This is a genomic window from Halogeometricum limi (assembly GCF_900115785.1).
Lineage (GTDB): Archaea > Halobacteriota > Halobacteria > Halobacteriales > Haloferacaceae > Halogeometricum > Halogeometricum limi.
In genome coordinates this window covers 284584-342070 of record NZ_FOYS01000005.1, presented here as the reverse complement: position 1 = coordinate 342070, position 57487 = coordinate 284584, and the positions used below count along the sequence as shown (strand labels likewise).

The 57487-nt window shown below is 66.0% G+C and carries 52 protein-coding genes (2 of these 52 running past the window's edge); 20 read left to right on the top strand and 32 right to left on the bottom strand.

Annotated features, from left to right (window positions below):
• Positions 1-761, bottom strand: the beginning of a protein-coding gene (locus BM282_RS15600) for a GcvT family protein (protein ID WP_089882729.1). Its footprint begins 1810 nt before the window's first position; the window shows 761 of its 2571 coding nt (coding positions 1-761); its start codon is at positions 759-761; its stop codon lies beyond the left edge, outside the window.
• Positions 762-868: 107 nt separating this feature from the next.
• Positions 869-1606 carry a creatininase family protein gene (locus BM282_RS15595; protein ID WP_089882727.1) on the bottom strand — a complete coding sequence of 246 codons (738 nt, stop codon included), beginning with the start codon at positions 1604-1606 and terminating at the stop codon, positions 869-871.
• Between the two features lie 75 nt (positions 1607-1681).
• On the opposite strand from BM282_RS15595, the gene BM282_RS15590 reads away from it, so the two are divergent.
• From BM282_RS15590 to glyA, 4 genes are all read left to right on the top strand, one after another.
• Entirely contained in the window at positions 1682-2638 is a 957-nt protein-coding gene (locus BM282_RS15590) for a succinylglutamate desuccinylase/aspartoacylase family protein (protein ID WP_089882725.1), read from the top strand.
• 133 nt (positions 2639-2771) lie between these two features.
• Complete coding sequence (locus BM282_RS15585) at positions 2772-4001, top strand: hypothetical protein (RefSeq protein WP_089882723.1); 1230 nt, start codon at positions 2772-2774, stop codon at positions 3999-4001.
• A gap of 80 nt (positions 4002-4081) precedes the next feature.
• Positions 4082-4942 (top strand): methylenetetrahydrofolate reductase, encoded by an 861-nt coding sequence (locus BM282_RS15580; RefSeq protein ID WP_089882721.1) that lies wholly within the window; start codon positions 4082-4084, stop codon positions 4940-4942.
• Positions 4943-5083: 141 nt separating this feature from the next.
• Positions 5084-6331 carry a serine hydroxymethyltransferase gene (glyA, locus tag BM282_RS15575; protein ID WP_089882718.1) on the top strand — a complete coding sequence of 416 codons (1248 nt, stop codon included), beginning with the start codon at positions 5084-5086 and terminating at the stop codon, positions 6329-6331.
• A 192-nt stretch (positions 6332-6523) separates the two neighbouring features.
• On the opposite strand, the gene BM282_RS15570 is transcribed toward glyA, so the two are convergent.
• Positions 6524-7900 (bottom strand): glycine cleavage system protein T, encoded by a 1377-nt coding sequence (locus BM282_RS15570; RefSeq protein WP_089882716.1) that lies wholly within the window; start codon positions 7898-7900, stop codon positions 6524-6526.
• A 274-nt stretch (positions 7901-8174) separates the two neighbouring features.
• Here BM282_RS15570 and BM282_RS15565 point away from each other — a divergent pair, with 274 nt between their 5' ends.
• Complete coding sequence (locus BM282_RS15565) at positions 8175-8423, top strand: hypothetical protein (RefSeq protein ID WP_217642718.1); 249 nt, start codon at positions 8175-8177, stop codon at positions 8421-8423.
• A 37-nt stretch (positions 8424-8460) separates the two neighbouring features.
• On the opposite strand, the gene BM282_RS15560 is transcribed toward BM282_RS15565, so the two are convergent.
• Entirely contained in the window at positions 8461-9120 is a 660-nt protein-coding gene (locus BM282_RS15560; protein ID WP_089882713.1) for a helix-turn-helix domain-containing protein, read from the bottom strand.
• 398 nt (positions 9121-9518) lie between these two features.
• Between BM282_RS15560 and BM282_RS18635 the strand changes: the two genes are divergently transcribed.
• The 4 genes from BM282_RS18635 to BM282_RS15545 all read left to right on the top strand — a co-directional run bounded on the left by BM282_RS18635 (position 9519) and on the right by BM282_RS15545 (position 12852).
• Positions 9519-9683, top strand: coding sequence for a hypothetical protein (locus BM282_RS18635; protein ID WP_175501576.1), 165 nt, complete (start codon positions 9519-9521; stop codon positions 9681-9683).
• A gap of 260 nt (positions 9684-9943) precedes the next feature.
• Positions 9944-12172 (top strand): beta-glucosidase BglX, encoded by a 2229-nt coding sequence (gene bglX, locus BM282_RS15555; RefSeq protein WP_089882711.1) that lies wholly within the window; start codon positions 9944-9946, stop codon positions 12170-12172.
• 155 nt (positions 12173-12327) lie between these two features.
• On the top strand, positions 12328-12597 hold the full coding sequence (locus BM282_RS15550) for a type II toxin-antitoxin system HicB family antitoxin (protein ID WP_089882709.1): 270 nt from the start codon (positions 12328-12330) through the stop codon (positions 12595-12597).
• Between the two features lie 3 nt (positions 12598-12600).
• Positions 12601-12852 (top strand): type II toxin-antitoxin system HicA family toxin, encoded by a 252-nt coding sequence (locus BM282_RS15545; RefSeq protein WP_089882708.1) that lies wholly within the window; start codon positions 12601-12603, stop codon positions 12850-12852.
• A gap of 255 nt (positions 12853-13107) precedes the next feature.
• Here the strand turns inward: BM282_RS15545 and BM282_RS15540 are convergent, their stop codons facing one another.
• Positions 13108-14118 (bottom strand): NADP-dependent oxidoreductase, encoded by a 1011-nt coding sequence (locus BM282_RS15540; protein WP_089882706.1) that lies wholly within the window; start codon positions 14116-14118, stop codon positions 13108-13110.
• Positions 14119-14234: 116 nt separating this feature from the next.
• Here BM282_RS15540 and BM282_RS15535 point away from each other — a divergent pair, with 116 nt between their 5' ends.
• On the top strand, positions 14235-14441 hold the full coding sequence (locus tag BM282_RS15535; protein WP_089882704.1) for a hypothetical protein: 207 nt from the start codon (positions 14235-14237) through the stop codon (positions 14439-14441).
• Positions 14442-14496: 55 nt separating this feature from the next.
• On the opposite strand, the gene BM282_RS15530 is transcribed toward BM282_RS15535, so the two are convergent.
• Positions 14497-15150, bottom strand: coding sequence for a ribonuclease HI family protein (locus BM282_RS15530; RefSeq protein ID WP_089882822.1), 654 nt, complete (start codon positions 15148-15150; stop codon positions 14497-14499).
• Positions 15151-15618: 468 nt separating this feature from the next.
• Between BM282_RS15530 and BM282_RS15525 the strand changes: the two genes are divergently transcribed.
• Positions 15619-16533, top strand: a complete 915-nt coding sequence (locus BM282_RS15525) for a DUF7551 domain-containing protein (protein ID WP_089882703.1) — start codon at positions 15619-15621, stop codon at positions 16531-16533.
• A gap of 183 nt (positions 16534-16716) precedes the next feature.
• Positions 16717-17145 (top strand): metal-dependent transcriptional regulator, encoded by a 429-nt coding sequence (locus BM282_RS15520; protein ID WP_089882821.1) that lies wholly within the window; start codon positions 16717-16719, stop codon positions 17143-17145.
• Here the strand turns inward: BM282_RS15520 and BM282_RS15515 are convergent.
• Entirely contained in the window at positions 17127-17453 is a 327-nt protein-coding gene (locus tag BM282_RS15515; RefSeq protein WP_089882701.1) for a NifU family protein, read from the bottom strand. The genes BM282_RS15520 and BM282_RS15515 overlap by 19 nt on opposite strands.
• A 419-nt stretch (positions 17454-17872) precedes the next feature.
• Here BM282_RS15515 and BM282_RS15510 point away from each other — a divergent pair, with 419 nt between their 5' ends.
• Together BM282_RS15510 and BM282_RS15505 are read left to right on the top strand one after the other, a co-directional pair.
• Positions 17873-18733, top strand: a complete 861-nt coding sequence (locus BM282_RS15510) for an RNA ligase family protein (RefSeq protein ID WP_089882700.1) — start codon at positions 17873-17875, stop codon at positions 18731-18733.
• 78 nt (positions 18734-18811) lie between these two features.
• Positions 18812-19282, top strand: coding sequence for an FKBP-type peptidyl-prolyl cis-trans isomerase (locus BM282_RS15505; protein ID WP_089882698.1), 471 nt, complete (start codon positions 18812-18814; stop codon positions 19280-19282).
• Between the two features lies 1 nt (position 19283).
• Here the strand turns inward: BM282_RS15505 and BM282_RS15500 are convergent, their stop codons facing one another.
• Complete coding sequence (locus tag BM282_RS15500; protein ID WP_089882697.1) at positions 19284-20522, bottom strand: outer membrane protein assembly factor BamB family protein; 1239 nt, start codon at positions 20520-20522, stop codon at positions 19284-19286.
• 189 nt (positions 20523-20711) lie between these two features.
• Between BM282_RS15500 and BM282_RS15495 the strand changes: the two genes are divergently transcribed.
• The 3 genes from BM282_RS15495 to BM282_RS15485 all read left to right on the top strand — a co-directional run bounded on the left by BM282_RS15495 (position 20712) and on the right by BM282_RS15485 (position 25272).
• Positions 20712-21557, top strand: coding sequence for a class 1 fructose-bisphosphatase (locus tag BM282_RS15495; RefSeq protein ID WP_089882695.1), 846 nt, complete (start codon positions 20712-20714; stop codon positions 21555-21557).
• Positions 21558-21839: 282 nt separating this feature from the next.
• Positions 21840-23705, top strand: coding sequence for a formate/nitrite transporter family protein (locus tag BM282_RS15490; RefSeq protein WP_089882693.1), 1866 nt, complete (start codon positions 21840-21842; stop codon positions 23703-23705).
• Between the two features lie 139 nt (positions 23706-23844).
• Entirely contained in the window at positions 23845-25272 is a 1428-nt protein-coding gene (locus tag BM282_RS15485) for an amidohydrolase (protein WP_089882692.1), read from the top strand.
• A gap of 37 nt (positions 25273-25309) precedes the next feature.
• Here BM282_RS15485 and BM282_RS15480 read toward each other — a convergent pair whose 3' ends face one another.
• The 24 genes from BM282_RS15480 to BM282_RS15355 form a co-directional block, all read right to left on the bottom strand.
• Positions 25310-25780, bottom strand: a complete 471-nt coding sequence (locus BM282_RS15480; protein WP_089882819.1) for a hypothetical protein — start codon at positions 25778-25780, stop codon at positions 25310-25312.
• Between the two features lie 29 nt (positions 25781-25809).
• Positions 25810-26730: a UV DNA damage repair endonuclease UvsE gene (uvsE, locus tag BM282_RS15475; protein WP_089882690.1), complete on the bottom strand. Its 921-nt coding sequence runs from the start codon at positions 26728-26730 to the stop codon at positions 25810-25812.
• Positions 26731-26886: 156 nt separating this feature from the next.
• Entirely contained in the window at positions 26887-28866 is a 1980-nt protein-coding gene (locus tag BM282_RS15470) for a hypothetical protein (protein ID WP_089882689.1), read from the bottom strand.
• Between the two features lie 60 nt (positions 28867-28926).
• The gene (locus BM282_RS15465) at positions 28927-31074 is read right to left on the bottom strand and encodes a phage tail protein (protein ID WP_089882687.1); all 2148 of its coding nucleotides are present in this window, start codon (positions 31072-31074) and stop codon (positions 28927-28929) included.
• Complete coding sequence (locus BM282_RS15460) at positions 31071-33140, bottom strand: putative baseplate assembly protein (protein ID WP_175501575.1); 2070 nt, start codon at positions 33138-33140, stop codon at positions 31071-31073. Before BM282_RS15460 ends, BM282_RS15465 begins: the two co-directional genes overlap by 4 nt.
• Positions 33137-36859, bottom strand: coding sequence for a putative baseplate assembly protein (locus BM282_RS15455; RefSeq protein ID WP_089882686.1), 3723 nt, complete (start codon positions 36857-36859; stop codon positions 33137-33139). The genes BM282_RS15460 and BM282_RS15455 overlap by 4 nt, the downstream gene beginning before the upstream one ends.
• Positions 36860-37255: a GPW/gp25 family protein gene (locus BM282_RS15450; RefSeq protein WP_089882684.1), complete on the bottom strand. Its 396-nt coding sequence runs from the start codon at positions 37253-37255 to the stop codon at positions 36860-36862.
• Positions 37256-37257: 2 nt separating this feature from the next.
• Complete coding sequence (locus BM282_RS15445) at positions 37258-37548, bottom strand: PAAR domain-containing protein (protein WP_089882816.1); 291 nt, start codon at positions 37546-37548, stop codon at positions 37258-37260.
• 14 nt (positions 37549-37562) lie between these two features.
• Positions 37563-39323 (bottom strand): phage baseplate assembly protein V, encoded by a 1761-nt coding sequence (locus tag BM282_RS18770; RefSeq protein WP_089882683.1) that lies wholly within the window; start codon positions 39321-39323, stop codon positions 37563-37565.
• On the bottom strand, positions 39324-39980 hold the full coding sequence (locus BM282_RS15435) for a CIS tube protein (RefSeq protein WP_089882681.1): 657 nt from the start codon (positions 39978-39980) through the stop codon (positions 39324-39326).
• Entirely contained in the window at positions 39981-41240 is a 1260-nt protein-coding gene (locus tag BM282_RS15430; RefSeq protein ID WP_089882679.1) for a hypothetical protein, read from the bottom strand.
• A gap of 507 nt (positions 41241-41747) precedes the next feature.
• Entirely contained in the window at positions 41748-44063 is a 2316-nt protein-coding gene (locus BM282_RS15425; protein WP_089882677.1) for an ATP-binding protein, read from the bottom strand.
• Positions 44060-44527, bottom strand: a complete 468-nt coding sequence (locus BM282_RS15420) for a phage tail protein (RefSeq protein WP_089882675.1) — start codon at positions 44525-44527, stop codon at positions 44060-44062. The genes BM282_RS15425 and BM282_RS15420 overlap by 4 nt, the downstream gene beginning before the upstream one ends.
• Positions 44527-44697: a DUF6760 family protein gene (locus BM282_RS15415; protein WP_342712923.1), complete on the bottom strand. Its 171-nt coding sequence runs from the start codon at positions 44695-44697 to the stop codon at positions 44527-44529. The genes BM282_RS15420 and BM282_RS15415 overlap by 1 nt, the downstream gene beginning before the upstream one ends.
• A 23-nt stretch (positions 44698-44720) precedes the next feature.
• The gene (locus BM282_RS15410) at positions 44721-45194 is read right to left on the bottom strand and encodes a hypothetical protein (protein ID WP_089882674.1); all 474 of its coding nucleotides are present in this window, start codon (positions 45192-45194) and stop codon (positions 44721-44723) included.
• A complete protein-coding gene (locus BM282_RS15405; RefSeq protein ID WP_089882671.1) occupies positions 45191-45634 on the bottom strand; it encodes a phage tail protein in 444 nt (147 codons plus the stop codon). The genes BM282_RS15410 and BM282_RS15405 overlap by 4 nt, the downstream gene beginning before the upstream one ends.
• A 23-nt stretch (positions 45635-45657) precedes the next feature.
• Positions 45658-48606, bottom strand: a complete 2949-nt coding sequence (locus BM282_RS18765) for a choice-of-anchor D domain-containing protein (protein ID WP_217642716.1) — start codon at positions 48604-48606, stop codon at positions 45658-45660.
• Positions 48607-48695: 89 nt separating this feature from the next.
• On the bottom strand, positions 48696-49430 hold the full coding sequence (locus BM282_RS15385; RefSeq protein WP_089882668.1) for a hypothetical protein: 735 nt from the start codon (positions 49428-49430) through the stop codon (positions 48696-48698).
• Positions 49423-50073, bottom strand: coding sequence for a DUF4255 domain-containing protein (locus tag BM282_RS15380; protein ID WP_139229738.1), 651 nt, complete (start codon positions 50071-50073; stop codon positions 49423-49425). Before BM282_RS15380 ends, BM282_RS15385 begins: the two co-directional genes overlap by 8 nt.
• Before the next feature lie 234 nt (positions 50074-50307).
• Positions 50308-51033, bottom strand: coding sequence for a metal-dependent transcriptional regulator (locus tag BM282_RS15375; RefSeq protein WP_089882664.1), 726 nt, complete (start codon positions 51031-51033; stop codon positions 50308-50310).
• 1 nt (position 51034) lies between these two features.
• Positions 51035-52045 carry a metal ABC transporter permease gene (locus BM282_RS15370; protein ID WP_089882662.1) on the bottom strand — a complete coding sequence of 337 codons (1011 nt, stop codon included), beginning with the start codon at positions 52043-52045 and terminating at the stop codon, positions 51035-51037.
• Positions 52042-52818: a metal ABC transporter ATP-binding protein gene (locus BM282_RS15365; RefSeq protein ID WP_089882660.1), complete on the bottom strand. Its 777-nt coding sequence runs from the start codon at positions 52816-52818 to the stop codon at positions 52042-52044. The genes BM282_RS15370 and BM282_RS15365 overlap by 4 nt, the downstream gene beginning before the upstream one ends.
• On the bottom strand, positions 52815-53906 hold the full coding sequence (locus tag BM282_RS15360) for a metal ABC transporter substrate-binding protein (protein WP_089882658.1): 1092 nt from the start codon (positions 53904-53906) through the stop codon (positions 52815-52817). Before BM282_RS15360 ends, BM282_RS15365 begins: the two co-directional genes overlap by 4 nt.
• Positions 53907-54060: 154 nt before the next feature.
• A complete protein-coding gene (locus BM282_RS15355) occupies positions 54061-55077 on the bottom strand; it encodes a DHH family phosphoesterase (protein WP_089882656.1) in 1017 nt (338 codons plus the stop codon).
• A 124-nt stretch (positions 55078-55201) separates the two neighbouring features.
• Here BM282_RS15355 and arcD point away from each other — a divergent pair, with 124 nt between their 5' ends.
• The 3 genes in view from arcD to BM282_RS15340 are tightly spaced (at most 58 nt apart) and all read left to right on the top strand, a layout consistent with a single transcriptional unit that may run on beyond the window.
• Complete coding sequence (arcD, locus tag BM282_RS15350) at positions 55202-56629, top strand: arginine/ornithine antiporter ArcD (protein ID WP_089882654.1); 1428 nt, start codon at positions 55202-55204, stop codon at positions 56627-56629.
• A gap of 58 nt (positions 56630-56687) precedes the next feature.
• Positions 56688-57251 carry a metal-dependent hydrolase gene (locus BM282_RS15345; RefSeq protein WP_089882652.1) on the top strand — a complete coding sequence of 188 codons (564 nt, stop codon included), beginning with the start codon at positions 56688-56690 and terminating at the stop codon, positions 57249-57251.
• Positions 57252-57299: 48 nt separating this feature from the next.
• Positions 57300-57487, top strand: the 5' end (the start) of a protein-coding gene (locus BM282_RS15340; protein ID WP_089882651.1) for a hypothetical protein. Its footprint extends 1996 nt past the window's final position; only the first 188 of its 2184 coding nucleotides appear in the window; it begins with the start codon at positions 57300-57302; its stop codon lies off the right edge, out of view.

Below are 57487 nucleotides of genomic sequence, written 5' to 3'. Positions count from 1 at the left end.
TGGTTCGTCACGTCGACGGCGCTGTCGGCCATCTCGTCGAGCGACTCGGTCATCGTGTACTGGTGCTCCACCGGGGTGATGGGGATGTGGACGTCGAGTTCCTCGCCCAACTGGCGCGCCCAGATGTTCGTCGCGATGACGACGTCGTTACACTCGATGTCGCCGTTCTCGGTGACGACCGACTTCACCTCGCCGTCCTCGACGTCGACGTCCTCGGTCCGCGTGTGCGGGACGAACGTCGCGCCGCGGTCCATCGCCTCCCGGGCGAGGGCGTCGCAGGCCACGACGCCCGATACCTGCCCGTCGGTCGGCGAGTAGTAGCCGCCGAGGATGACGTCCGAGTCCACGAGGGGGAGTTTCTCCTCGACTTCGCCGGGGGAGAGAATCTGCGGGTCGTCTATCCCCCACGACTTCGCGTTCTCGACGCGTCGCTGTAGGAAGTCCATCCGCTCTTCGGTTCGGGCGACTTCGATGCCGCCGACTTCGTTGTACGCCTGCTGTCCGTCCGCGCCTTCGAGGTCCGAGTAGAGCTCTCGGCTGTAGTTCGCGAACTTGGTCAGAATCTTGTCTTCGGCCGTCTGGAACATGATGCCCGGGGCGTGCGTCGAAGACCCGCCCGTCGTCGGCATCGGACCCTGGTCGACGACGACCACGTCTTCCCGGCCGAGTTTCGTCAGTTGATACGCGAGGTTACAGCCGACGATGCCGGCACCGACGATGACGGTGTCAGCACGACTCGGCACGCTGTCGGTCGTATTCATGAATCTGTTCGAAGGGTGACCCCAGCGGCCCAATATAATTATCGCCCGTGTAGAAATCGAACCTCGAACGGTCCATCGACTGACCAGACGTGTTCTTCGACGCTCGGTCAGTAGCCGTCGCGGGGGCCGGTCTCTCGCTCGCGAATCACGTCGAGGAGTTCGACCAGCGCGTCGGTCGCTCGCTCCATCAGTTCCTCCCCTCGTTCGGCGCTCCCGTCTCGGGGGTCGCCGACGACGCCGTTCTCGGTGAACTCGTGGGAGTCGACGGCGAGGTTCACCCGGCCCTGCCAGTCGCCCCACCGGTCGCTCCCGTTCTCGGCGGCGTCGTCCAGTCTGTCCTCGTGGACCGTCTCCGGGTTGGCGTGCCGGAGGAGCGACGTCTCCAACGGACCGCCGTGCCCCATGTCGGAACTGTGCTCGCCGACTTCGTCGAACCACGTGAACGGGACGGCGAACGCCTCGTCGCGTCGGGTGATACGGGCGGTCACCTCGCCGAGAGCGGCGATGTTCCCCCCGTGTCCGTTGACCACGACGACGTGGTCCCACCCGTGCGAAGCGAGACTGGCGACCACGTCGCGGACGTAGGCGCGGAACGTGTCTTCCGCGGTCCACAACGTCCCCGTGAACCGCCGATGTTCCTCGGCGACGCCGACGGGAATCGCCGGCGCGACGACGACGGGGTCGGCGTACTTCTCGGCGGCCGCCTCGGCGACCGCTTCGGCGTTCAGCGTGTCGGTCCCGAGGGGGGCGTGCGGGCCGTGCTGTTCGGTGCTCCCAACCGGGAGTAAGGCGACGTCCGTCTCGACGGCGTCCAGGTCGGTCCACGTCTCGGTCGCGAGGTGCATAGTCGATGGCTCAGACGGGAGGCGGATAAAGCCACCACTCCGGACGTTTTTCATCGTCGCCGCCGACGGGACCGTATGGTGTACGAACCGGCCGAACACACGGCGACCGAACGGTCGCTCGGACGCCTCTCCTCGGGGACGGACGTCTCGGTGACGGTTCATCGGTACGCCGGCGGCGACGGGCCGACGGTGTACGTTCAGGCGGCCCAACACGGTATCGAACTCAACGGACCGGCCGCGTTGCGTCGTCTCCACGACAGACTCCGCTCGACCGAACTCGCGGGTACCGTCGTCGTCGTCCCCGTCGTGAACTCGCTCGCGTTCGACCACCGTTCGTACATGACGCCGGCCGAGTACGACGTGATGAACCCGAACCTCAACCGCGTCTGGCCGGGCGACGAGAACGGGAGCCTGCAGGAGCGAATCGCCGCGCGACTCTGGGAACTCGCCGCCGACGCCGACGCCGTCGTGGACCTTCACACGGGGACGCCGGACATGCTCGAACACGCGAGATACCGCGAGGGCGACGACGACGCGCGTCGACTCGCCGAGGCGTTCGGCACCGCGTATCTTCTGACCGACGGCGACGAGACGCCGGACGACGAGGACGGCCCCGGAACGTTCCGCACGGCCACCGCGCGGGCGGGTATCCCCGCGGTCACGGCCGAACTCTCGAACAGTCGGACGGTGGCTCACGAGGCGGCGCAAGCGGGCGTCGACGGCGTGGAGAACGTCCTCCGCGAACTCGACGTCCTCGCGGCGACACCGGCGGACTCGCCCGAACAGACGACGCTCCGAGACGACGCGGCGTACACCGTCGCCGACGAGTCGGGACTGTTCGAGTTGCGTCGCGGACTCACCGTCGGTGACGAACTGGCGGAAGGCACCGAACTCGGCGCTATCTACTGCCCCTCGTCGTTCGAACGACTCCAGACCGTGACCGCGGCCGAGGGGGGCGTCGTCTACTCGCTCGCCAGAGAGTCCGTCGTCGTCTCCGGGGAACGACTCGCCGCCGTCGCGACGCGAGTCTAATCGCCGGACTAGTCGATATTCTTGACTGTCTCCGAAGCCTGTTACACCGCCGCTCGAACGGGTATGGTTTGAATGGGTTGCGTATTCCTCACCTACCATTATGATACACGACGTGTCACAGTTTAGCAATGACATGGCACTCCAAACATCATTCGACGCACTCTCGGAGATAGTCGAACAGTTCGAGTCCGACGGGCGGACGCTTCGAAGTATCGAGGCGTCCACCGGCGACGCGAGTAGCGACGCGTTGCGCGTCGCGATGGACGTGCCGCTCTCGCTCCTCGCGCCGGAGGGGTCGTGTCCCGACCTGACACCGTCGGGAGCGTCGCTGACCGCCGACGGCGGTCTTTGCGTCGAGTTCGACACGGACGCGGTCGACGAACTCGTCGCGACGAGCGACGCCGTCGTCTCCGCGGAGACGCGAGACGTCTCGCTCTCTCCGGAGGCGGAACTCGTCGTGAGCGTCGTCCTCCACATCGACCCGGACGGCGATTCGCCGCGACGCATCGAAACCGACGGTCACGCGGACGTCGGGGCGGGTGGAACGACTGACGTCGAGACGGAGAGCGCGGCGACGCCGACGGTCACCGAAACGAGTGACAGCGGAACCGACGCGAACGACGCCGGTGTCGCAGACGACGCCGACGGTTCCGCGCCGACCGTCGATGACGACACCGCAGACGACGAGACGGACGAACTCGCCGCCGTCCGCGACGAGTCGGTACCGCCGTACGAGGACACGCCGTACCTCCGTCACCTGTACGACACCTGCGAGACGTTCGTCGAGATGAGTCGGAAGATAGAGATGGACGTCGCCTCCGAGACGGTCCGCCGGTACATGATAGAGGCGGGCGTCCACGACCCCACGTCGTACGACACGCAATCGACGTCCGCGGAACCGTCGACTTCTTCGAAGCCGTCCATGTCCTCGGAGCCGTCCACGTCCGCGGAACCGTCCACCCCGCAGTCGACGTCGGTGCCCGAGACGGGTTCGGAGCGTGCCGAGACGGACGCGGCCGAGTCCTCGTCGGACGACGCCGCAGTCGTGGACGAACCGGACGCGCCCGAATCGGCCGCGGCGGAGGACGCCGAGTCGGTCCCGACCGAACAACTCGTCACCGACGGCCTCGGCCTCCCGGACGACTGTCGGATAGAGGACGTCGTCGACGCCGTCGTCGAGTCGACGACGCTGTTCGAGGTGCAACGGCGACTCGACATGGACCGCCAACCGACACAGGAACTCCTCCGGCAACTCAACCTCCTCGACTTGGTCGTCCACCGCGTCGCGGACGGGCCGAAGCGTCGCGTCTCGTACGAGGACGTGGCGACGCGGATTCGCCAGTGTACGCCGACGACCGCGTGACTTATCCGGGAGCGCTTTTAAACGGGTGTAAACAGACACCCGTACATGCAAGTAGCTTCACGAAAAACCATGACTAAGTCATGTCCTTAGGTACGCGAACCGTTTCACACCCCGACGGCGTCGAGACGCTCCTCACGGGTGCGCGGTTCGAGTTGATGCCGTTCGAGAGTTTCGACGAGGAGATAACGCACCTCCCGGACGGGGCGACAATCGCCATCACCACGTCGCCGCAACTGGGTATCGAGCGCACCGTCGAGCGAACCGAGACGGCGGCCGAGTTGGGGTACGACGTCGTGCCCCACATCGCGGCCAGGTACGTCGAGGACCGAGACCAACTACGTGACATCGCACGACGACTGCGAGACGCCGGCGTGACGGACATCTTCGTCCCCGGCGGCGACAAAGAGGAACCCGTCGGCGAGTTCGAGTCGGCGTACGACCTCCTCTCGGCGCTCGACGACATGGAGTACTACTTCGAGGAAGTCGGCATCACCGGCTATCCCGAGGGACACGACTTCATCGACGACGAGACGCTGATGGAGGCGATGCAGCGGAAAGAGCCGTACGCGACGTACATCGTTACACAACTCTGTTACGACCCCGAGACGGTGGTCGAGTGGATAGAGGACATCCGCGCGCAGGGCGTCGACCTCCCGGTCGAAGTCGGCATCCCCGGCGTGATGAAGTACCAGCGACTGCTCCAGATATCGAAGAAGGTGGGCGTCGGCGACTCGGTCAAGTTCCTGAAGAAGACGACGGGCATCCTCGGGTTCGTCAAGCAGTTGGTCGGGTCGCGCGGGACGTACAAACCCGACGAACTCATCGACGGCCTCGCGCCCTACGTCGGCGACGACGAGTACAAGATTCGCGGGATACACATCTACACGTTCAACCAGACGCCCGACACCGAGTCGTGGCGGTACGGCCGCCTCGAAGACTGAGCGTTCGCCCCGCTTCGCACTCGCAGTTTTCGACCGTTCTCACCGGCGACACGTCGTGATAGCCGGAAACTCGGACAGTCTCGACCCCGTCACGTTCTGTCGACACGTACCTTATTGGCGGTTCGGTTCGGTACGTGATTCATGACGTACGATACGGTCGCAGAGACCGACCCGGCGGTCGCTCGCGCACTCGAAGGCGAACGCGAACGACAGAACGGCACGCTCTCGATGATTGCCAGTGAGAACCACGTGAGCGAGGCGGTCATGGAGGCGCAGAGCTCCGAACTGACGAACAACTACGCGGAGGGCTACCCCGGCAGTCGGTACTACGGCGGGTGTCGGTACGCCGACGAGGTCGAACAGTTGGCTATCGACCGCGCGAAGGAACTGTGGGGCGCAGACCACGTCAACGTCCAACCGCACTCGGGGTCGCAGGCGAACATGGGCGTCTATCTCGCGGTGCTCGACCCCGGCGACAAGATTCTCTCGCTCGACCTGACGCACGGCGGGCATCTCTCGCACGGCCACCCGGCGAACTTCGCCGGGCAGGTGTACGACGTCGAACAGTACGAAGTCGACCCCGAGACGGGGTATCTCGACTACGAGGGACTCAGAGAGACGGCCGAGGAGTTCGACCCCGACGTCGTCGTTTCGGGCTACTCGGCGTACCCGCGCGAGGTGGACTTCGAGCGCATTCAGGCGGCCGCAGACGCCGTCGACGCATACCACCTCGCGGACATCGCCCACATCACGGGCCTCGTCGCCGCGGGCGTCCACGAGTCTCCCGTCGGCGTCGCGGACTTCGTCACGGGGTCGACGCACAAGACCATCCGTGCGGGCCGCGGCGGCATCATCATGACGTCGGACGAATACGCCGACGCCATCGACAAGGCCGTCTTTCCGGGGACGCAGGGCGGCCCCGCGATGCACAACGTCGCGGGGAAAGCCGTCGGGTTCGGAGAGGCCCTCCAACCGGAGTTCACCGAGTACGCCGAACAGACCGTCGCGAACGCGAAAGCCCTCGGTGAACGCCTCCGCAGTCACGGACTGGAGTTGGTCTCCGGCGGCACCGACAACCACCTCGTCCTCGTCGACCTGCGCTCGTCGCATCCCGACACGACGGGCAAAGACGTCGAGGAAGCGCTCGAAGAGGCGGGTATCGTCCTCAACGCGAACACGGTGCCCGGCGAGACACGCTCTGCGTTCAACCCCAGCGGTATCCGCGCCGGGACGCCCGCGCTCACCGCTCGCGGGTTCGGCGAGAACGCGTGCCGAGAGGTCGCCGACCTCATCGTCGACGTGATTGACGACCCGGACGACGAGGCTGTCGTCGCGGCCGTCGGCGAACGCGTCACCGAACTCACCGACGAGTACACGCTGTACGAGTAGCACGACGGAAGCGCCGTCCCGATTCGAGGACACGCGACTTTTTCGTTTCCGGCGACGCTCGAAGCGCGACTACGCGAGGAAGGTGAGACGGGGGTCCGGGAGTCCCCCTCGTATCGAACGACCGACCGGTCGCTCTCGGTCCGGTAGAAAAAAGGAACGTCTGCCAGAGGGTCGTCGAGTCGCCGAGTCGTTCTAGTCGTTCTGCTGCGCTTGTTGGGCAGCACCGAGTTTCGCCTGTTCGCGAGCGCTCGGGTTGACGGACTCTTTGAACGGCACCTCTGCGACCGTCGCGAAGACGGGTTCGTCGTCTTCTTCGGCGTACTCGTCGGGCAGGTGCACCTGGAACTCGATGTCGAGGTCTTCCTCGTAGATTTCGTCGTTGAGGTTGGCGTCGGTCTCGTTCTGCAGTTTCTCCGCAGGCACGAAGCCGAGGCCGATGTTGGTGTCGAGGTCCGGGTTGTACCACGGCGAGGTCATGTAGCCGCACTCTTCGCCCGTGTCCGGGTCGGAGACGATCCAGAAGTCGGGCGCGTAGTCACGGATGGGTTCGCCGGCCATCTTCAGACCGACGAGCTTGAGGTTGAACGGGTACTCGCCGTTTTCGATCTGCTCTTTCTGCTCTTCGAGGACCTCTTTGCCGATGTAGTCGCCCTCCTTGTCGTCGGGGACTTGGTAGCCGAGGTTGACCTGGAACGGAGACGTCTCGTGGTCCATGTCCTGGCCCCACGAGAGGATACCCGCGGCGATGCGGCGGTGGTGACCCGGCGCGATCTGCATGCCGCCGTGTTCTTTCACCGTCTCCATCACCGGGTCCCACACGCGTTCGCCGTACTTCGTCGCGTCCTTTACGTAGATCTCGAAGCCTTTCTCGCCCGAGAAGCCGGTCTGGCTGATGAGTACTTCGCAGCCGTTGATCTCGGCTTCCATGAGGCCGTAGTACGCGATGTCGCTGACCTCTTCGCCGACGACGTCGATCATCACGTCTTCGGAGAGCGGACCCTGAATCTGCATCGGGGCGACGTCGATCTCGTCGACTTCGACGTCGAAGTCCTTGCCGACGTTGACGCCCTGAATCCACTGCATGAGCGTCGAGTCGGAGATAGAGAACCAGAACTCGTCGTCCGCGACGCGGAGGAGAACCGGGTCGTTCAGGATGCCGCCCTTCTCGTTGCAGAGAATGACGTACTTCCCTTTCATCGTCTCGATCTGCGTCGCGTCGCGAGTGATGAGGTAGTCGGTGAGCGCCTCGGCGTCGGGGCCTTTCACGCGAATCTGGCGCTCGACGGCCACGTCCCAGAGAGTTACTTTCTCGGTCAGCGCTTCGTACTCCGCCATCGCTCCGCCGTCTTCCGGTTCGACGAGGCCGCGAGGGTGGTAGGTACGGTTGTACACTGTGCACCGCCACGCGCCCTCTTCGTTGAACGACTTATCGAAGAACGGGGACTTGCGGACTCGCGTCGAGACCAGCATCTGAATCCCCGGGTCGCCGGACTGTCGGAGGTTCCGCGGGAGGACTCTGTCTGACTGATCGATGCTCGGATAGTTCGGATGCTCTTGGTTCCCGGACATGCCTGTGAACGATGATGATAATTGCAGTTAAAAGATAATGCTGAATAGGACTCCCTTTTATCAGCCTTACCGAACACCACTGGTCGACGCGACCGCACAGAACACGCCGCAGTCGGCCGAAAACCGTCGTACTCGCCCGACTTTCACGAACGATTATCCTTCGACAGTTCGTCTCTCGGTGGGCGTCCACACGCGACGAGTGAGGCCCGACACCGAACTTCGCGCGTTGCTTATGAGCGTCTAGCCCCTAATAGGGACAATGCGCGCGTTTCGGATGTCACCCGGGCCCGCCGCCGCCTACGCCTTCCGGCTCGGTATCACCGCGGGAGCAATCGTCGGACTCGCTTTGCTGGGCCTCCTGTACTGGCTCGGTCAACTCGCCGTGTTTCAGCTTGCGTACGTGCTTCTCATCATCTTCCCGCTGTACCTCGTCCTCGTCGCCGTCGCTCTCAGCGTCTGGTTGGGCTACGACAAAGACACCACTTCTCTTCGACCGGTGTATCGGTCGAAAGAGCCGAAGTGAGCGTTACATCTGACCATCGCCGTCTTCGGCCTTCGTCTCACTCCTCGTCGTCGTGGTCCGCGATAGTCGCCGCGATGAGGTTGCGCATCCCACGGCGGAGGCGTCCGCTCATCGCCGTCGACGACAGTCCCATCTCCTCGGCCACGCCGCTGAGCGAGATGTCTCGGGGTTCGCCGAAGTACCCGCGTTCGTAGGCCGTCTTCAGCGCGCACTCCTGTTCGTCGGTCAGTCCGTACGACGTGTCGCCCCCCGCCTCGTCGTTGCTGTATATCTCGATGATGTCGAGCGTGATGTCGTTCTCGCTCGCGTACTCCCAGATGGTGTTGAGCGCCTGCTTGTCGGGGAGGAGGAGTCGGACGAGCCATCCCCGACCGGTCGTCTCGGTGTGGACGAGGAACCCGTTCACGTCCGTCACCACGGTGCTGATGAGCTTCGTCTCGGGGGTGTGCTCGATGTAGTAGATGCTCGTTCCGTCCGTTCGGTCGATGAGGTCGTAACTTTCGACGGTGGGGTCGGCGTCGAGCATCTCGTCCAGTTCCGCTCCGTCGTCGTACTCCACGAGGAAGGGAAACACCGTCGCTCCCGGGTCGGTGTTCGTCTGCGTCATGACTCGAATCTTGATGTCGTCGAGTGCGGTCAACGTGGGGACGAGTGCGAGCCTGTCGTGTTCGATGTGGACTTTCGCTGTGATGGACATGGTCCTTCTCCGTCTGGGTCCGTTTTTCACCGCCGTCGACCGTGGTCTGACACCTCGGTCCGACCGTCTGCCGGGTCGGTGACTACCCGGACTACACACTTGCTGTATAATAGTGTTGAGAATCGTGTCTGTCGAACGCGATTACCGCCCGCCGTCTGTCGAATCTCTCACACGACGACGGCGTTCGAGAGCGGACGAACCGGCTCGGTTCCGCCGTCGATGCCCGTCTCGTACCCCACGCGAAGCAGACGTTCACGCTGTGGTATGGATTGACATAATATAACTTTATCGCAGCTCCACTGTATATATCGTTAACAATCACGCAAAATACGGTACAAAAATACCAGTACTAGTACGCGCCAGAAGATAAGGGGCCGTAGCCAGTAGCAATAATCGAGATGAGCAAAACACACACCACCAACGTGGAAACGGAATCGCCGATGGACAAGTTCTACCTGCCGGGCACCTCGCTGCCGACGGACCTCGGCCGCGTCGAAGCGGCCGTCACCGACCTGTTCACCTTCCACGGCCGCGTCCTCATCCCGCGGACGTACAACCGGTAGTCGATTTCGACTATTCCGTCGCTCTCTTCTCTTTTCGCCCGGCGTTTTCTATCGCTGCATCGAGAGAGACGCGCTCTATAGTAGCGTCTGCACCTGTTTACTCATCCGACCGCGCGCCGTCGTGCGGTCGAGTGAGCGATGACTTGCAGACGCTACTATAGCTTTCGCACGTACCACCGTCGAAACCGTGCGCCCGCGGACGGAATCGACAGACGACGGTCACGAGTGATTTATACGCTCACAGAGTGGCTACCGAATATATGCGCACACAGACCCGGTCGTTGCTCGACCAGTGTTCGCCCGAACGGCGAGCAGAGATCGAGCGACGGGTCGAGACGTTGCTCTCGGAACTCACGCTCGAACAGAAAGTGGGGCAACTGAATCAGTTGAACGCCGACTTCGCGACGGGGACCGCCGTCGGCGATATGGACGTCGAACGGGGCGTCTTCGACGGCGACATCGGTTCGGTTCTCAACTTCGGTGACCTCGACGAGGCCAGACGGCTCCAAGAACTCGCTGTCGAGGAGTCCGACCACGGTGTTCCGCTCCTCTTGGCGTTCGACGTCATCCACGGCCACCGGACCATCTTCCCGGTTCCCCTCGGCGAGGCGGCGTCGTGGAACCCGGAGATGGCGGAGTTGTCGGCCCGCGTCGCCGCCACGGAGGCGGCCGCGAGCGGCATCCACTGGACGTTCGCCCCCTCGGTCGACGTCGGTCGTGACCCTCGTTGGGGCCGCGTCATGGAGGCGGCGGGCGAGGACCCGTACCTGTCGAGTGAGATATCGAAAGCGCGCGTCCGCGGATTTCAGGGCGACGACCTCTCGGCGGACGACACGGTCCTCGCGTGTGCGAAACACTACGTCGGCTACGGGGCGTCGGAGGCCGGCCGCGAGTACAACACCGTCGATATCTCCGAGACGAACCTCCGCGAGGTCCATCTCCCGCCGTTCGAGGCCAGTTTGGAGGCGGGCGTCGGCAGCGTGATGAACGCGTTCAACCTCTACGAACGCATCCCGGCCAGCGGCAACGAGAAACTGGTGAACGACCTGTTGCGCGACGAACTCGGCTTCGAGAACCTCGTCGTCTCCGACTGGAACTCGTTCGGCGAACTCCGAAACCACGGCGTCGCTTCCGACCTGCGCGAAGTGGCGCGGGCGTGCATCGAAGCCGGGTCCGACGTGGACATGGTCAGCGGAGCCTACGCGACCGAACTCGTCGGACTGGTCGAAGACGACGTCGTCGACGAATCGCTCGTCGACAGCGCGGTTCGCCGCCTCCTGACCGTCAAGGGCGTCTTGGGCCTGTTCGACGACCCCTACCGGTACTTCGACGCGGACCGCCAGTCCCGCAGAACCCTCACCGACGACCACCGCGAGGCCGCCCGGGCAGTCGCCCGCGAGTCGCAGGTCCTCCTGAAGAACGAGGACGACCTGTTACCGCTCGACGGCGACGAGAACGTGGCTCTCGTCGGCGGCCTCGCCGACAGCGACACCGACATGCTCGGCGCGTGGCGCGCCGAGGGCGACCCGGACGACGTGACGACGCTCCGAACGACGCTCGCAGACCGCGTCGAGAACGTGACGTACGCGGCGGGCTGTGACCGCGACGGCACCGTCTCGGACACGCAACTGGCGGACGCAGTCGACACCGTCGCCGACGCGGACGTGGCCGTCGTCGCCGTCGGCGAACGCTACAGTCAGAGCGGCGAGGCGGCGAGTCGCGCGCACCTCGACCTGCCCGGTGACCAGCGCGCACTGCTCGAAGCGCTCGTCGAGACGGGGACGCCCGTCGCCGCCGTGCTGTTCAGCGGTCGGCCGTTGACCATCGACTGGGAGGCCGAACACGTCCCGGCCATCCTCGAAGCGTGGTTCCCCGGCGTCGAGGCCGGCCCCGCTATCGCGGACGTCCTCCTCGGCGAGCACAACCCCTCGGGCCGACTCCCGATGACGTTCCCTCTCACCGAAGGCCAGATACCCGTCTACTACAACCGCCTGAAGACGGGGCGACCGGCCGAAGACGCCGACGTGGACCTGACCGAACCGCCGTCCGACCACGGAGAGAAGTATCTCTCGCGGTATCTCGACATCCCGAACGACCCCCTCTACGCGTTCGGACACGGCGAGAGCTACACCGACTTCGCGTACACCGACCTGTCTCTCGACGCGTCGACGATAACTACCGACGAGACGCTCTCGGTGGAGGTGACCGTCGAGAACACCGGTGACCGCGCGGGAACCGAAGTCGTTCAACTGTACCTCAGAGACGCCGTCGGCAGTCGCTCGCGGCCGGTGCGCGAGTTGGCCCGGTTCGAGAACGTCGACCTCGACGCCGGCGAATCCGCGACCGTCACCTTCGAGTTGGCGGCCGCCGACTTCGAGTTCTGGACCGCGGACGAGGCGTACGCCGCCGAACCCGGGGCGTTCGAGGTACAGGTCGGGCACGCCTCGGACGATATCAGAGCGGTCGAGCGGTTCGAGTTGGTCGAGTAGGGCGTCGAAGCGACCGTGGTTCACTCGATTCGAGGGCGCGAATCGGTCGTTGTGTTCATCGGAGCGTGAACCCGTCTCAGAGAACCCCCATTTCCATCTTGTCCGAGAGTGATCTGCCGAATGCTTATACGGCTCATCGGGTTACTAGGAGTACGATGGCCAGTTCGACTCAGAACGGCGACGCCAACGATGGCGAGATACGTCTCTGGCAAGAGGATGGCTGGTGGATCGCGAACGACGTCGATACGGGCGTGACCACGCAGGGTGCGTCTAGAACGGAGGCACTGGAAAACCTGGACGACGCCGTCGCGGTCCATACCGGGGAGCGTGGCCACGAACCGACGGACGAAGAACTCCGTTCGCTGGGGATCGACCCCGAGGACAACACCACCGGCGACCAAGCACCGCCGGACGTCCTCGACTGATCGATGGGGAAGCGAACGTTCTCCGGAATGGAGGTCGTAAAGGTGCTGGTCAACGCCGGCGGGTTCGAGTGGCGACGCACGACCGGTGATCACGCTCAACTGTACTACGAACACCCGACGAACGAAGAGGACCGCCGACAAGTGACCGTCCCGTTACACAGCGAACTCCGTACCGGAACGCTCCGAAGTATCGCCGAAAGCGCCGGCGCACACGACTTCGATGCGTTCTGCGAGTGGACCGACGAAAACGCTTGATAGTCGGATTCGTGTTCTTCCTTCTCACCAACTATCTGAGCCTGTTTGGCGTGGTGACCGTGGATTCTGATTTGATTGTCATCTCGGTAGGAGTCCTCATCGGGTACGTGGCTGCTCATCTGAGAGACGCACGATAGATACCTCCTCTGTATCTTGCACGCCAGTCCTGTCACTTTGATAGAGATTCAACAGAGCCAGACGAGACGGTTCGATATCGACGACCCGTGGTCGCCGTGCTCTCCGTCGACGGTGCGGTTACTCGGACACTCGCACGACCTGTTTCCCGACGTTGTCGCCGGAGAACAGTCCGAGGAACGCGTCGGGGGCGTTCTCGAGGCCGTCGACGACCGTCTCGCGGTGGGCTATCTCGCCGCTCGCGACCCACTGTCCGAGTCGTTCCGCCGCCACGCCGAATCGAGTCGCGTAGTCGCTCACGAGGAGTCCCTGGACCTTCGCGCGCGGCGCGATGAGCATGGGTAACTTCCGAGGCCCCGTCGGGACCGTCTCGTCGTTGTAGTGCGCTATCTGTCCGCAAACCGCCACGCGTGCGTCGAGATTGAGTTTCGTGAACACGGCGTCGGTGATCGGTCCGCCGACGTTGTCGAAGTAGACGTCGACGCCGTTCGGTGCGACGTCGTCCAGAGCGTCCCCGTAGTCGTCGGTCTCCTTGTAGTTCACCGCGGCGTCGAAGCCGAGTTCGTCCGTGAGCCAACTCGTCTTCTCGTCCGAGCCGGCGAATCCGACGACGCGACAGCCGTTCAACTTCGCGATCTGTCCGACGACCGACCCGACCGCACCGGCCGCGCCGGAGACGACGACGGTGTCTCCGGGCGTCGGTTCGCCGACGTCGAGCAGTCCGAAGTACGCCGTCCGCCCCGGCATGCCGAGCACGCCGAGGTAGGCCGGGAGGGGAGCCACGTCGGTGTCGACGGGGGCGACGTCGTCCGCGTCGAGGACGCTGTAGTCGGCCCACGTTCCGTTCCCGGTCACGAACGCTCCCTCGTCGAACTGTTCGCTTCGACTCTCGACGACTTCGCCGACGACGCCGCCTTTCAGCGCGTCTCCGACCGCCCACGGCTCCGCGTACGATTCGCTGTCGCGCATTCGGCCGCGCATGTACGGGTCCACAGAGAGATACGCGACGCGTACGAGGAGTTCGCCCGAGGCCGGACTCGGCACCTCGTCCGCTCTGAGTTCGAAGCTGTCGGCGTCCGGTTCGCCGTCTGGTCGCTCTGCGAAGTACCAACACCGGTTCGTCTCTTCCATACGCTCTCTCGTGTCGGTTCTCCGAAGAGCCTTCGGGCATCGGTGGTCCCGTCCGCATCCGAGCGTCGGTGGCGGGTCGGAGACGCCGACGAAGTAGGGCGTTTCTCGAACGGCGGATGGATGCCGCTATCGGCGATGCGGCGGCCGGTCTGACGCTCGTCCCCGTCGGCGCCACCGAACGGGGCTTGCTGTCCCGAACCGTCGGCGGGATGTTGCGACTGTCCGTGCTCCACCAACTGGACGCGAGCGTGCTACTGACCGAACGGCCGCACGAACGCTCGCTCCGAGAGCGACTGTCGGGGTCCGGGTCCTCCCGCGACTGACCGGCCGGTGACTCGTCGTTCGCGCGGCCACGAGTTCTCGCTCGAACGCGTGCGTTCACCCCGGCCCGAACGCCGCGATATCGGCCCCGACAGTCGCCAACGCGTCCGCGGGGTTCGGGTCGCTGTCGGCCAGATGCGTGTACCGGTGCTCCGGAACCCGCGACAGAGCCGTTTCGATGGCGTCGCTGTACCGTTCGACGCCGGGTTCCGTCGGGTCGTGGCCGTCCCAGACGTCGCGGATGACGGTCATCGAGTCGATTCGGACCTCCAGACGCTTCGGGTCGTAGCGCGTCAGCAGTTCGGCGAGTCCGAGGTGGAGCGCAACGTACTCGGCGGTGTTGTTCCCCGCGCGTGAGCCGACGGGACGGCCGAGACGGGCGAGTTGAGTCTCCTCTTCGTCCATGATGACGGCACCCGCACCCGCGGGGCCGGGGTTGCCGCGCGAACTGCCGTCGACGTAGAGGATGAACGCGTCGTCCGCCGCTTCGGTCGTGGGTGGACGCGTCAGTTCCGACGCCAGCAGTTCTTCGAGCGCGCGCCGTAACTCCGTTCGAGTCGTCGCGGGGTCGAACAAGCCGCCGTACCCCGGGACCGACGCATCGATAGCTTCGATGGCGGCCGTCATCTCGTAGCCGACGCGTGCGAGTACGTCGTCGACGAGGGCCGCGACTGGTGAGAGATGCTCTGACGGCAGGGAGGCGTCGGTCACGGACGCGGCTCCGTCGCGTCTCGGTTTCGAGTGCTCGTGTGTTCGTCCGCGGGTGACTTCGTCGGCGGGTCGCGCCACTGCATGCCGACTCTGCGTGACGAAGCGACATAACCGCTTCACCGAGTGTCGCACTGAAGCGGCGGCTGGCGGGAACGACGAACCGGACGGGCCGTGCGAAGATTTTGGCAAGCCTAAAAAACGAAAGAAGTTTCAATGTTTAGGGAGACCTAAACAGCATGGACGACGGGACGAATGATTCCACATCGAGGGTGCAGAGCGCGTCTCCGGGGCACGGTCGCTCTGTCGCCGGTGACGGACTGCTCGCTGGCCGCGCCGGAGACTCGGGCATCGTGTCGGCAGCGACGGCCACGGCGACGGACACCGACGCGGGAGGGCACTGATGGCTCGACGCAAGAGCCACTCCGTCGACGTTTTCGTCCGACGCCACCGGAGCGAGAGGGTATAGGCATGGTCGGGACGACACTCGCCGAGATTCGCCAGCACGTCGAATCGCTGGCCAGCCCCGACGGGCCGTACGTGGTGCACTGCGGTCGAACGGGCGAGCGGCCGATTCCGACCGCCGGCAACCGCTTCGAGAGTCGAACGCTCGCCGAACGTGCCGCGTCCGCGGCAGGGCAGTATCGGGCCGCACTCCGGCGGTACGACCCTCGGCTCCCTCATTACGACCTCGTGGTCTCTCGGGACGTCGAACCGCGCGGCTCGGACGGACGAGAGTCGTCCGACTCCGACCGTGACCGGCATCCGGGACCCGGCGTCGGGACGGAACTCGAAGAACGGTCACAGCACTCTCCGCTGGTCGAGTTCTGCCACCGCGTCGCGGCGGCCGTCTTCGAGACGCTGTGCGATTCGGGGCACAGAGACGTCGAAACGGCCGTCATGGACGTCTACTTCGAACTGGCTGAGACTGTCGACGACCCCGATACGCTCTGTCTCTGCCTCCTCGAGAGCATGGCCGTCGAACTCGACCAGCGGTTGACGCCGGTCGAGCAGGCCGCGCTCTTCACCGAGGCGGCCACCCGACTCTCGCCGACCGAGTCCGTCGGGGACCCGGTCTCGACGGCGCTCGCGACGCTCGAAGAGCGCGGTCTGCTCTCCGGGTACTCCTGTTCGCCCTCGCTCGTCGACCTCGACGACGGAACGAGGGCCGTCGACGTACGCCTCACGAACTACGCGTTGTCCCCACGGAACGGCCGTCTCCCCGTCTTCCCGCTCGTCCTCGGCGTCTACCGACACGAGTCGGAGTGGCCGCTCTCGTCGCTTCGAGCCGTCGCCGTGGCCGACGGCTGGGAACTGACGCTCGTCCATTCGAGGGACAGTGACCCGACCGACCTCGCCAGCGTTCCGATAGAGCCGGAGGCGTAACGCGCCGATGGAGTCGAACCTCACGCAGAGACGGGCGAACGCCGACACAGAGCGGAGACCAGCGAACGCACAGCGAACCGCGACCCGCCGGAGCACTGCAGTCGACCTCTTCGCCGTGCGAGGCACGGACTCGACTCGACCCCGGTGTGACCGGCGATGGACCCTCGCCGAGACGAGACACAGATGAGTGGCCCCGGACAGTACCTCCTCGGACTGTACATCGCCGAGCATCGAGACGCGCCGCCCGTCTCGCCCGGCGTCGTCGCCGAGATGGTCGGCCGGTCGCCGGCCACCGTCATCGAGGTGTTCAGACAGCTAGCGGGCGAGGGTCTCCTCGACTACGAACCGTACGTGGGCGCGACACTGACCGACGCCGGACGGCGACGAGCCGACGCGTTGCACGAGAGCTACGTCACGCTCTCGTGGTTCTTCCGGAGCGTCCTCGACATTGACGACCACGAGACCGAAGCCCTGCGGATGGCGGGCGTGGTCAGCCCCGACGTGACGAGACGGCTCGCATCGACGCTCCCGTTCGAACGGGACGAACGCCGCGACGCCGGTCCGGTCGTTACCCGGACCGACTCGGACGGCGCTCAGAACGGCGGCGAGTAGTCTTCGTACTCTTCCATCTCTTCCATCTCTCTGGTCTTGCTGGGCATCACCGCCGCCCGTGGACCGCCGGCTTGGCGGATGGTCACCTTCGAGATTTCGTCGACTTCGTCCGGGAGTCGCTTTCGAATCGCACGCATCGTCATCGGTGCGATACCACAGCCCGAACAGGCGCCCCCGATGGCGACTGTTACTTCCCCGCTCTCCTCGTCGACGTCCTCGATTTCGAAGTAGCCGCCGTGGTCCTGGATCTGCGGGACGTTGTTACTCAGGTAGCTCCGCGTTCGCCGTTCGAGGCTTTCTGCGCTCATACACGTCTACAAATGGTCCTATTTGTAATCAATCTATGCTGTTTGGCTTGCCTAAAATAAACATATAGTTGTTTGATGGGCCTAAAAGTACAAATTACCCAAATACTACTATTCGGCCCAGTGGTGTGACGATTTCGTGTCGGTCGTGTCGATTGCGTCAGTCCGACTCTCCCGCCGCCGTCGCTGCCGACGGCGGTGCAGTCGGTTGACTCCGTCCCCTCTCTGGGACGACAGACGGTTCCCGTATCTGTGGGCGACCGTCACGCGACAAACGTTGATGGTCGCCCACCGAGAACGCCATTCAGGGTCGTGTAACTCATGGAATCGAACTCGTCGCTCGCGACGACACGTGTACCGTCCGAGACCAGTCTATCACGTTCGGAACGCCGGCGGAGGGAGCCCTCGCTCCGGACCGTCCGATGAAACAGTACCCGCCGATTCCTCCCGTCGAGGATGCGCCCGACGGACTCCTCGACGCCGGCCACCTGTGGATACTGGAGAAAGTCGACGGCGGCCACCTGCGGTTCCAACTCCGGGAGTCGGGCGTGCTTCGGTTCGGGGACAGGACCCGCGTCTTCGGTGACGCGGACGACGTTCCGCTCCCGTACCGACACGCCGTTCGTCACGTCCGTGAGAACATCGACCGAGAGGCCCTCCGGCGCGCCGTCGACGACGTCGAGGCCGTCGTCTTCTTCGGCGAGGCGATGCACCACCACGTCATCGAGTACGACTGGCATCGCACGCCGCCGTTTCTCGGATTCGACGTCTGGTCGGACCGCGTCGACGGCTTTCGCCCGCCCGACACCGCGTCGCACATCTTCGAGCGGTTGGGTCTGCGGCCGGTCAACGCGCTGGAACGGGAACGGCACACGCGGGACTTCGACGCCGAGTCGTACGCGGTCCCCTCCTCGGCGTGGTACGACGGCCCGGCGGAAGGCGTCGTCGTCCGGAACAAGCGCGGCGGCAGGGCACAGATTCTGCACCCCCGATTCCGTGAGGCCGACGATTCGACCGCAGACGGCCCGGAACCCGCCGACGGCACCGTCGAGGAACTCGCGGCGAGATACGCGACTCGACGCCGGTTCGACCGACTCGCGTCGGTGCTCGAAGCCACCTACGGGAGCGTCTCGTTCGACACGCTCTACGAACGCGCCTTCGAGGACGTCGTCCGAGAGAAGCACGGACGACTCTTCGGCGGTGGGCGTTCGATAGACGTGCAAGCGTTTCGCTCGGAACTCGCCGCGCTCACGCGCGAGTATCTCCGCGAACGGGAGTCGTGAGTCCTCGCGAGACTCGGATTCGGGTCACGAACGGCGTCGAACCGAAGGACGTACGGCCCCGTGGCGGTATCGACCGTCATGAACGTCGACACGGGCGACACGGTTCGCCTCGAGTACACCGGCCGGTTCGAGGGCGGGAGCGTGTTCACGACGTCGGACTCGGACGTCGCGGTGGAGCACGGACTCGTCTCGGAAGACGGCGCGAGCGTCTCCGTCTCGCCGCTCCAGTTCACCGTCGGCCGCGGGGAGGTCATCGACGGACTGGACCGGGCGGTTCGGGGGATGGAACCCGGCGAGGAGAAGACCGTGACCGTCCCGCCCGAGGACGCGTACGGCGAGTACGACGAGGACCGGGTCCGGCGGTACGACCCCGAGGCGTTCGAGGAGATGGTCGGCGAACCGCCCCGAATCGGCGACCACGTCCGCGCGCAGAACGACCTCCACGGCGACGTGACCGCCGTCTCCGAAGACGGCGTGGAAGTCGACTTCAACCACGAACTCGCCGGGAAGACGCTCGTGTTCGAGATTCGGCTCGTCTCCGTGGAGTAAGTCAGTTCAGCAGCGTCACCGACTCCTCGAACTCCTCGCGCGTCACCACCGCGGCCGTCCCGTCGTCGACGGCGACGCCCGCCGTCGGATGCCCCGGCAGTTCCCACGTCTCAGTGACCGTACCGTCCGTTCGGTCCACCGCGGCGACGTCGTGCGAGTCGAGGACGACGTAGACGTGCGTCTCGTTCGCCGCCAGTTGGACGGTGTCGAGTTCGTGTGCGCTCGGTCCGCGCCACTGTACTTCTCCGCTCGTCGCGTCGAGTGCGACGAGCGTCGGGTTCGGGTTCCGTCCGCGCTTCTGTTCGAGCGTGAGACACTGCCCGCCGTCGACGACGACGGGCGGGTAGCGGTGGTCGGACGTCCGAAGTCGGACCGACCACAGTTCGTCACCGGTCGCGCCGTCGAACGCCGCGAGTCGCCGGCCGACCCATGCGTAGACTCGGTCGGTTCCCACGGTCGGGGTCGAGACTCGTGCGTCGAGGTCGGTGCGCCACTCGAACGCGCCGGTCGACGCGTCGAGTCGGGCGAGTTCGCCCGGGCCGTCGTCGCCACCGCCCGGCGTGCAGGCGTAGACGCTGTCGCCGTCGCTCGCGATGCCCGTCGGAAACTCGCTGACGAGCGGTGTACTCCACAGTTTCTCGCCCGTTCGGGCGTCTACTCCGGCGACAGTGCGGCTTCTGGATGCGATGACTGCGACGACGCCGTCGACGAACACGGGCGCTGTCCCGGCGTAGCCGTAGCCGCTTCGATACTCCCAGTAGCGAGTGCCGTCGGTCCGGTCGAGTGCGTACGTCGTTTTCCCCTGGACGAACACCGTGTCGCCGACGACTGTCGGCGTCGCGAACGGCTTCTCGTAGGCGAACCGCCACCGTTCGTCGCCCGACTTCGAGTCGAGGGCGACGAGACCCTCGAACGAGGGTTCGTGGGCGTCGCTTTCGGGGGGCAGTTGGACCGGAACGACGACTTCGTCGGGTCCGAACACCGGTTGCACTTCCCACCAGTCGTCGACGGCGAGGACGGGCGACGCCGTCGCGTCCGATGGGAGGGACCCGTCGGTTACGCCCCGGCGCGCGGAGCCGCCGTGTTTGCTCCGCCAGCCATCGCTTCTCGGTGTGAGGACGGCGTCGCGGTCGTGGACTCGCTTCGGAAAGCGCGGTATCGCGTCGAGACAGCCGGCGAGTCCGGCCGTTCCGACGACGCCGAGTCCGGCGAGAAAACGCCGGCGCGAAGAGGGGACCATGTACCCCCGCTTCGGTCCATCGGTCAAGTCTTTTGTGACATCCGACTGGGAAATACTCCGTGCGCGACTCCCTTGCCCCGTTCTCGGCGGTGGTCGCGCGACGGAGCGTCGGCGGAGTACATACTATAATGTCGCTTCGGGGCCGAGGTACGTTATGGTCTATCAGGCTCTCTCGGGGGCGACGGGTCGATGAACGGAATCAGTGACATCGTCACCTCCGTCCAACACACGGCGCACTACGTGAACGCACACCTCGCCGACCACGCGGGGTCCGGGGCCGGAGAGAATCCGAGCGGCGAGGACCAGATCAACGCCGACGTCTGGGCCGACCAGTTGTTCTTCGACAAACTCTCCGCGCTCGACGGCGTCGGCGCGTACGCGAGCGAGGAGCGCGAAGAAGTGGTGGACTGCGGCGAGGGCTACACCGTCGCGATAGACCCGCTCGACGGGTCGTCGAACCTCGCGTCCAACAACTCCGTGGGCACCATCGTCGGCGTGTACGACGCCGAACTCCCCGCTTCGGGGCGAGAGCTGGTCGCCGCGATGATGGTGCTGTACGGCCCGTACACCACGATGGCCGTCGCCCGCGAAGACAGCGACGTCGTCCGCGAGTTCCTCCTTCGGGAGGGGTTCAGCGAGCAGTGGGGACGATTCACGGTGCCCGAGCAACCGACCGTCGTCGGACTCGCCGGGAAGAAGAACGAGCGCAGCGACGCGTTCAACGAGTTCGCGGCCGAGTTAGAACGGGAGTTGAAGCTTCGGTACGGCGGTGCCACGGTGGCCGACCTCGCGCAGGTGTTGGAGTACGGCGGTCTGTTCGGCTACCCGACGACGACCCGGTACCCGGAGGGGAAACTCCGCGTGCACTTCGAGTCGGCACCGCTGGCGTACCTCGTCGAAGCGGGTGGCGGTAGCTCGACGGACGGCGAACAGTCGCTCCTCGACGTCGAACCCGACGAACTGCACGCTCGGACGCCGACGTTCCTCGGTAACAGAGAACTCGTCGAACGAGTGGAGGCCGCGCTGGGTCGGTAGGCGGCGGTCACGGGAGCGACTCGACTAAACCCGTGGCGCGGCCGAGATACGGTACCGTAGCTCCGTCGAATCTCCACTCGGTGGCCCGTTCCGGCGACGCTTCTGCATCTCTGGACGAATCGGCCGCGGCCGACGACGAGCCGGAAGTGCCGTTCGACGGAGTGCTCTCTGTCGGGGGACACGGGGCCGCAACCGGGCCGTCGACCCCGTCCCCTCTGTCGACATCCCGTGACGGACAGGTGATAAACTACTTTCCGCTCGGTCGTGATTCACACCTACGGAATGGTTAACTCGGACGCGGATTCCACAGTCGGTGATGAGGCCGAATCTGACCACGAGGACGACGTGCTCGCCGACCAGTTGTCGACCGACGAGGTCTATCAGCGGGTGGTCGCGGACGCCGACCACGAAGTCACTTCGGGGGTGCGAGAGCTGTTTTTCAGCGCACTTGCGGCCGGATTCGCGATTACTATCACGTTCCTCCTGTACGCTTCGGTGACGGCCGCAACCGAGTCCAAAATCGCCGGCGTCCTGCTGTATCCGCTGGGATTCATCTACATCATCATCGGCGGCTACCAGCTGTATACGGAGAACACGCTGCCGCCCGTGGCTCTGACACTGGAGCGGTTGGTCTCGATTCCCACCCTGTTCCGCCACTGGCTCATCGTGCTCGCGGGGAACTTCCTCGGCGGCGGAATCGGAGCGTTCGCGCTGGCCTACGGCGGGGTGTTCGACGACGCCACCGCGGCGGTGGCAATCGGGTTCGCCGAGAAGGGTATCGCCACCCCCGCCTCCGCCCTGTTCGTCAAAGCGGCCTTCGCCGGGCTGATAGTCGCCGGCGTGGTGTGGATCAGCTTCGCCGCTCGGGACACGATATCGAAACTGGTCGTCGTCTATCTGGCGTTTCTGGCGATTCCGCTTGGGAACCTGTTCCACGTGGTGGTCTCGTTCTCCGAAGTCGTCTACTTGGCGCTCGTCACCGGTGCGAACCCGGTCCCCGCGCTAATCGGATTCGTCCTCCCGGTGTTGCTCGGCAACACGCTCGGCGGAGTGGTGCTGGTGACGGTCGTGAACTACTATCAGACCTCCGACCGGCGTCTGCAGATCCCCCGCTTCCAGGACGTCCGTCGGCTCACGCTGCGGGAGTGGCTGGTAGGCTCGCTGGCCGGCCGCTCGTACGTTCCGGTGATCGACACCGTCGAAGAGATAGTCCGCGACCCCGATACCTACAGGATTCTCGTACCGATTGCCAACCCTCGGACCGAGACTGCGGTGGTGCGTCTGGCCTGCCAACTGGCCAGCAGCAAGAAAAAAGGGACCGTCCACGTCGTCCACATCGTCCAAGCGCCCCGACGTTGGCCCTCGGGGGCGGAGCGAATCCAGACGGGCCGGATCAAGCGCAACTCCGACCGACTGCTGGAGGACGTCCGTCAGGTCGGAACCAAACACAGCGTCACCTTGGAGACTTCGACCGTGGTCTCCCCGCGTTCCTTCGAGGAGATATTCACGCTGGCACGCCGCACGAGTCCCGACCTGGTACTCATGGGGTGGGACCAGCAGGGCCTGTGGAGTTCGGCCCGCGCCGAGAAACCACTCGCCGAGCTGACCAACCAGTTGCCGTGTGACTTCCTCGTCGCCAACGACCGCGGTCTCGACCCGTCGCGAATCCTCCTGCCGACCGCCGGCGGACCCGACTCCGATCTGAACGCGGAGGTCGCCCGGGCACTTCGGGACGTGGCGAACGCGAAGGTCGAGTTGCTCCACGTCGTCGGCGACGAGGCGGACGAACGTACGGGCGAGGCGTTCCTCCAGAACTGGGCCGACGAGCACGGCCTGAACGACGCGACGATCACCGTCGACTCCGGCGACATCGAGAATGCGATAGTCAGCGCAGCCGACGACAGCACGCTGCTCATGCTCGGCGCGACCGAGCAGGGGATGTTGTCTCGCCTGGTTCAGGACTCGTTGCATCTGGACGTGGTCAACGACGTGGATTGCTCGGTGTTGTTGGCCGAACGACCCTCGAATCGGTCGCTCCGCGACCGGTTGTTCGGCTCTCCGGGCCGAGAGCGTCGCCCCGAACTGGCGTTCCAGGGTGACGGAGCGGAGTCCGACGGGTCCGGCCGCCCCGAGACACCGGACGAGTAGTCTCGATTCGGAAAGCGAACAGAGACGGCACGCGTCGTCTCGTCGGGGTCCACGAACGACCGGGTCGCCTCCCGACCGACTCCGACCCCGACTGCCGGTGGGCGAACACTTTTCACCGCCATCTGGGGAGTGATACCATATGACGACACGAGACCGCGAGTCGCTAAAACGGTCGCTGTTCGCCACTATCGAATCCGAACGCGACCGGTTGAAGACGGCCGCACGCGACATCTGGGAGTCGCCCGAAGTCGCCTTTCGAGAGTCCGAATCGAGCGAACGACTCCAGTCCATCCTCCGCGAGGAAGGGTTCGACGTCGAGGCCGGTATCGGGGGCGTCGAGACGGCGTTCGTCGCCCGATACGGCGACGAAGACCCCGTGGTCGGCACGATGGGTGAGTTCGACGCGTTGCCGGGGATGAGCCAGCGCGCGACGGCCGAACGCGACCCCGTCGAACCGGGCGCGCCGGGGCACGGATGCGGGCACAACCTCTTCGGCGTCGGAAGTCTCGGCGGCGCACTCGCGGTGAAACGCGCCATCGAAGACGGTCGCCTCGACGGCTCAGTCGTCTTCTTCGGGACGCCGGCGGAGGAGGCGGGCGGGGGGAAGGTGTACATGGTCCGCGCCGGCGCGTTCGACGACGTCGACGCCGTCGTCTCGTGGCATCCCGGGTGGTACAACGCGCCCAACAAGGGCTCGTGTCTCGCCAACGACGCGTTCACGTTCACCTTCGAGGGAGAAACGTCGCACGCCGCGGCCGCGCCGGAGGCCGGTCGGTCGGCGCTCGACGCGGTCCAACTCATGAACACCGGCGTCGAGTACATGCGCGAACACGTCCCCGACGCGGCGCGCATCCACTACGCCGTCCAGAACGGCGGGTCGGCGGCCAACGTCGTTCCCGGCGAGGCGAGCGTCGAGTATCTCGTGCGCGCACCCGAACGCGAGGAGGTAGAGCGTCTCTCCGAGTGGGTTCGGGACATCGCCGACGCGGCCGCGACGATGACGCGAACCGACTGCACCGCGACGAAGACGGCCGGGTTGTACGGCGTTCTCCCGAACCACTCGCTCGCCGACGCGATTCGCGCGAACATGGAACAGGCCGAGTTCTCGCTTGACGACGAACAGGCCGCCTTCGCGGCCGACCTCAGGGAGACGCTCGGCGACGTGGAGGGCGCACTGGGCGAACTCTCGGAGTCGGACCGCGAGGCGGCGCGCGACGCGGCCATGTTCACCCGGCCCGTCGACGCGACGGACGACGAAATCGTCGGGTCGTACTCCACGGACTCCGGCGACGTCTCGTGGAACGTTCCGCTCGGTCGGTTTCGCGCGGCGACGTGGCCCGTCGGGACGCCCGCGCACTCCTGGCAGGCGGTCGCGGCGGGTGCGGAACTGGGAACGGCCGGCATGGAGTTCGCCGCGAACGTCATCGCGGCGACGATGGCGGATTTGCTCGCGGACGACGATTTGCGCGCCGAGGCGCGTGCGGAGTTCGAGCGACGTTCCGCCGGGCACGAGTACGAGTCACCGCTTCCGGGGGATGCGGACCCGTACGAACTCGTGAGCCGGTGAGTCGGTAACTCCCCCGAACGTGTTCGGGTAGCGGACGTTACACCATCGCCGCGGCGACGCCGACCAACGGCGTCACCACGAGGAGGTAGACGGCCGCTTCGACGGTCCACGCGCGTCGAATCCGCCGCATTCGCCGTCGGTCGAGTCCTTTCGCGCGCGGAAGAACGACGAGTGCGAAGAACCCGACCATCAGCGGGTAGCAGACGACTGCCGCGGCCGCGAGCGAGACGAGGCCGTTTCCGAACACACCGGTCGTGACGAGCAACACCCAGACGAACAACGGTCCCGTGAGCGCTCCGGCGACGTAGTGGACGACCGCGGCGAGTCGCCGCGACGAGAAGTCCGGATGTTGCCCGGTGAGTACCCCGCTGGCGATTCGCGGCGGCGTCTCCCCTTCTTCGATTCGCCCCGTCACGGCGTCCATCGCGAGCGTCGCCGCCACCCCCGCGACGACACCGCCGCCGAACAGCAGCGCCACCGAGAGCGAGGCCGACGGTTGCAGAACCATGTCCCGACCGATGGACTCCATCTACCTATTCATTCCGTCGAGAGAAACCGTCTGGGGTCCGCTTCGCGCGCCCGGAACACCGCCAGTTCCTTCTGGTCGGCTTCGAGCATCACGTCGGACGCCGCACGAAGCCACTCGGGGAGGTCGTACACGTACGCCGAGTGCGTCTGCGGTCGGGTGTCCTCGCCGTGCAGGCTCGCGGGCTCCGAGTAATGCGTGATCGGTTTCACGTCACCCCACGTCGTCCGCGCTCGCTCGAACGCCTCCCGGTACGTGAGTCCGCGGTCGGCGAACGAGTGGTGGTGGTAGTCGAACACCACGGGGACGCCGATGGGGTCACCGACCGCTTCTACCAACTCGGGAACGCTCCACAGACTCTCTTCGTCGTCGTTTTCGACCGTCAAATGCGCCCGTGCGCCGGGCGAGAGACGGTCGACCGCTTCGCGGAACCGTTCGGCAGTCGCGGCTTTGTCGCCGTACGTCGCGCCGATGTGGACGTTGATGCTGTAGTACGGCGAGCGGTCCAACCCCAACAGGTCGAGCCACGAGGCGTGGTACTCGACGGCGTTCAGCGAGTTCTCGACGGTGTCGTCGGAGGGACTCGCGAGTTTGCACCAGTAGTCGGGGTGGAACGTGAACCGCATCCCGTGTTCTTCGACGAACTCGCCGCACCGTTCGGCGAGTTCGGCTATCTCCTCGTAGTCGGGCAGTTCTTCGACGTCGAACTGCGAGTTCCACGGGACGAGGTCGGACGTACAGCGGTAGAAGTAGACGTCGTGTTCGACGTTCCACCGCAGAATCTCGTAGAGGTCGGTGAAGTTCTGTAGCGTCAGTTCCGAGGCGTACGGGAGTCCGCGACTCTCCCACGTCTTTCGCTGCATGTCGCGGTTGCAGCGAAGCGGTTCGTCGCGGTCACGGAGCGTCCGGTTGAGGCAGGGGTAGCCGAGCATCGATGAGCAACTCGTGTCGGGACAGGAGGGCCGAGGAGAGATGAACTTCGCGGCGGACGCGGTCGGTTCGTGCGACGGGGGACGCCGCGACTGTCCCCGTTCGAGTCGGGTGCGCTCACCGCTGTCCGTGACCGCTCGCCTCCGGTCTGTGACCGCTCACCTGACGTCCAACCGTTTGGATTGGCTCTCGGCTCCGTCGGTCGCGCGAACCTCGTAGGTCCCTCTCTCGAAGTCGCCGACGGGGAACTCGACTCTCCATCTGGAGTCCCGGCCGACTTCTCCCTCCCCCGTCACGAGCAGTGGATTGTCGCCGGTCCTACTGATTCTGACTCTGACTGTGGTCCCGCGTGGTCGACTGGAGAACCCGCTTACGACCAGCGTCTCGTGGATTCGCGTCTGAACCTGTTCCGGGTCCAACTCGAATTCGAACCCTCGCTGTTCGCCCGTCGGTCTGAGCCACTCGACCGTCTCGCAGACGAGGTCCTGTGCGACGGCGACGTCTACCTCCTCCGCTTCGTCGTCGTTGAGTACGTCCCGGAGTTCCCGAAGCGCCTCCTCGTACGACGGCTCGAGCGGCGGGTCGTGTCTGCTATCCGATATCTCGCTCACCGCGTCGCGGAACAGCAGTTCGAGGTCGAAGAGCGTGAAATCTCCCTTGAGGACCCCCTCCTCCGAGTCCACGTCGAACCCCGGGTCTCCACGCTCTCGGTACTCGTCGGTGTCGATGGTAATCTCGTGGTCGTTCTCGGTGACGGTGATAATGTCGTCGTCTTCGACGACCTCCAACCCCTCGAACGTCTCTTCTTCTCTGTTCTTTCCCACGAACACGTGGAACGCTCTGTCGTCTCTGTTCTCCTTCGTGTTCCGATACACGCCACCTCTGATTCCCGCTTCCGCTCTGGCGACGATTTTTCTCGCGACATCCTGAGCGAAGGTGCCGTTGAACGCCTCCGCCGCGCGTTCGAAACACGAAATCTTGTACTTCAGCGTCTTGTCGAGGACGTAGCGTTCGAGCATCGAGACGCGCTTCGTGAGGTTCTCGATGTTTTCGGTGTTGGTGGTGATGTTCGTCGTGTTCTCACCGATCTTTGTCGTATTCTCACTGATGTTCGTCGTGTTGTTCGTGATATCCGTCGTGTTGGTTGCGATGTTGTCCGCGTTCGTTTTCACGCCCGGGACGCTGAGGTCGAGCGTCGAAGCGTCGGTCACCTCGAACTCGACTTGGTTCTCGGCCGACGTGAGGCGAACGTCGTCCTCGTCGTCGTCCCCGTCTCTCACGTGGAGGAACGCCTCTCGTTCACTACTCCCTGCTCTCGCCGCCAGCGTCGTCTCGTGCGGGTTGTCGAACGCGGCCGCGTGTCGCGCAATCGCGGCGTACAGCAGTTCGTTGCTGTAGACGTACTGGCCGAGTCCGTCGTCGACGATACTCCACGTCGTCGTCTCTCCGGCGACGGTGGGTGTGATTCGACAGAGGTAGACGTGTGGGTCCGTACAGGAGGTGTACGGCTGTCGATGCGTCTCGTGGTACGCTCTCGCGAGTCGTAACAGTTCGACGTTCACCTCCTCCGAGGACTTCGGCTGGCCGTCGTCGTCCACCACGCCGCTTCGTTTCGGAAACTCGACCTCCTCGACGACGTGCGGACCGCGATGTGGGTCGTCGACGTCGACGACTCGCTCCGCCACTATCTCGAACTTCTCGAGGATTCGGTTGTACTCGCACTCTCCGCCACACCCGCTTCCTCCGCCCGGAACCGGAACCGTCTCGCGTTTACAGTCGTCGTACTTCAAATAGAGATACTGGTCGTTGTCTCCTTCCGCCGCCAGCACGGGGCTGACCTCCACCCCGTCGCCCCCTTCGACGACGACGGGCGTTCCACAGCAGTCGAGTGCCACGCCTTTCGAGACGGTGACGGTGATGTCGCTCGTCCCCTCGACGGCTTCGACCTCGACCGCTAGCCCCCGGACGACGCCGGACCCGAGAACGTCGCGGGCGAGCATCCGCAACCGCCCGTCGTGATACGCCTCCTGCGCCTCCATGTCGCGAGGCGTCATCAACTTCCCGTGGAAGTAGTGGTTTCGCTCGAAGTATTCGAGTTCGCAGTCTCTCGGAGCCGTCCCGTTCGATGATTCACTCATAATGTTTGTTTGCTTATGACTTCAGACGTCGTCAGACGGCTTGAAGATGTCCTACGGTTGTTAGTTCCCACTCGATACCCCCTGTCGCTCGGAGTCGACGAGCGTCGAGTCTCTCCCCAACGTCGCCCGTTCGAGGGCGAACGTCCCGCCCGACAGCGTACTGTTGACGCCGAGGTACGAGTGGGTCCCGAGTTCCAGTCGCGACGAGAGGTGGATGCCTCGCCCGACGGCGTGCGCGGGTCGTTCGGCCCTGACGATTCTGTCGACGCCGCGGACCTGTTCGTCGTCGACGTACGGTGCGACCAGGACGACGAAGCACTGTGGGCACGGCAGTAGTCGCCGGTACGGTTCGCGCGCGGCCTCGGTGTCGATACAGTCGAGGTCGACGTCTTCGAGGAGGTACAGCGACGATAGACGGTCGTCCGGCGGAAGCGTCGCGTGAGATTCCTCGCGCCTGCGCCGACCGTCTGTTCCGAGCACCCCCTCGTCGACGAGTGCGTCGAGCAGTTCCCGTTCGCGACGCCGCGCCCGGTTCCACGCCGCTTCGTCTTCGCTCGGCGGTTCGATGCCCGTCAGATATATCGCTAGCACTTCGAGGAGACCACCCCTCGTCCCGCGTGACCTGAACAGCGACGGTGCCCGACGGAGCAGTTCGCGACGGTTCTCCTCGGTCCAACTGTCGTCGGTCTCCAGTCCGAGCCAACTCTCGAGCCAGTTCAGGTAGTCGGCGTCGATACCTTCCGCGTCGAGGAGGCTGGTGAGGTCGGCAATCTCGGCTTCTATCTCCACGAACGCGCTCTCGAACACCGAGAGGAACCGTTCGAGGAACGCGGCACCGTCGGGGTTCTCCCGGTACACCGCCGGGAGGTAGCGCAGATACGACTCTCGCGGGAGAGAGACGCGACACGACGACACCGTCGGTGACGCCGTCTCCGTCCCGACGATATCGATACTGACCCAGAGGTATCTCCCCGTCGCGTCGTCGAGCAGTGTGTCTCTGGGGTTCGGTCGCGCGGACCGCCAGTGGACGGCGTTCGTGTCGACGTCGTCGTCCGTCGCGCCGTACTGGAGTCTGACCTGCGTTCCGGCACCGGCGAGCGTGAAACCGAGTTCGACGCTGTGCCACTGTACTCCCGCTTCCCCGGCGTCGAACCGCCGGACGAGGCGTGCCTCGAACCCACCGGTCGGACTCGTCCGGCGGTTCGTCCGAACCTCCTCGAAGAACAGAATCGTCGGGTCGCTCGGCGAGTCGTCGTCCCGTTTCAGAACGTACAGTCCGCGTCCGCGCCCCGCTTCGCCTCGACGGAGGACGAGCGTCTCGCACGCTCCCTCGAACGTCGTCACGGGCTCGAACCGCCCAGCGTCGGGGAGATACCGAACCAGCGTCCGCGGGCTGGCGGCGTCCGGACCGAGGGCCAACAGCAGTTCGTCGACACCCACGACTGCCACACAGACGGGGTCGTACGCGTGAGGAATGCTCACCGTGGTCGGGTCGAGCGCGAACCCGTCCGGGGCGTCCTCGTCTCGGTCGAACCGGTCGACGACGAATCGGGGGATGCCGTCGCCCGCCCCGTCCGACTCGTCGTAGAGGACGTACAGGTTCCCCTCGTCGTCGCGGGCGATGCCTCGCGGATTCGGGAACGTGGTCGCCGCCGTCGGGTCGTCGCCGTCGGCGAACAGCGTCCGTGCCGACCCGTCTTCGCGACCGAACGCGAACACGACACCACCTTCCGGCCGCCGGTCCAAGACGTACGCGTAGCGGTGGTCTGCGGTCGCGTCGACGGGGTCGGTGAGAGCGTTCTGCGTCCAGCGACTCGCGCCGGTCGTCCGCGAAACGGCGGTGACCGTTCCGTCCTCGAAGGCGACGAACACCGTGTCGGCGGTCACCGCGAGTTCGCGTGCGGCGTGGCCCGTCTCTTCCCCGTCCTCCCTCGTGCGCGGGTCGACGAACGCTTCGAGGACGCCGTCGGTTCGGTCGTCTCGATAGACGCCGCCCGACGCCGTGAGCACGAACACTGTCTCGCAGTCGTCGACGGCGGCGTCGACGGCGTCGAGTCGTCCGAACGCCGTTCCCAGTTCGACCGGGTCGACGTACGTCGGCGTCCGGCCGCGCGCCAGTACGACGCCCTCGTCGGTTCGCTCGCCGTTCTCTCCGCTCCACTCGTCCCACTCGGCGCGCGTGTGCGTCCCGAGGACGGTGAACGTCATCGGACGCCTCCATCGCACCCCTCGTCTCCGGTTCGGACGGTCACGTCGTGACCGACCGGGTACACCAACCCGTTCTTCGGAATCGTCACCGTTCCGTCGACGCCCACCTCGAACGTTCCGCCGTGGACGACGACGCCCACGTCGAGTACGCAGTCGACGCCGTCGACGGCCTCGACGACTTCGTACAGTTCCGAGGGGTAGACGGCCCGCCCGAACGGCCACCCTCCGTACTCGTCGTTCGGCAGTGGGTCGAGGAAGGTGTCGAGTGCCGCTTCGATGGCGTCCGTTCGCTCTACGGCCCGTTCTCCGGGACCGAGTCGAACCTCGACGTCGACTTCGATACCGACGTACACGGGCGGTTCGACCGCCACTCGGTCCGTCAGTAGTCGGTGCGTACAGAGGTGGTCTTCGACCGCGTTCAGGAAGCCCGCGCTCGGTTCCGGGCGCGGCCGCGTACTGTGGGGCACGACGGCGACAGTCACCGTTCGCCGTCCGGCGCAGTCACCGGGCGACGCGCGTTCGTCGACCCACGCGTGCGCCCGACCGAAGCGGAGGCCGGGAGTCTGCGTGGCCACCAGCGCGAAGTCGGCCGCCGTGACCGCCCGGTACCTCGTCGCGAGGTCGGTCTGCAACGCGTGGAGCGCTTCGTCCGTCGTCTGCGCGTCTCGACCGCCGGACGCCGGGCCGTGTGCGGTGACCGACGCGGTACCGAACGGCGGCCGGTCGAACCGCCACGCGGCCGTCGCGGGGACGTTCCCTCGCTCTCCCCCGCCGAAGCGGTACCGTTCGACGACGACGTGGCTCCCCGCGTCGGGGACTCTCCCCCGCCGTCCGTCGCCGAACACGAGTTCACCGTTCGACTCGTCGAGGACGACGTGTCTCTCGTCGGGTCCAGAGGCGTCGAACGTCTCGACGACTTTCCAGCGGTCGGTCCGCCACCCGCCCGGGACGGACCCCGACTCGGCGACGGACGTTCGCCGGCCGACGGTGACGACGGCCACGCCCTCCGACCGCACGGGCCGGTGTCGGAACGCGAACCGCTGGTTCGTGACGGCTCTCGTCGTCGTCTTCGTCGGGTCGTCGCTCCGCACGAGCGCTTCCGGGTCGGTCACGAGGCGCCCGTGTCTGACGCGGACAACGTTCACCGAGAGCGACGACAACTGCGGCGGGACTTCGTAGCCCTGTCCGAACGGTTCGGCGTCCGCCTCGTCGAGGACGGCCCTGAGCCAGTACAGCCCTCGCTGTCCGTCGAGGACGCGCCCGCTCTCGACGCCCCACGCCGACGGCGACCACGGCTCCGGCCGTTCCACGCGGATGGTCCCGCTCTCGTAGAGGTGGTTCGTCCCGTCGCGGACGGTCAGGTCGCCCCACGCGCTCGGGCGGTGCCAGTGCTCGTAGTCGCGGCAGTACTGCCACCGCACTTCGAGACTCGGCCGGAACGACGGGGTCTCGTCGCCGTGCGTCGCCGGACCGGGGAGGTCCCCCTCGTAGAACTCGACCGCGAGGTCCAGAGCGTCGAGCGCGTCTCGACTCTCGCCACCGAACGGGTCGCCGTCGAACCCGATGTACATCGCGCTCCCCGGTCGCGCTCGCTCGCCGAACGCCAAGAAGTACATTCCGGGCGTCGCGTTCGCCTCCGTGTTGTCGACCCGGCCGGCGCTGTGATTCGAGACGACCTGCGCGAGCCTCGCCGTCGTCAGATACGCGTCCTCGCTCGTCTCGAACGGTTCCGCTCGACTCGGGTCGACCGTCGCCGTGACCCCCGTCGCCGCGCGGATGTGGACCGGGCTCGGCGAAGAGGCGGTCAGCGTCGCCGTCGCTCGCGTCGGACTCGCCGGGCCAGCGCCCATCAGAGTGAGGAACTTGCGGACGTGTCTCTCCGTCACTCGGTTCAGTTGGTAGCCGTAGCTTTCTGCGAGCCACGCCAGCATCTCGAGGATGGTGATGCCCGGGTCGCTGGCGTTGTGGTCCGTCCACTGTTCGGCGGAGACGGGAATCTGCCGCCTCGCGTCTTCGAGGATGTCGGCGAACGTCCGGTCGTCGAGGTTCGGCACGTCGAGGCTCACGCGACACCTCCGCTCGCGTCGACGGCGTGCGTCCCGCTCGTGACCAACACGTCCCGGGCGACGTCCGGCGTCGGGTCGCCTTCGCGAACCGCCACCGAGGCGTCGCTCCCGCGGAACGTCAGTTCCACCGAGTCGACGTGGTCGACCCCCTCGACACCCTCGAGGAGACTGTACACGTCCGACAGGCACGGGAGCGTTCCGAACGGCCACCCCTCACCCGACTCGCTCCCGGTGAGTGGGTGCAGAAACGCCGTGAGTCGGTCTGTCAGCGTCTCCTCCAGCGCCGACACGCTCACGCCGGCCGTTCGAGTGACCGTCGTTTCGACGTCGACGTCCACGTACGTGGGTCCGCGGACGACGAGTTCGCCCGGTGGCTCGAACGCGGGTGGCTCCTCGTCGGACTGCCCGAGGCGTTCGGGTGGGACCAGCGCCGCCGGCGCGGCGTCGGCGAACGCGGCATCGAGGAGTCGCCGCAACTCCGCCGACGGCGTCGGCGTGGGCTGACTCGACCGCGGGACGACGAGGAGCGTCACCCATCCCGGCGCGAACTCGCCCGCCGCGTCCATCGCGGGGAGGCACCTCGCGCGCGCGACTCTGCGCGACGCCGACCGAGCGATGCGTTCGTAGTCGGCGGCCGCCACCGCGCGGTTCCTGTCTCGGAGCGCTCCCGGCGCACGTCGGAGCACCCGCTCGACTCGCTCCGTCTCCGCCCCCCCGTCGCCGGGTTCCGGGTTCGTCACGCCGTCGACGAACGCGAGCGAACTCACGAGTCCGTCGACGGCGCGGGCGGGGACGTTCCCTCGCTCGCCGCCGCCCGTCAGGTAGGTGACGCGCACGTTGTCGCTCCCGCGCGGCGGAATCGCACCGTTCGCCCCGTCGCCGAACGTCACGACGCCCGCCGTGGGGTCCAGCGAGTAGACGCGAGCGTCGCTCGCCGCACCGAACAGACGCTCGACGCGCGTCCACCGAACCCATAGCTCGCCATCGCCCTCGCCTTCGCCTTCGACCGTCTCGGCGAGCGGATTCGCGAGTAACGCCTCGCGGGCGCGCGCTGCTAACGCGCTCGACTCTTCGACCCACAGTGCCTCCTCGAAAACTGGCGTCGTCGCTATCTCGAACGACTGCGACTGCGTTCCGTCGCTACTGCCAAGCGTCTCGTCGGCGACGGTCTGGACGTTCTCCGCCCACGCCGCGTTGACGTACACGCCGGTCGTCATCGGCGGAGCTCTCGTCGGGACGCCCTCCTGCGGCTTCGTCGCGAGCGCCGTTCCACAGGGAGGTATCGCGTCCGACGGCGACGGCTCCCACTCGTCGACGTCCTCGCACAGCCCGACCGCGTCCGTCTCGGTGTCGCCGCTCCCGCCGTCGCCGTCGTCGGGTTCGCCGCCCTCGCGGAGACGCGCGCGCCCGTCGTCGTCCAAGTCGTCCGTTCGGACGGCGACGAGCCTTCCCTCTCGGTCCAGCACGGCTATCGTGTCCGGCGTGTAGTCGTTGATGATGGGGAGCGTCGAGTCGAACCGGAGGACGTTCGGACCGGCCTCGACCGGCGAGAAGTCGCCGGTGGCGATGCCGAGCGTCGCCCCCGGTCCGAGCGTCACCCCCGCGGGAATCGTCGCGAGTTGGCTGGCGGGTTGGGCGTACTCGAAGTCTACCGTGTAGCCGGACAGGTCGATTCTGGTCGCGCCCCGGTTCGTCAGTTCGACGTACTCGTCTGCCGCGTCGATGTGCGTTATCGCCAGCGGTGACGCCGTCGCGCCGGTCAGGGGCGGGCCGAACTGACTCTTCTCGACGCGGGCGCGGACCCAGTGCAGGCGGCGGCCGAACCGTGCGCTCGCCGTCGTCGCCTCCGGAAAGACCAGTCCGACGATGCCGCGCCGGGTCAACGCCTCCGTCTCGTCGGTGACGCTCAGAGGTTCCCACGCGTCGCGGTTCGGGTCGCTCGCGTACTCCCACCGGACGCGCGGGGCGAAGTCCGCGGGGAACTCCCGGTCTGCGAGCGAGAACAGAAGCTGTATCGGACCGTCGGTCAGCGGTGCGTCGAACCCCAGATACAGCGTCTGCGTGGCGTCCGGCGCGCCGAAGAACGGGCTGGTGACGTCCGCGTCGAACGCGAGGTTGTTGTACGAGAGGGCGTGCGTCGGTTCGTCTCTCGGGAGTCCCGCGTCCGCGTCCTCGCCCGCGTCCGCCTCCGCCCCGTCGCTCCCGAACGACAGCCTCACTTCCGAGAACTTCGGTGGCGTCCCGTCGTACTCGGTCTCCCAGTACGCCGCCGCCGTGGGGTCTGTTACGGTCTTTCCGTCCGCGTCCTTCGGGACGGCCTTCGGCGCGACGTACGCGCCGCCCATCAGGCGCGCGCGAACCCAGTGACTCTCCTGACCGGCGACTGTCGTCGCGGCGAGGTCAGCGGGCACCTCGAACGTGACCGCTCCCGCCGCCTGCAACGTCTTCGCCTTCCCCGCGACGTCGAGGTACGCCCAGTTGTCGCCGTCCCAGTACTCCCACCAGAGTCTCGGGTTCGGCGTGAAATCGGCGTCCACCGCGACGCCGGTTCCGGCGAACTCGATGGAGACGGCCGCGCCGGACTTCGTGAACGCCCGCTCGGACCCGACGTAGAACGTGCTCGACTGCCGCGGGAGCGACCCCAGCGGGAGTATCTCTTCGTCCGCAGACGTCGGCGGCAGGGGAACGTCGTCGGCGAACAACTCGTCCGGTTCGAACGTCGCCCCCGCCTCACCAGTCACGAGGTGCACCGCGTCGAGCGTCACCTCGAACAGGTCGGTCGGTGCGAGTCCCCAGTCGCGTGCGGTCTCGTGGTACCGACACCGAAGCCACAGCGACTCGGTCGCGACCGCTTCGGGATGTGTCGCCGCCGTCTCCGACGCTATCGCCTCGGCCACGCTCTCGACCGTCTCGGCGAGCGTCGACGCCGTGAACGACCACGTCGGTTCGTCCGCGTCCGCCGTCTCGGAGTCGAACGTCAGCGACACCCGCACGGTCGTCCCCGTCGCGGCGTCGGTCTGCGTCGCGCGGTCGACGGCGAACGACTCGACCGAGTGCCACCCCTCGACCGGTTCGCCGTCCACCACTCGCTCGCCGTAGAACTCCCACACGAGCCGTTCTCTGAGGACGCTGAGCGGTGCCTCCGTCGCGAGGTCGACGCGGACCGTCGGCGGACTGCCGCGGAACAACTCGTCGTGCGCGAGGTACAGTGCGTGCTCTTGGTGGTTGTCGCCACCGAACAGTTCCGTCGTCTCCGGTCCCGCGAGGACCGAACTGTGGTCTCCGAGGTGGTCGGACTTCGGCCGGACGCTGTACACCGCGCGGAGGGCCGCCGGCGTCGCGTCGAACTCCCCGTCTCGAACCTCGAAGAACGTCTCCGGTCGACGCTCGCTGGCCGGCGCGACCGCGCGCGTCGACTCGGGCACGCGGACGTTTCGGTCGAGTTCGTCGGCGACGTCGAACGTCAGCGGGAGTCGCGCCGACTGCGGCGGCGCCCTGTCGAACCCGAGCGTCTCGAAGAACGACCGTCGGTACTTCTCGGGGACCGCGTCGAGTCGTTCGACGACGTCGTGCGTCATCGACGCGAACAGTTCCAACAGCGTGGCGCCGACGTCGCCTCGCTCGGGGTTCCACTCGGACACGTACTCGGCGGCGAGCGCTCGCGACTCGGCGAGGAGTTCGTCGCGCGTTCGGCCGTCGACGACGGGTTCGGTGACCATCTACCGCTCCTCCAGGTAGAACGGATAGACGAGGTTGAACTCGCTGTTGGTGCTGCGGACGCGGTAGTCTATCTCGACGGTGAGTCTCGCGCCGCCGCCCTCGTCGGAGAGCGACGCCGAGACGCCCACCACGTCGATTCGCGGCTCCCACCGGAGAAGCGCCTCCTCGACGGCCGTCTCGACGAGCGCGGACGTCGCCGACCCGAACGTCTCGAAGACGTAGTCGTGGACGCCGCACCCGAACTCCGGCCGCATCGCCCGTTCGCCCGGGACGGTGCCGAGGACGAGCCGTATCGCCTGCTCGATGTCTTCCTCGCCGTTCGCGAGCGAGACGTGCTCGCTGTCGTCGATTCCGGGCGGAAACGCCCATCCTGTTCCGAGAAACTCTGTATCCATGGTTATCCGATGTTGACCGTTGGTTCGCCGTTCGATATCGTGTTCGGCGGCCCCGCTTCCACTATCGTGTCGCCCGCCCGCGCGGCCGGGAATCCGTTGACGAACACGGTCGTACTCCCGACTGCGACCGGTCCGCCGACGTGGGGGGCCGGTCCTGAGGCGAGCGGACAGCTGTGCACGTCGCCCACCGCCCGCCACGCGGGCAGTCCGCCGATGAAGACGTTCGGACTTCCGGCTCCCGTGAGCGGGGTTCCGTGGGCGGTCAGATCCGTCACTCTCGCTGCTGGTGGCACGTCTATCTCCTGTCTCAACTGTTGATGTTCACGAGCGACCCCTTGAGGGTCAACACTCCGCCCGCCTGGACGTCGATGTTGCCGTCGGCCGCGAGTTCGAGCATCGGGGCGGACAGCGCGACTTTCGCCGCACCGCCGATACTGACCGCACCGTCGCTCGTCGCTATCTCGATAGTGTTCTCGCCGCTGGCGTCGGCTATGGTCACCGTCTCGGAGCCGGACTCGTCTGAGAGCCGTATTCGATTCCCGCCGGCGCTCGTTATCTCGACGGCTCCGTCGTCGCCGTCGTCGAACCGGAGTTCGTGTCCGCTCCGCGAGCGAACCAACCGGACGTCGTTTTTCCCGTCGTCGTTGCTGGCCGGCGGCTTCTCTTCGAGGTTCCACAGAGATCCGACGACGAACGGGAACTCGACGTCGCCGTCTTGGAACGCGACGAGCACTTCCTCGTCCGGTTCCGGGAGGAAGTAGGTGCCGCGTTCGGCACCGGCCATCGGCACCGCGATCGGTGCCCAGTGGCTCACATCGTCACCGAGGCACGTCGTTGTCACCCGAACGCGTCCCAGTCCCTCGGGGTCCTCGTTGTCCGTGACGAGTCCGACCGTGACGCCCATCTGACGCCGTCCGCGGTTCGCTCTCTCGGCTCTCTCGTTGGCACCGTCGCCCGCGCCGAACCTGAACCGAGTCGTGTACCCCGAGGTGTCGATGCTGTGTGTGACGCTCTCGACGTAGTACGCGCCGTTGTACGGTGCGACTCCGGCGACGAGGATAGTCGTCCCCGCGCACAGTTCTGGCAGTCCCAGCGCTGTCCCGCTCCCCCGACGCTGGGCGTGCTTCAAGCGCGCAGCCTCGGCGCGAACGGCGGTGTCCGCTTCGCCTTTCGTCCGAACCGGACGACACAGCACTCTGGACCCCTCCGTCTGCCCGGCCACCGTGTCGTCCTCGTTCCGTGCGCTCGCCTTCACTTCCGTCCGGTTCTTCGCGTCGAACCCGTGGACCTCGACCGTCTCGGGCTGCCCCGTTCCGTTCTCCTCGACGGCGAACGAGCGCAGTGATTCGCCGTATCTGAGGGCGACCATCGGCTGGTCGCCTTCCGAATCGACCGGCCGGAAACTGAGTACGTCGCCTCGCTCGGTGCAGCTGACGTGCAGTTCGTATCCGATGTCGTCGGCCAGTTCCGTGAGGAACTCGAAGTCGTCCTGTTCGGCCGTGCGCTGAATCTTCGGCCTGAGCTCGTTCACCGCCGGCGAGGGCTCGACGGTCACCGCATCGAACCCCCGTTTCGTAGCGAGCTCCGAGACGACGTCCGCCACCGACGTCTCCTTCAGGTTGACGTCCGTCGTCTGTCGGTCGGCCAGCGTTCGGAGGCTATCGTAGCCACGAACGGTTATCGTCGGCGTCCCGCTCTCCGGAAAGCTCGGCTTCACGGAGGCTATCTGCCCGTTGACCAGCGGCGTCTGCGCGTCGCCGTATCCGACGTGTACCGTCACCGGCGTTCCGACCCGGAGTGAATCGAAGTCGAGCGCCTCGAACCGCCCCGTGTCCCACAGGAGGCCGTCCCTCTGCTCGAACTGCTGGAACGCGTTGTGTTCGTGGTCGTAGTGGGGCGTCAACGTGAACGTGAACTCCGCCGCGGTTCCGACCTTCGAGTCCACGGTGAGTCCGGAGACGACGCCCGTCGCCTCTGTCAGTTCCTCGCCACCGACCGTCACGGTGAACCGCGGTACGTAGAAGTTGCCGTATCGTTTGCTCAGCGTTTCGAACGTTAGTTGCTCCATCTAATCCTCCAGCGGTGGTATCACGAGTTCACGTCCCGGTTCGAGCGTCCGCGGGTCGTCGATGCCGTTCGCCTCGGCGATGGGTCGCCACGTCTCGGGGTCGCCGTACTCCGCCGCCGCGATGGACGTGAGCGTCTCGCCCGCCTCGACGGACCGAACCGTCGTCTTGTCCGCGGACTCGCGTTTCACCCGCACCAGTTGCTCGGTCGGCGTCTGATACCGCCGGAAGGTCACGTCTATCTCCGCTCGAACGGGGAACCCGCCGGGGAGGAACATCGTGAACCGTTTGTTCGCGCTCACCAGTACCGACTTGAACACGAGCGACCCCCAGACGAACGTACACTGTGGCGGCGCGTGGCGCTTTCCGTCTACTTTCAACAAGCGGTCGATGTGGTTCGTGTAGACGATTCGGACGTCGGTCCCCAACTCGTAGCTGTCGACGAACAGTTGCATCGAGAGCGTCTCGGTCTCCCCGCTGACGAACTGGACGAGCGGAGAGTCCATCCCCAACAACGCCTGTTCGCTGTAGTTCGTACTGGTGTCGACGTTGTACTCGGTCGGGTTGAAGAACACCGGAATCGGGTACTCCGGGTTGCCCCGTTCGTCGAGGACGAAGATGACCGCTTTCGCGAGTTCCGACAGCGTCGCTCTGGGCATCTACAGCCCCCGCCGCTCGCGCTCGTGCCGTCGCTTCGTCTCGAACTCGTCGTACAACCGGTCGACGAGTCGGTCGACCGCCGCGGGCCGTTCGAGTAGTTTCTCGACGGAGAGCGAACCCTCGTCTTCTCGGGGCGTCCGTTCGCGGTGGTCGGCCGCCGGACGAGGACGAGTCGGCGTCCGACGTCCCCCCGGGCGGTCGTTCACGTGGCGTCCATCGTCTTCGTCGGCTTCTCGCGTTCGTGTCTTGAGTCGCATGGTCGGTCTCGTCGCGTTCGTTCTCCGCTCGTTCACCGCTCGGTTCGCCTCTCCGCGGAGGCCGAACGCCGTGTCGGGCGGGGGGTCGCTCACCGCGGCTGCGTTCGACACCGAGGCGTGAGGGCCGGGTCGCTCGACCGACTCGACGGCGCGTGCCGGTCGGCCTCCCGACGCCGCTTCGGACACTCCTGCGAAGACGAACGGCTCCCGGTCGTGCAGTTCGGCGGCGGGTGCTTCGGCCCGGTACGGGCCTCTCTCGCCGTCGGAACCGACCGGACCGTATCGCTGCACCCGCGACCGTTCGAGGGGGTTCGCGTCCGCGCGCCCGACGGGGAACGGTTCGAGAGACGCCGTCGACCCACGCATTTCGCTCGAACCGCTTCGGCCGAACGCAGTCTGCGGTGCTCGGGCCACGGTACGTGCGGTGGGCGGCGTCCGGCCGGAGTCGCGTACGACGGACGCCGTTCGACCGACGGTGCGTGCGGCGGTCCGCCGTTCGACCAGTTCTCGGAGCGTACGCGTCGTCTCCCTCTCGACGACGTGCCGTTGCCGGTGGAGTAACCGCGGTCGAACTCGGTCGGTCCTCTGTTCGCGGGGGGTTTTCGCCGGCGGTCCCGACGGGTCCGAAGAGACGGCGTCGCCGACGCGTCGTCCGTCGACTCCGGACTCGACGACGCGTTCTCGGAGGACGTGCACGACTCTCGGTTCGTCCTCCGAGACGCTCTCTCCAACCGGAGACGCGTTCGAGCCGCGCCCGTCGGGTTCGTGACCCGTCGCGTCGCCTCTCTCGACCGGTTCCCACCCTGAGACGACGAGGTACGCGAGTCGCTGTCGCGACACGGTCGACGGTTTCGCCGACCCGGCGAGCATCCCTCCGAAGTACGGGAGCGTCCCGATCGGCGTGTACGCGAGTCCGCCCGCTCGATTCTCGTTCGCGGGATACGTCTGTGCGATCGGACGGACGAACCGCGGCACGTCGAGCGTTGTCGGTTTCTCGGACACTCCAACCCCCCGAGTCGTCGTCCGAACACTCACCGTGGAGTGCCCGACCGACTCGTGCGTACCAATTAGTGTGTTGAAGCTTATATATTTCTCTAGTCATTTATCTCCGGAACTCGGCTCCCGGCAGAAGCGGCGTCGAGGGCGGTCTCGTTGGTAGAAACCTTTTCGTCGTCGCTCGACGTATCTCTCTGCGTACAGTGACGTCGAGGACTCACTGGACGTGCCAATCCGGGAGTGAGGACTACACAAGCGGTGCGGCGGAGGGGCCAGAACCGACACGTCGAGAGAAGGTGCGGAAGAACGGCCCCGTGGAGATTTCGACGTAGCGCACTCGTAGTTTCGGTCGCCCCGAAACCCCGTTCGCATCGAACCGTTACCCCGAGGTCGCTCGGTCACGTTCCGAGGTCGCTCGGTCGCGTAAGAAGTGGACGAACGAGTCGTGAACGAAGGTTCCCGTCCAGGTCCGATTCGGCGTCTCTGTCGCCCTTCTCCTCACGTACGTCGCGTTTACGAACGAAGACAGGACGCGTACACGCCGAACTCGTCGACACTGAACATCCGGCCCATCTTCTGGTACTCTCGTCTCGTCGCGCGGACGACGTGCGACGTCTCGACGCTCGTTCCCTCCTCGGCGGCGAGGAACGCGGCGTTCAGCGCGACGTTCTTGATGCTCCCGCCGCTCAGTTCCAACCCCGCCAAGAACGGCACGTCGAGGTCTGTCGTCGGCGTCTGGTCCGGAAACACCCGACGCCAAATCTCGGCTCTCGACCGTTCGTCGGGGAGCGGAAAGTCCACGCACGCGTGGATTCGACGCTCGAAGGCGTCGTCGAAGTTCTCGCGTAGGTTCGTGGTCAGCACGACGATACCGCCGTGCTCTTCGATTCGCTGGAGCAGGTAGTTCACCTCGATGTTCGCGTACCTGTCCCGAGCGTCCGTGACCTCTGACCGCTTCCCGAACAGGGCGTCGGCCTCGTCGAAGAGAAGGATGGCGTCGCTTCCCTCGGCCTCGTCGAAGACCCGTTTGAGGTTCTTCTCCGTCTCCCCGATGTACTTGCTCACGACGCTCGCCAACTCGACTTTGTAGAGGTCGAGGCCCGCGTCGGAGGCGAGTATCTCGGTCGCCATCGTCTTTCCCGTCCCCGAGGGCCCCGAGAACAGGACGGTGAGGCCGTTTCCGAGGCTGAATTTCTCTTCGAACCCCCACTCGGTGAGTACCTCTCCGCGGCGTCTGATACGCGCGGCCACCTCGTGCAACTGGTCGAGTCGACCCTCGGGGAGGACGATGTCGTCCCACGTGTACCGCGGTTCGACGCGCCGAGCGAGGCTTCCCAGATTCCGCCTCGCCTGTACGCGACAGCCGCGAGAAAGCGTCTCCGCGGTGAGCGAGTCCCCGTCGTCGAGACGTCGCGCCGTCTCGACGGCGTCGGCTATCTCTCCGGGGGTGAACCGGAACGTCGACGCCAGATACGTCGCGTCGGCGTCGGCCGGGAGGTCCGGAACGGCCTCCCACGAACGCCGTCGCTGCTGGAACCCCGTTCGAGGGAGTTCGACCGTCGAGACGACGTGTCGTTCGACGCCGCGAAAGACGCGTTGTGGGAGGCCGTCGGCGTTGAGCAGGAAGACGTGCGCGCCTAGTTCGTCGAGGCGTTCGACGAGTCCTCGGACGACCGAGAGCGTCTGTTCGCCGTTCTCGTCTCTCTCGTCGACCGACCCGATATCGACCGCGAGTGCGGCGTCTCTCAGTCGGGCCTCGCGTACCAGCAACTCGCACCGCTCGACCCACTCCGTCGCGGGGACGTCCTCGAGGCTCGCGAGGAGGTGTGCGCGGCCGACGGCCGAACAGACGGCCGCCACGCCGGCCGCCTTTCCCACCCCTTCGGGGCCGTAGAGGTGGACGAACGCGTGTTCTCCGCGCTCGGTTCGACGTGCGAGGACGTCGACCAGTCGTTCAAGCCGTCGCCGTCCGCCGTCGTCGACGGGGACGGCGTCGAGACTCGCTGCCGCCGAGGCGTCGACGACGTCGGCGAGTCGCCCCCCGAGTTCGTCGCCGCCGAGCAGGTACTCCACGACGCGTTCTTCGACCCGAACCGTCGCGTTCGGCAGCGGTTCGCCTCCGGAGTCGTCGACCGTGAGGAGTCGACTTCGGCGGAGCACCGACCGGTCGGTGAACGCCGTCCGATATCGTATTCGGTCGCGGCGGTCCGACGCGAAGAGCCGAACCACCAGTCCGACCGTCGGCGTCGTCCGCGTCACGTCGTCGTGGAGGTACGCGTAGATGCGGCCGTACTTCGGGTCCAGTTCGGGTCCGAGCGCTACGAGCAGTGCCTCTCGGTGTCGCGTCTCCAGACCGAACGTCTCGCAGAGCCTGTCGAATCGGAGCGTTCGCCCCGCGTCCCGCGTGAGGCGTTTTCGCCGTCGAATCCGCCGACTCGCCGCCGTCACTCGCGCGTCGAATCGGCGGAACGTGTCGGCGACGTCGAAGAACTGCGTCTCGGCGGCGGCGTCTGCCGGGACGCTCTCGACCGCATCGAAGCGCTCGCCCCCGTCGGTCGACCGTTCACGGCCGTCGTCTCGGACGTCGCGTCCACCCCGGACGCTCTCTCCGTCTCCGCCTCGGTTCGCGCTCCGCCGTTCGCTGCCGTCCAGTGAGGCTCCCAAGAGGTTCCACACTTCGGCGTCGGAGATGTAGAGCCCCGAAAACTCGTTCTCGGCTTCGGTTTCGCTCCACCACGTCAGGAGTCGTCGCTCCAGAAGCCTGTCGAACAGTTCCAGTTCGTCGAGGAGGTACGACGCGTCGTCTTCGTAGGGAGCGACGGCGGTCATGGGCGTCCACTCATCGTGGAGATGCCCTCGTGTACGAGTTCCAGCGTCTCGATTGCCACCGCACCTCGCGCGGCGTCGAACTCGGGGCCGACCCACTTGATGGGGTACGCCCGCAGGAACTCCCACCCCAGCGATTCGTCTCCGGCCGCGTCGAGCAAGACGACGCGGACGTTCTTTCTGAGCGTCGCCAGTTCCAGCGGAACCGGACTCGTGGCGACGGCGTCCTGCATCCACTGCCAGAACGACGCGTCGTCTGTCAGTCCTCGCTTGAGGACGAGGTTCGGGTGCGTGAGTCGCGTCGGGAACTGGTGGACGAACGCGTTGACGCCGCCCTCCTCGTACCGCGCCGTCTCCATCTCGACGGTCAGTCCGGACACCTCCGAGAACCCGCCGACCACGAGTCCGTCAACTTCGACGAGGAATCGGTAGCCGAGATACGGGTCCGTCCGCTCTCCGAGCACCATCAGCGGAGACTCCCGAGCGAGCGTGTCGTCGTCGCCGGTTCGTCGTTCATCCGCTCGTGTATCTTGCTTATCTCCTCACACCAGCGCCGTCGCTCCCAGTGGGGCAGTTCGAGGACGTCGTCGTGGTCCCAGTTGAAGTGGTACGCCACGAAACTCACCTCTTCGTACAGTTGGTCGAGCGGATAGCCGGTCGTCAGCCCTCCGGTCGGTCGGTCGTGACGCCGACCGGCGACTGCAAGTTTCCCTCGGCTACCTGTCCGTTGCCCTCGTCGCCGTCCCCCGCGTCCGGTTCGCTCTGTGCTCTCTCGTCTATCTCCGCCGCGAACACCTCCCCGCACGCCGGACAGGCGGTTTCGACGGCGTTGGACTCGTACGCGTTCACCCGCGTGTAGAGGTCTTGCAGGTACGCGAGGTCCGAGACGAACAGGTTCTCCACGACGTTCGGCGTCACCGACTCCACGTCGCCGAGTTCCGTCACGACCCGAGAGAGGAGGATGACAGACAGATACGACGGGTTGCTCTTCACGCGCGGGTCTTTCAGCGGGAGAATCTCGTCGGCGGCCGTCGCCAGTCGCATCACGCCGTCTCGGTGGAGGGTTCCCTCGGCGTCCGCGTACCCCTTCGGGAGCCTGAACGGCACTTCGACCTGCAGCGGGGTCGAACTCACGGTTCGACACGCTCCATACCTTCGTGCGCTATCTCCATCGACTCTATCGCCACCTCGTTACCGCTGGCGTCTAAGTCGGGGGCGTCGTACTGCGTGGGCCACGCGAGCGTGAAGTTCCACCGCGCGCTGGGCTCTCCGCCCACGTCGAGGAGTACCACCGCGATGTCGCGGCGCGCCTGGTCCATCTGGCCGAGTTCGACCAGTTGCCGCCACTCGAACAGTTCGAGCGAATCGGCCGTCGTCCCCCACTGCAACGAGAGGTTCCCGTACGTCGTGAGGTTCGGCAGCTTTCGCATCGTCGGTTTCTCGTTTCCCTCTCGGTACTCGACGGGTTCGGTCGACGTCTCGGCTATCGTCGCCTGACTGAACCCCGCCTTGTCGATTCCGTCTATCTGGAGCAGGAATCGCGCGTTTCTGTATGGGCCGTGTAAGTCTGCCATGGTCGTCTCTCCTCAGTGTTCGTTCACGCGCTCTCCTCGACGCCGCCGGTCCACTGGCTGATGCGGAAGATGACGAACTCAGCCGGCTTCACCGGTGCGACGCCGATTTCGACGATGAGTCGACCGTTGTCGATGTCATCTTGGGTCATCGTCGTTCGGTCGCAGGTGACGAAGAACGCTTGGTCGGGCGTCGCCCCCTGCAGGGCGCCGTCGCGCCACGTCGTCGTCAGGAAGTTCGTTACGGACTGTCGGATGCGAGCCCACAGCGGTTCGTCGTTCGGTTCGAAGACGGACCACTGCGTCCCCTCGTCGATAGACTCCTCGATGTAGAGGAACAGGCGTCTCACGTTCACGTACTTCCACAGCGGGTTCGACGACGTCGTCCGCGCGCCCCACACGCGCGTCCCTCGCCCGGCGAACGTCCGGATGCAGTTGACGCCGAGCGGGTTCAGGATGTCCTGTTCGGCTTTCGCGATGGGGACGCGCGGTTCGATGACGCCCCGGACGACGGCGTTCGCGGGCGCTTTGTGCACCCCTCGTTCCGTGTCGGTCCGTGCGTAGACTCCGGCGATGTGACCGCACGGCGGAACGTTCTTTCGCGCGTTCGTCAGCGGGTCGAGGACGGTCAGCCACGGGTAGTAGTACGCCGCGTACGTCGAGTCGACCGGCGGCCGTATCGTGTCTATCTTCCCCGGGTCCTCCTCCGTCTGGAGGACCGCGATTCGGTCTTTGAGCGTCTCGCAGTGTATCCGAACCGCGTCGGTGAGCGCTCCCTCGGACTCGTAGTGGTTCTCGTCGGGGACGCAGACGATGGATATCTGGTCTTTCTCGGCCAGTCCGGCCAGCCCCGTCCGCGTGCCCGGCGGCAGTTGTTCGTCGCCCTCGAAGTGCCCGACGGTCACGTCCTCGTCCTCCCGGCCGTCGTCCCAGAGCCACACGGCGTGTCCCGCCGTGTTCGACGGGCGAGCATCGCTTCCCGCGGCGCGTTCGAGTTCGACGAGGTTCGACGCGCCGTTGACGCGGTTCACGTAGTAGTCGGCCGACGTCTCCGTCGGCGAGAGGTTGTCGTACACCTCCTCGACGGTCGGTGTCGGAACCTCGTCGCGTTCCGTGTCGCCGCCGTGCGCCCGCGCGGTGTCGGCGTCGGCGTCTCGACTCCAGTAGCGGACGACGAGTTTGAACAGGTCGTTCTCCGGGTTCGCGAGCGAGGCGTCTTCGACGTGGAGTGCGACGTTGTTTCCCCAGACGCCCGGGCCGACGGCGGCCGCAGTGAGCGCCGTCCCGTCGCCCGCGCCGCTGAGTTCGACCGTGTGTGAGTTCTCTGCCGCGCCCGTCAGTGTCACCGTGAGCGTCGCCGTGTGTTCGCTCTCGTCCGGCGGTTCGTACACCACTCCGATGCGCGCGCTCTCGCCCGGCGCGAGTGCTATCGGGCCGTCCGCGTCGGCGTCGAAGTCGTGGAGGACGCCGAAGACGTCGGCGTTGCCGGACGTGACCTCCTCGACCGTGACCGCGTCGGTGTCCGCGTCCCCGCCGTGGACGAGGACGACCGACCGCCGGGCCCGACTCCCGACGGGAACGAGTCCGAAGTCGAGTTCTCCCGCCTCGACGGAGACGGACGCTGGCCCGGTCTGTACGTCGCCCGGTTCGACGCCGCTCCCGGTGACCGTGAACGACGCGATGTCGGCGTCCGAGTCGTCTTTCAGCACGAGTTCCGCCTCGCGGGCACCGGCCGCCGCCGGGGTGAACCGGACGACGAAGTCGCGGTGTTCCATCGCTCCGATAGTGAACGACGACGGTTCCTCGGTCAGTTCGAACTCTCCTTCCTCGGCGGTGGTGAGTTCCATCTCGACGCTCGCGACGTCCTCGTCGGTGTCGTCGTCGGTGTTGTACACGCGGACCGTGAGCGTCTCGGACGCTTCGAGTTCGACGTCGGAGAAGTCGACTTCGCCGGGTGCCGACCCGTCTGCCTCCAGTGCCCCGTCGGTCTCGGCGTCGACCCCACGGCCCGTCACGTCGACCGTGACGTCGGTGCCCGACTCGTCGTCGACGTCGAACGTGAGCGTCGCCGTCTTGTCGTCGGCCGCCGAGTCCGGCGTGAACGTCACCGTCAGGACGTGTGGTTCGTCGTCCGTTCCGAGCGTCACCGGATTCGACGCGTCGAAGTCGGTGGTGAACTCGGTATCGGAACTGGTGACGTCCTGAATCGTCACGCTCTCTTCGCCGCTTCGATTCGAGAGCGTCACCTCCAGTTCGTCCGAACTACCGACGACGACCGTTCGGAAGGACAGTTCCGCCGGCGAGAGTTCCAGTCGACCGACGCCTCGTCCTTCGAGTTCGACTTCGTACGGCCCCTCGGGATAGGACGCGTCGTGAGTCACGAGCACTGTCGCGTCCCGGTCGTTTTCGGCCGACGGTTCGAATCGGACGGCTATCTCCGCCGTCTCCTTCGGGCCGAGCGTGATGCCCGTCGCCGAGTCGAAGTCCGTGCTGTAGTCCGTACTCATCGCGGGCGGGTCGAGCGTCACGCCCTGTATCTCGACGCTGACGTCTCCGCTCGTGTTCGTCAGTTCCAGCATCTCGGTCACGCCGTCGCCGAGGACGACGTCGCCGAACGAGACGGTCTTCGTCGAGACGGCCAGCGAACTCCGCAGTCCGAACGGCGAGAGAGCCGTCTTCGCGACGCCTTTCTCGCCCGTGACTCTGCCGACGAAGCACCGGGTGCCGCCGTTCCGGAAGAACCCGTCGACGGCGTACGCGAGGTGCGTCCCACGTAACCGACCCTGTTCTCCGTAGAGGTCGTACCCGCCGAACGTCCGTCTGTAGTCCGCAAAACTCGTGAGGAACCGGGGAACCGTCGGCCCCCGTTCCGTCTCTCCTAAGAACCCCGCTGTGCTCGTACTTACCCCTTCGATGGGCATCGAACCGGTCTCTACTTCCTCCACGTAGACGCCGGGCGATAGATACTCTGGCATCTACGCTTCCTCCCCCAGTCGGGTCATAGCGTACGGGAGGCTCTGTATGTAGATAAATTTATGTATCTAATCGAACATGGAGGGGAGGCTCAGCGGACGAGTACGCGGTCCACGGAGAGCGACCCGCCGTCGAGTGTCAGCGAGACCGCAGTCGTCTTCGACTCGCGCAATTCGACCGCGGGTGAGACGGAGGTCGTTCCGCCGGATTCGACGAGGATGTGGGGGTCTTCGTCGGCCACTTTCACGAGAGGGTCGTCTCCCTCGGTGTCGACAGTCCAGCCGCCGTCGCCGGGGAGGTAGAGGACGAACTCGCCCTCGGCCGAGGTGGTCGTCGTCTGTACCTCGGTCCGGTCGCCCGTCGCCGGTTCGGGACCGACGAGTTTGACGGTCGCTTCGGCTATCGGTGTCCCGGGCGTCTCGCTATCGGGTGTCGGGGCGGGGCCGCGGAGGACGCCGCGGACGAGCGTGGTTCCCGCGTCGAACTCGTACGCCGGCGTCGGTTCCAACGGCACTTCGAGCACCGGGTAGGGCGCAGAGAGCACCTCTTCGGTGACGACGACGGGGTCGGTCGGCGCGAAGAATCGGTCTCCGGCGTCGACGCTCAGCGTCGGTTCTCCCGGGGGAATCTCGAGGAAGACGTCGTACCCGTCGGCCGTCCGTCTCGACCGAAAGCTCCCCTCCTCGAACCACCCGGTCGGCCGGTCGCCACGAACCGTCGTCGGCGCGCCTCCCGTCACCCTGTCGACGAACGACACGGCGAGTGCGAGCGACGTCGTTCGGACGGCCGACCGGTACTGGTCGGCCGCGTCGCCGCCGTTACTCACCGTCGCCTCCGTCGGCGGGTCCGTCCTCGGGACGGCGCAGACCGGACCTGACGGCCCGACTCTTCGTCCGGGCGAGCGGTGTCGTCTGCGTCGCGTCTATCTCGACCGGCGAGACGACGTACGCGACGGACGGCTGATACGGCCGGTCCGAGAACGTGTTCCAGATGCTCAAGAGGTCCTCGCTCTGCTCGGGGTAGATGGAGAGTCGCAGTTCGTCGTCGTCCGCGACCCACTCGTGGAGGTCCGACCCACGAAGGACGCTGTTCTCCCCGAGCACCTGCATCGCTCGCCCGAGTAGTTTGTGCTGGTTCGAGGCTTCGTCGGTGTGCGTCTCACTCGGTCCGTGCGGATACGTCGTGAGGAGGTAGTAGAGGTCCAGCGATAGCGGCGATGGTCGATACCGACGTTCGTCTCCGGGTCCGGCGGGCGGAACCTCTCGGCGCTCGGCGTTCTTCAGCGACGGGTTCTCCGCCACTCGGTAGAGAAAGAGGGTCAGCACTGCCGCATCCTGCGCATCTAACGCTCCCGGCGACGCGAGCACTATCCTGTTACGCAGTTCGCCCAGATTCAGGTCGTCCATCCGGGACGCGAGCATATTCCGCAGGCTCAGTCCGACCCCGGCGACCACCGTCGACTCTCCCACCGTCACCACTCCCCGGTGTCGCCCGACTCCGGCGTCGACCGTTCGGGCCGCGCCTCGACAGTCGCGGAGTTCGACCCGACGACACCGGCACTCACCGCAAACCTGTGTTTCATCTCGTCCCGGTACTAATTGTACGCTCGCTAACAAAAGCCTATCTCGTGGCGGTCTTTAGACGGCTGAAACCTCCGATTGCACGGTTTCGACGACGAGAGACCGCGACCGGTGACCGGGCGACTACTCCACCGACTCGACGAGGACCGACGCCGCGACGTCCGCGGGGAGACTCACGGTCGACTCGTCGCTTTCGACGGAGACGGTCACCATGCCGAACGGCGTCGTCTCGTCGACGGTGAGCGTCGCCGAGGGTTTGACACCCGCTTCGACGAGGTACGCCAGCGTCTCGTCGTCTCGCGACGTGACGCGCGTCACGACGTGGCGCGTCCCGACGTCCGTGTCGGCGACGGAGACGCGTTCGCCGGCGGCGGGGACGTCGAGGTTCGCGTCCGGTATCGGGTCGCCGTGCGGGTCCAGTTCGGGCGCGCCGAGGAGGTTCGAGAACTCTCGGGCGAGACGGTCGCTGAGGTGGTGTTCCAGCGTGTCGGCTTCGGCGTCGACTTCGCTGAGTTCGTAGTCGAACACCTCCACGAGGAACGTCTCGACGAGTCGGTGCTTCCGAACGACGGCGAGTGCGGCGGTTCGGCCGAGAGGGGTGAGTCTGACCGGGCGGTACTTCTCGCGTTCGAGAAAGCCCCGGTCACCGAGTGCGTCGAACATGCTCGTGACCGTCGCGCGTTCGACGCTGAGTCGGTCGGCGACCGCCGAGTTCGACACCCACTCCTCGCCCGCCTCTTCGAGGTTGTAGATGTGCCGGAGGTAGTCCTCCATGGCGGGGGAGAGCGAGTCCGCCGTGCTCTCGTCCCGGTCGTCGGTCGACTGCGCCGCGGATGTTGCTTCGACCATCTCAGTCGGACGTGGCCTCGCCGTCGTCGGCCGCGATGGTGTCCAGTTCGAGCGCCGGGTCGTCGCCGAGTCGCCGTTGGAGTCGTCCGATACCGACCGCGGCGACGTAGATGGCGACGGCGACGAGAACGATGACGCCGCCCGCCGTCGCCTCGCCGTAGTAGGCGACGCCGATTCCGAGTATCACGGCCAGTTCCGCGAGGACGACCGAGACGAGCAGTGACTCGGTGAAACTCCGGGACACCTGCGTCGCGCCCGCGACGGGGACGACGAGCATCGCGGCGACGAGGATGACGCCCATAATCTGCATCGCGCCGACGACGACCAGCGCGGTCAGCATCACCATGATGCGGTTGTACCACGTCACCGAGAGGCCGGAGACGGCGGCGGCCGTCTCGTCGAACGTCACGTAGAGCAGTTGGTTCCGCGTCACCGCGACGGTGGTGACGATGACGCCGAACAACACGAGCAGGATGGCCGCGTTCTCCGCGGAGACCGTCGAGAGGTTCCCGAAGAGGAACTGGTTGACGCCGACGGCGAGACCGCCCGCGTTGATGCTGATGAGCGTCGTTCCGAGGGCGAACCCCGTCGAGAGGACGATGGCCATCGAGACGTCGTTGTAGGCGTCCGTCGCCTCCGAGATGAGTTCGATGAGCAACGCGGAAAGCATCGCGACGACCACGGCCGTCAGATACGGCGAGACGCTCAGTTCGAGGACGGCGTTGAGGAACAACCCGACGGCGACGCCCGCGAACGCGGTGTGCGCGAGTGCGTCGCCGATGAGCGCCAGTTGGCGGTGGACGAGGAACGTCCCGATGAGCGGAGCCATCACGCCGATGCAGAGGCCGACGAGGACGGCCCGGTGCATGAACGGGTACTGCAGGAGTTCGAGACCCGTCGCGCCCGCGACCCAACTCATCGCCTGCGACCAAAGCGTGAGGAACCAGTAGAACGGCGCGAGCGCGGTGTCGATGGGTCCGGCCTGAAGCGGGCCCCCGACGAGGGCGTTCATCGACTCCCCCCGAGGAATGAGGCGGCCGTCCCGAACGCCCGCCCGAGTGCGTCGCTCTCGACGAACTCGGCGGTCGGCCCGTCGAAGTATATCTCGCGGTTGAGACAGACGACGCGTTCGGCGTGTTCGGTGACCGCGCCGAGGTCGTGTTCGATGAGGAGGACCGTGATTCCGTCGTCGTTCAGCGACGCGAGGAGGTCGTAGAATGCCTCCACGGACTCCACGTCGACGCCGACGGTGGGTTCGTCGAGGACGAGGAGGTCGGCTTCGCTCGCCAGCGCACGGGCGATGAACGCCCGTTGGCGCTGCCCGCCGGACAGTTGCGTCACGCGGCGGTCGGCGAACGCGGTCATCCCGACCGTCTCCAGTGCGTCGTCGACGATGGCCCAGTCGGCCGCCGAGAGTCGCCCGAACCCGACGTGCGGGAACCGACCCATCTTCACGACTTCGCGGACGGTGATGGGCATCTCTTTCGCGGCGCTCGCGTGCTGAGCGACGTAGCCGATTCGCGCGCCGTCGTCGAACCGCCGGGACGACTCGCCGAACAGACTGGCCGCCCCCTCGTCGGGGTGGAGGAGGCCAAGCATGAGTTTCATCAGCGTGGACTTGCCGGACCCGTTCGGGCCGACGACGGCGACGTACTCGCCCGCGTCGATACGGAGCGAGATGTCCTCGACGACCGGTGCCGAGGTGTAGCCGAACGTCACGTCCGACAGTTCGACGACTGCGGGCGAAGACTCGGGGTCTCTCCCGGCGTCTTCGAGGGCGCTCATTCGAAGTTTCTCCACTCGCTATCCCACCCGTCGGGGCCGGCCTCCTCGGGCGATTTGTTCCCGAGGACGACCTCGAAGGTGGGCATGTTGATGTTGTACGCTATCTCCTCGTAGCCCCAGTTATTTTCGACCCAGTCCTCGCGGACGCCGGCGTACGGGGTGACCGGGTAGTACGCCTCGACGGCCGTCTCGGCGAGGAGTTGCTTGGCCGGTCGCCGCGTCTCGAACACGCCCGCGCCGATGTACTTGATGTCGTTCTCGTCGATGACGCGCTTGGCCTCGGTGATGTCGGAAGGCTTCACGTCGCCGCTGGCGGCGAGGTTGACGACGAGCGGTCGCATCTCGACCCCGTAGCGAGCGCCGATGTACTGGAAGGCGTTGTGCGCGGCCAGTTGGACGACCTTTCGGGAGGACTGCTCGAAGATTCGCTCGTAGTCCCGGTCGATTCGTTCGAGCACCTCGGTCTTGTACGTCGAGGCGTTCTCGCGGAACGTCTCTTCGTGCTCGGGTGCGAGTTCGACGAACCCTTCGGTGATGTTGTCGACGGACTGCTTCGCTTGCTGGGGGTCCAGCCAGAAGTGCGGGTCTTTCCCCCGCCCTTCCCCGACGCCCTCTTCGTCGGGGTCGAGACTCGCCGCGAGGTCGACCAACTCGACGCCCTCGCGCACGTTGATGAGTTGGGTGTCGACGTCGTCGTCTTTCAGCGTCTGGATGGCCCGGTCGGCCCACGGCTGAAAGTCCTCGCCGACGTGGACGAACGCGTCGGCCTCGATGATGTCTTTCGTGATGCTCGCGTTCGGCTCCCACCCGTGGCCGTGCAGGCCCGTCGGGATGAGGTTCCGCACCGTGACCGGCGTATCGCGGGCAATCTTCAGCGCGAAGTCGTAGAAACTGAAGAACGAGGCGACGACGACGGGCCCGTCCTCGTCGTTCGAATCGGTTCCGCTCGAACCGGATTCTCCCTCGTTCTCGCTGCTTCCGCTCGCACTGCATCCCGCGAGACCGGCGGCGACGAGACTCGTTCCGGTCGCGAGTACGCTCCGACGTGAGACGGCTCGATTCGCCATCCGCTCTTGTTCGCTTCTCATTACTCACCTGTACCGGAACAAACTGTATAATGGTTCTGGTCTAAACAACAAATTAGAGAAGTCTAATTCCGTTCGTGTCGCCTCGACGGCTCTCCGGATTGTGGCGGTGAGACTGACTGCAGGGACGGACACTGGTCCGTCTATCCACAGATTTCTACTCTGACGTCGTACGCAAGCGGAGACTTCGGACGAGTCGGTCCGTGACCACCGCCTCGACGACGTCGACGAACCCCGCGTCGCTCACGTCGTAGTCGGCGAAGATGCCCAGCGGAACCGCGCCGCCGGCCATCTCGCGGTGCCCGCCGGCGCTCCCCACGTCGTCGAACGCGTCGTGGAGGACGTTGCCGATGTGGATGCGCGAGTCCGTCGAGCGAGCGCTCAACTCGATTTCGTCGTCGACGATGCCGAAGACGATGGCCGTCTCGACGCCTTCGAGCGTCGCGAGATAGTCCGCCGCCTGCGGGAGGGCGTCGCGTTCGTCCGTCTCGCCGACGTGGGTGATGAGAACCGACCCCCGAATCGTGCGGTTCGCGATGGCCTCGGCGATGGCGTCGATGGTCGCGCCGCTGACCGACGGTGTCGAGAGCGTCCGGAGTAAGTCGCGGTCCGCGTGTTCGTGAAGCGCGCCGGCGGCGGTGTACTCGGCCGTCGTCGCCCCGCGGAGGAACCCGAGCGTCTCGCGGCGAATCGCGAACAGGAGCGCCGTCGCGAGCGTCGCGTCCAGTTCGACGTCGAGTTCGCGGAGGTACTCGGTGAGAATCGTCGCCGTCGCCCCGACGTCCTCGCGGTGGTCGACGAACCGCGCGTCGATACCCTCTACCGAGTGGTGGTCGATGACGATGTCGACGCTCGTCCCCGGCGACACCTCGTTGTTCGCGCCGGGCACCGCGTGGTCGACGAACGCCAGAAGCGAGTCCTCGGACCGGTTCTCGACCGCATCCGCGTCGAACGGCCGAAGGTCCATCTCCAGGAGGTTGATGAACGCCCGATTCTGCTGGTGTGAGATGCTTCCGCTGTAGAAGATTCGGTGCGCCTCGATACCCGCAATCGACGCGATACGGCCGAGTGCGAGCGTGCTCGCCAGACAGTCGGGGTCCGGGTTGTTGTGGCAGACGACCGTGAGTTCGTTCGCCTCCGCGAGCAACTCCGAAAGTGTCTGCGCCTTAGTCATCACCTAGGGGTTGGACACCGAGTCACAAGCCTCTGTCTACTGACTGCACAAGTTCTTCACGAACGTTTAAAGAGAATATTCCGTGGCCCTTATATTTCTGAGAGTTATTGAAGGATATACTACAATGTCCCAAGCGCATGATTTCTCGCTGGACACGGACGTCCGGCCGTCGCTCGCACAGGCACTCGTGCCCGTGTTGGGCGTCGTCGTCTTCCTCGGCGTCGGGTCGGGGCTGTTGAAACTCGCCCCGCACGCGCCGCTCCTGTGGAGTATCGTGCTGACCGGGCTGGTCGGAAAGTACTGGATCGGACTGTCGTGGAACGACCTTCAGACGGGAATCGTCGGCGCGCTCTCGACGGGGATGCAGGCGCTTCTCATCCTGTTCACCATCTACGCGCTCATCTCGACGTGGGTCAGCGCCGGGACGATTCCGGGCCTGATGTACTACGGGCTTGGCGTCCTCTCGCCCACCGTGTTCCTCCCCGCGACGGCTCTCCTCGCCGCCGTCGTCGCGTTCGCCATCGGGTCGTCGTGGACGACGGCCGGGACGCTCGGCGTCGCGTTCATCGGTATCGGCGCCGGACTCGGCATCCCCGCGCCGATGACCGCCGGTGCCGTCCTCTCGGGCGCGTACGCCGGTGACAAACAGTCGCCGCTCTCGGACACCACGAACCTCGCCGCCGCCGTCACCGACACCGACCTGTACGACCACATCCGCGGGATGCGACTCGGGACGGTTCTCGCGTTCGGTCTCGCCGTCCTCCTCTACGCGGGCATCGGCCTGCGAGCCAGCGGCTCCATCCCCGCCGGCCAAGTCGAGGGTATCCGCAACGCTCTCGCCGGGACGTACTCGCTCTCGCTTCTCGTGTTCCTCCCCCTCGTCGTCACGTTCGGCCTCGCACTCCGCGGCTACCCCGCGCTCCCGACGCTCGTCGCGGGCGTCTTCGCGGGCGTCTTCACCACCGTCCTCGTCCAGGGCGTGCCGTTCACCGCGGCGTGGGACGTGTTCCTCAACGGAACCGCGCCGGAGACGGGTCTCGAACTCACCAACGACCTCCTCGCCAGCGGTGGCCTCGCGGGGTCCGCCTGGACCATCAGCGTCGTCGTCGCCGCACTCTCGCTCGGCGGCATCCTCGACGCCGCGGGCATCCTGAACGAACTCGCTCGCCGACTCGAACAGATAGTCTGGAGCCCCGGAAGCCTCGTCGCCGGCACGGGTATCGCCGCGTTCGCGACGAACTTCTTCTCCGCGCAGCAGTACATGAGCATCGTCGTCCCCGGCATGACGCTCGGCGACGTCTACGAGGAGTACGGCCTCGACAGCCGAAACCTCTCGCGCGCCGTCGAAGCCGTCGGGACGCCCACCGGTGCGCTCCTCCCGTGGCACGCCGGCGGCGTCTACATGGCGAGCGTCTTCGGCGTCGCGACGCTGGAGTACGCGCCGTACTACTTCTTCGCGTACCTCTCGCCGGCCATCCTCTTCGTCATGGCCGCGACGGGCTGGAACATCCAGACCGAAGCGCAGACGGCCGCCGCGCCGAGCGACGACTGACCGGCGTACCGCGGTCCGTTCCAAAGAACTATGCTGGCTCCGACGACACGGCGAGACGATGCTTCCGTGGGGCCACGCCGGGTTCGGTTATCTGTTGTACTCGGCGCTCGTCAGAGCGAGAACCGGCCGCCCGCCGACCGGACCTCCCGTGCTCGGACTCGTCTTGGGAACCCAGTTTCCCGATCTCGTCGACAAGCCCGCAGCGTGGACGTTCGACGTCCTCGCGTCCGGCCGCAGTCTCGGGCACTCGGTGTTCACGTTCGCGATACTGATGGGCGTTCTCTGGGCGGTCTTCGATACGCCCCGACGCCGAGCGCTCGTCGCCGCGTTCGGCGTCGGCTACGGTTCGCACCTCGTCGGTGACGCCCTCGCCCCGGTCGTACAGGGTGAGTCCGAGAACCTCGGTTACCTCCTCTGGCCGCTGTTACCGGGACCGACGGACCACAACACGAGTTTCCTGGAGTTCTTCTTGAGCCTTCAGTGGACGCCGTTCATGCTGTTCGGCTTCGCCGTCGCGTTCGCTTCGGTCGTCGTCTGGATGTTCGACGGGATGCCCGGTGTCACAGACCTGTTCGCCCTCGTCTCGTCCGCGGACGCCGTCGATTCGGCAGACGACCGCTGAAATCCGCTCCCCGCTACGCTCATCTCGTCTCGGAGACTAGTTCGAAGGATGGCTCTCCGGTCGCTCTCAGGTCGCTTTCGCACGTTCGTCCCGACGCTCAGACTCCACCGCGCACCGGAGTTCTTCGGCCCGACCGATATCAACGCACAGTCGGGGAACCAACGTCTCTCCGTCGCGCTGAACCGCGAGGGAACGGTCACGGTGCTTCGGTGGCCTCGACCCTCCTACTACAACCA

What these genes read in the sequence shown, in the direction of transcription:
- BM282_RS15500 (WP_089882697.1), bottom strand. Translation starts at nt 20,522, where the DNA reads ATGGTCCCCTCTTCGCGCCGGCGTTTTCTCGCCGGACTCGGCGTCGTC.
- BM282_RS15455 (WP_089882686.1), bottom strand. Translation starts at nt 36,859, where the DNA reads ATGGTCACCGAACCCGTCGTCGACGGCCGAACGCGCGACGAACTCCTC.
- BM282_RS15345 (WP_089882652.1), top strand. Translation starts at nt 56,688, where the DNA reads ATGCTTCCGTGGGGCCACGCCGGGTTCGGTTATCTGTTGTACTCGGCG.
- BM282_RS18770 (WP_089882683.1), bottom strand. Translation starts at nt 39,323, where the DNA reads ATGGAGCAACTAACGTTCGAAACGCTGAGCAAACGATACGGCAACTTC.
- BM282_RS18765 (WP_217642716.1), bottom strand. Translation starts at nt 48,606, where the DNA reads ATGCCAGAGTATCTATCGCCCGGCGTCTACGTGGAGGAAGTAGAGACC.
- BM282_RS15435 (WP_089882681.1), bottom strand. Translation starts at nt 39,980, where the DNA reads ATGCCCAGAGCGACGCTGTCGGAACTCGCGAAAGCGGTCATCTTCGTC.
- BM282_RS15545 (WP_089882708.1), top strand. Translation starts at nt 12,601, where the DNA reads ATGGGGAAGCGAACGTTCTCCGGAATGGAGGTCGTAAAGGTGCTGGTC.
- BM282_RS15515 (WP_089882701.1), bottom strand. Translation starts at nt 17,453, where the DNA reads ATGAGCGCAGAAAGCCTCGAACGGCGAACGCGGAGCTACCTGAGTAAC.
- BM282_RS15405 (WP_089882671.1), bottom strand. Translation starts at nt 45,634, where the DNA reads ATGGCAGACTTACACGGCCCATACAGAAACGCGCGATTCCTGCTCCAG.
- BM282_RS15470 (WP_089882689.1), bottom strand. Translation starts at nt 28,866, where the DNA reads ATGAGTGAATCATCGAACGGGACGGCTCCGAGAGACTGCGAACTCGAA.
- BM282_RS15420 (WP_089882675.1), bottom strand. Translation starts at nt 44,527, where the DNA reads ATGGTGCTCGGAGAGCGGACGGACCCGTATCTCGGCTACCGATTCCTC.
- BM282_RS15450 (WP_089882684.1), bottom strand. Translation starts at nt 37,255, where the DNA reads ATGGATACAGAGTTTCTCGGAACAGGATGGGCGTTTCCGCCCGGAATC.
- BM282_RS15580 (WP_089882721.1), top strand. Translation starts at nt 4,082, where the DNA reads ATGTCCTTAGGTACGCGAACCGTTTCACACCCCGACGGCGTCGAGACG.
- BM282_RS15590 (WP_089882725.1), top strand. Translation starts at nt 1,682, where the DNA reads ATGGTGTACGAACCGGCCGAACACACGGCGACCGAACGGTCGCTCGGA.
- BM282_RS15365 (WP_089882660.1), bottom strand. Translation starts at nt 52,818, where the DNA reads ATGAGCGCCCTCGAAGACGCCGGGAGAGACCCCGAGTCTTCGCCCGCA.
- BM282_RS15565 (WP_217642718.1), top strand. Translation starts at nt 8,175, where the DNA reads ATGTCACCCGGGCCCGCCGCCGCCTACGCCTTCCGGCTCGGTATCACC.
- BM282_RS15505 (WP_089882698.1), top strand. Translation starts at nt 18,812, where the DNA reads ATGAACGTCGACACGGGCGACACGGTTCGCCTCGAGTACACCGGCCGG.
- BM282_RS15370 (WP_089882662.1), bottom strand. Translation starts at nt 52,045, where the DNA reads ATGAACGCCCTCGTCGGGGGCCCGCTTCAGGCCGGACCCATCGACACC.
- BM282_RS15560 (WP_089882713.1), bottom strand. Translation starts at nt 9,120, where the DNA reads ATGTCCATCACAGCGAAAGTCCACATCGAACACGACAGGCTCGCACTC.
- BM282_RS15425 (WP_089882677.1), bottom strand. Translation starts at nt 44,063, where the DNA reads ATGACCGCCGTCGCTCCCTACGAAGACGACGCGTCGTACCTCCTCGAC.
- BM282_RS15550 (WP_089882709.1), top strand. Translation starts at nt 12,328, where the DNA reads ATGGCCAGTTCGACTCAGAACGGCGACGCCAACGATGGCGAGATACGT.
- BM282_RS15465 (WP_089882687.1), bottom strand. Translation starts at nt 31,074, where the DNA reads ATGACGTTCACCGTCCTCGGGACGCACACGCGCGCCGAGTGGGACGAG.
- BM282_RS15585 (WP_089882723.1), top strand. Translation starts at nt 2,772, where the DNA reads ATGGCACTCCAAACATCATTCGACGCACTCTCGGAGATAGTCGAACAG.
- BM282_RS15375 (WP_089882664.1), bottom strand. Translation starts at nt 51,033, where the DNA reads ATGGTCGAAGCAACATCCGCGGCGCAGTCGACCGACGACCGGGACGAG.
- BM282_RS15535 (WP_089882704.1), top strand. Translation starts at nt 14,235, where the DNA reads ATGGATGCCGCTATCGGCGATGCGGCGGCCGGTCTGACGCTCGTCCCC.
- BM282_RS15490 (WP_089882693.1), top strand. Translation starts at nt 21,840, where the DNA reads ATGGTTAACTCGGACGCGGATTCCACAGTCGGTGATGAGGCCGAATCT.
- uvsE (WP_089882690.1), bottom strand. Translation starts at nt 26,730, where the DNA reads ATGCTCGGCTACCCCTGCCTCAACCGGACGCTCCGTGACCGCGACGAA.
- bglX (WP_089882711.1), top strand. Translation starts at nt 9,944, where the DNA reads ATGCGCACACAGACCCGGTCGTTGCTCGACCAGTGTTCGCCCGAACGG.
- BM282_RS15520 (WP_089882821.1), top strand. Translation starts at nt 16,717, where the DNA reads ATGAGTGGCCCCGGACAGTACCTCCTCGGACTGTACATCGCCGAGCAT.
- BM282_RS18635 (WP_175501576.1), top strand. Translation starts at nt 9,519, where the DNA reads ATGAGCAAAACACACACCACCAACGTGGAAACGGAATCGCCGATGGAC.
- BM282_RS15510 (WP_089882700.1), top strand. Translation starts at nt 17,873, where the DNA reads ATGAAACAGTACCCGCCGATTCCTCCCGTCGAGGATGCGCCCGACGGA.
- BM282_RS15485 (WP_089882692.1), top strand. Translation starts at nt 23,845, where the DNA reads ATGACGACACGAGACCGCGAGTCGCTAAAACGGTCGCTGTTCGCCACT.
- BM282_RS15525 (WP_089882703.1), top strand. Translation starts at nt 15,619, where the DNA reads ATGGTCGGGACGACACTCGCCGAGATTCGCCAGCACGTCGAATCGCTG.
- BM282_RS15595 (WP_089882727.1), bottom strand. Translation starts at nt 1,606, where the DNA reads ATGCACCTCGCGACCGAGACGTGGACCGACCTGGACGCCGTCGAGACG.
- BM282_RS15480 (WP_089882819.1), bottom strand. Translation starts at nt 25,780, where the DNA reads ATGGTTCTGCAACCGTCGGCCTCGCTCTCGGTGGCGCTGCTGTTCGGC.
- BM282_RS15540 (WP_089882706.1), bottom strand. Translation starts at nt 14,118, where the DNA reads ATGGAAGAGACGAACCGGTGTTGGTACTTCGCAGAGCGACCAGACGGC.
- glyA (WP_089882718.1), top strand. Translation starts at nt 5,084, where the DNA reads ATGACGTACGATACGGTCGCAGAGACCGACCCGGCGGTCGCTCGCGCA.
- BM282_RS15355 (WP_089882656.1), bottom strand. Translation starts at nt 55,077, where the DNA reads ATGACTAAGGCGCAGACACTTTCGGAGTTGCTCGCGGAGGCGAACGAA.
- BM282_RS15495 (WP_089882695.1), top strand. Translation starts at nt 20,712, where the DNA reads ATGAACGGAATCAGTGACATCGTCACCTCCGTCCAACACACGGCGCAC.
- BM282_RS15360 (WP_089882658.1), bottom strand. Translation starts at nt 53,906, where the DNA reads ATGAGAAGCGAACAAGAGCGGATGGCGAATCGAGCCGTCTCACGTCGG.
- arcD (WP_089882654.1), top strand. Translation starts at nt 55,202, where the DNA reads ATGTCCCAAGCGCATGATTTCTCGCTGGACACGGACGTCCGGCCGTCG.
- BM282_RS15570 (WP_089882716.1), bottom strand. Translation starts at nt 7,900, where the DNA reads ATGTCCGGGAACCAAGAGCATCCGAACTATCCGAGCATCGATCAGTCA.